The organism is Lutimonas sp. (genome assembly GCF_051011215.1).
In the GTDB taxonomy this organism is placed as follows: domain Bacteria; phylum Bacteroidota; class Bacteroidia; order Flavobacteriales; family Flavobacteriaceae; genus Lutimonas.
Genome location: NZ_JBPCUJ010000119.1, coordinates 1 through 44408 on the forward strand (window position 1 = coordinate 1; position 44408 = coordinate 44408).

At 38.0% G+C, this 44408-nt stretch carries 38 protein-coding genes and 1 tRNA gene; 28 read left to right on the forward strand and 11 right to left on the reverse strand.

What is annotated here, in order from left to right:
• The first annotated feature begins 126 nt into the window (after positions 1-126).
• The 3 genes from asnS (at position 127) to ACR2MV_RS11230 (ending at position 3701) form a co-directional block, all read left to right on the forward strand.
• Positions 127-1560 (forward strand): asparagine--tRNA ligase, encoded by a 1434-nt coding sequence (gene asnS, locus ACR2MV_RS11220; protein ID WP_434022007.1) that lies wholly within the window; start codon positions 127-129, stop codon positions 1558-1560.
• Between the two features lie 74 nt (positions 1561-1634).
• A complete protein-coding gene (gene rpoN / locus ACR2MV_RS11225; protein ID WP_434022008.1) occupies positions 1635-3089 on the forward strand; it encodes an RNA polymerase factor sigma-54 in 1455 nt (484 codons plus the stop codon).
• A gap of 3 nt (positions 3090-3092) precedes the next feature.
• Complete coding sequence (locus ACR2MV_RS11230) at positions 3093-3701, forward strand: hypothetical protein (RefSeq protein ID WP_434022009.1); 609 nt, start codon at positions 3093-3095, stop codon at positions 3699-3701.
• Here ACR2MV_RS11230 and ACR2MV_RS11235 read toward each other — a convergent pair.
• The 6 genes from ACR2MV_RS11235 to ACR2MV_RS11260 form a co-directional block, all read right to left on the reverse strand.
• Positions 3689-4345, reverse strand: coding sequence for a porin family protein (locus ACR2MV_RS11235; RefSeq protein ID WP_434022010.1), 657 nt, complete (start codon positions 4343-4345; stop codon positions 3689-3691). The genes ACR2MV_RS11230 and ACR2MV_RS11235 overlap by 13 nt on opposite strands.
• 96 nt (positions 4346-4441) lie before the next feature.
• Positions 4442-5482: a hypothetical protein gene (locus tag ACR2MV_RS11240; protein WP_434022011.1), complete on the reverse strand. Its 1041-nt coding sequence runs from the start codon at positions 5480-5482 to the stop codon at positions 4442-4444.
• A 28-nt stretch (positions 5483-5510) separates the two neighbouring features.
• The gene (locus ACR2MV_RS11245) at positions 5511-6674 is read right to left on the reverse strand and encodes a M20 family metallopeptidase (protein WP_434022012.1); all 1164 of its coding nucleotides are present in this window, start codon (positions 6672-6674) and stop codon (positions 5511-5513) included.
• 18 nt (positions 6675-6692) lie between these two features.
• Complete coding sequence (locus ACR2MV_RS11250) at positions 6693-7307, reverse strand: flavin reductase (RefSeq protein ID WP_434022013.1); 615 nt, start codon at positions 7305-7307, stop codon at positions 6693-6695.
• Between the two features lie 142 nt (positions 7308-7449).
• Positions 7450-9765: a sodium-translocating pyrophosphatase gene (locus ACR2MV_RS11255; protein ID WP_434022014.1), complete on the reverse strand. Its 2316-nt coding sequence runs from the start codon at positions 9763-9765 to the stop codon at positions 7450-7452.
• Positions 9766-9893: 128 nt separating this feature from the next.
• A complete protein-coding gene (locus tag ACR2MV_RS11260; protein ID WP_434022015.1) occupies positions 9894-10421 on the reverse strand; it encodes an inorganic diphosphatase in 528 nt (175 codons plus the stop codon).
• Between the two features lie 209 nt (positions 10422-10630).
• Between ACR2MV_RS11260 and ACR2MV_RS11265 the strand changes: the two genes are divergently transcribed.
• The 17 genes from ACR2MV_RS11265 (at position 10631) to ACR2MV_RS11345 (ending at position 29167) form a co-directional block, all read left to right on the forward strand.
• Complete coding sequence (locus ACR2MV_RS11265) at positions 10631-10885, forward strand: autorepressor SdpR family transcription factor (RefSeq protein WP_434022016.1); 255 nt, start codon at positions 10631-10633, stop codon at positions 10883-10885.
• Positions 10886-10887: 2 nt separating this feature from the next.
• Positions 10888-11538 (forward strand): SdpI family protein, encoded by a 651-nt coding sequence (locus ACR2MV_RS11270; RefSeq protein WP_434022017.1) that lies wholly within the window; start codon positions 10888-10890, stop codon positions 11536-11538.
• 8 nt (positions 11539-11546) lie between these two features.
• Entirely contained in the window at positions 11547-12002 is a 456-nt protein-coding gene (locus ACR2MV_RS11275) for a GNAT family N-acetyltransferase (protein WP_434022018.1), read from the forward strand.
• A gap of 54 nt (positions 12003-12056) precedes the next feature.
• Positions 12057-14309, forward strand: a complete 2253-nt coding sequence (locus ACR2MV_RS11280) for a serine hydrolase (protein WP_434022019.1) — start codon at positions 12057-12059, stop codon at positions 14307-14309.
• Positions 14310-14465: 156 nt separating this feature from the next.
• Positions 14466-15932, forward strand: a complete 1467-nt coding sequence (locus ACR2MV_RS11285) for a serine hydrolase (protein ID WP_434022020.1) — start codon at positions 14466-14468, stop codon at positions 15930-15932.
• A gap of 102 nt (positions 15933-16034) precedes the next feature.
• Entirely contained in the window at positions 16035-17525 is a 1491-nt protein-coding gene (locus tag ACR2MV_RS11290; protein WP_434022021.1) for a YfcC family protein, read from the forward strand.
• 191 nt (positions 17526-17716) lie between these two features.
• On the forward strand, positions 17717-18532 hold the full coding sequence (locus ACR2MV_RS11295) for a 3-keto-disaccharide hydrolase (protein WP_434022022.1): 816 nt from the start codon (positions 17717-17719) through the stop codon (positions 18530-18532).
• Between the two features lie 10 nt (positions 18533-18542).
• Positions 18543-19880 (forward strand): Gfo/Idh/MocA family protein, encoded by a 1338-nt coding sequence (locus ACR2MV_RS11300; protein ID WP_434022023.1) that lies wholly within the window; start codon positions 18543-18545, stop codon positions 19878-19880.
• 199 nt (positions 19881-20079) lie between these two features.
• The gene (locus ACR2MV_RS11305) at positions 20080-20706 is read left to right on the forward strand and encodes an SGNH/GDSL hydrolase family protein (RefSeq protein ID WP_434022024.1); all 627 of its coding nucleotides are present in this window, start codon (positions 20080-20082) and stop codon (positions 20704-20706) included.
• 81 nt (positions 20707-20787) lie between these two features.
• Positions 20788-21987 carry a DUF418 domain-containing protein gene (locus ACR2MV_RS11310; protein ID WP_434022025.1) on the forward strand — a complete coding sequence of 400 codons (1200 nt, stop codon included), beginning with the start codon at positions 20788-20790 and terminating at the stop codon, positions 21985-21987.
• 21 nt (positions 21988-22008) lie between these two features.
• The gene (locus ACR2MV_RS11315; RefSeq protein WP_434022026.1) at positions 22009-22995 is read left to right on the forward strand and encodes an aldo/keto reductase; all 987 of its coding nucleotides are present in this window, start codon (positions 22009-22011) and stop codon (positions 22993-22995) included.
• 12 nt (positions 22996-23007) lie between these two features.
• Positions 23008-23700, forward strand: coding sequence for an HAD family hydrolase (locus tag ACR2MV_RS11320; RefSeq protein WP_434022027.1), 693 nt, complete (start codon positions 23008-23010; stop codon positions 23698-23700).
• Positions 23701-23734: 34 nt separating this feature from the next.
• Positions 23735-25165 (forward strand): amidohydrolase family protein, encoded by a 1431-nt coding sequence (locus ACR2MV_RS11325; RefSeq protein WP_434022028.1) that lies wholly within the window; start codon positions 23735-23737, stop codon positions 25163-25165.
• Positions 25166-25176: 11 nt separating this feature from the next.
• Positions 25177-26199 (forward strand): SMP-30/gluconolactonase/LRE family protein, encoded by a 1023-nt coding sequence (locus tag ACR2MV_RS11330; protein WP_434022029.1) that lies wholly within the window; start codon positions 25177-25179, stop codon positions 26197-26199.
• Positions 26200-26201: 2 nt separating this feature from the next.
• Positions 26202-27626, forward strand: coding sequence for a sulfatase family protein (locus ACR2MV_RS11335; RefSeq protein WP_434022030.1), 1425 nt, complete (start codon positions 26202-26204; stop codon positions 27624-27626).
• A gap of 280 nt (positions 27627-27906) precedes the next feature.
• Complete coding sequence (locus tag ACR2MV_RS11340) at positions 27907-28431, forward strand: lipocalin family protein (protein ID WP_434022031.1); 525 nt, start codon at positions 27907-27909, stop codon at positions 28429-28431.
• A 13-nt stretch (positions 28432-28444) separates the two neighbouring features.
• The gene (locus ACR2MV_RS11345; RefSeq protein ID WP_434022032.1) at positions 28445-29167 is read left to right on the forward strand and encodes a metallophosphoesterase family protein; all 723 of its coding nucleotides are present in this window, start codon (positions 28445-28447) and stop codon (positions 29165-29167) included.
• Positions 29168-29181: 14 nt separating this feature from the next.
• Here ACR2MV_RS11345 and ACR2MV_RS11350 read toward each other — a convergent pair whose 3' ends face one another.
• Positions 29182-31017 carry a pyruvate kinase gene (locus ACR2MV_RS11350; RefSeq protein WP_434022033.1) on the reverse strand — a complete coding sequence of 612 codons (1836 nt, stop codon included), beginning with the start codon at positions 31015-31017 and terminating at the stop codon, positions 29182-29184.
• A 219-nt stretch (positions 31018-31236) separates the two neighbouring features.
• Here ACR2MV_RS11350 and ACR2MV_RS11355 point away from each other — a divergent pair, with 219 nt between their 5' ends.
• Positions 31237-32472 carry a serine hydrolase domain-containing protein gene (locus tag ACR2MV_RS11355; protein ID WP_434022034.1) on the forward strand — a complete coding sequence of 412 codons (1236 nt, stop codon included), beginning with the start codon at positions 31237-31239 and terminating at the stop codon, positions 32470-32472.
• Between the two features lie 109 nt (positions 32473-32581).
• On the opposite strand, the gene ACR2MV_RS11360 is transcribed toward ACR2MV_RS11355, so the two are convergent.
• Entirely contained in the window at positions 32582-33190 is a 609-nt protein-coding gene (locus ACR2MV_RS11360; protein WP_434022035.1) for a hypothetical protein, read from the reverse strand.
• Between the two features lie 194 nt (positions 33191-33384).
• On the opposite strand from ACR2MV_RS11360, the gene ACR2MV_RS11365 reads away from it, so the two are divergent.
• Positions 33385-34974 carry a SulP family inorganic anion transporter gene (locus ACR2MV_RS11365; protein WP_434022036.1) on the forward strand — a complete coding sequence of 530 codons (1590 nt, stop codon included), beginning with the start codon at positions 33385-33387 and terminating at the stop codon, positions 34972-34974.
• Between the two features lie 161 nt (positions 34975-35135).
• On the opposite strand, the gene ACR2MV_RS11370 is transcribed toward ACR2MV_RS11365, so the two are convergent.
• Positions 35136-37415, reverse strand: coding sequence for a TonB-dependent receptor (locus tag ACR2MV_RS11370; RefSeq protein WP_434022037.1), 2280 nt, complete (start codon positions 37413-37415; stop codon positions 35136-35138).
• Positions 37416-37701: 286 nt separating this feature from the next.
• Between ACR2MV_RS11370 and ACR2MV_RS11375 the strand changes: the two genes are divergently transcribed.
• From ACR2MV_RS11375 to ACR2MV_RS11385, 3 genes are read left to right on the forward strand one after another with little or no spacing between them, the layout of a single operon-like run.
• Complete coding sequence (locus ACR2MV_RS11375) at positions 37702-39243, forward strand: BCCT family transporter (protein WP_434022038.1); 1542 nt, start codon at positions 37702-37704, stop codon at positions 39241-39243.
• 6 nt (positions 39244-39249) lie between these two features.
• Entirely contained in the window at positions 39250-40035 is a 786-nt protein-coding gene (locus ACR2MV_RS11380; RefSeq protein ID WP_434022039.1) for an SDR family oxidoreductase, read from the forward strand.
• A gap of 11 nt (positions 40036-40046) precedes the next feature.
• On the forward strand, positions 40047-41030 hold the full coding sequence (locus ACR2MV_RS11385) for an NADPH:quinone reductase (RefSeq protein WP_434022040.1): 984 nt from the start codon (positions 40047-40049) through the stop codon (positions 41028-41030).
• Between the two features lie 405 nt (positions 41031-41435).
• Here the strand turns inward: ACR2MV_RS11385 and ACR2MV_RS11390 are convergent.
• A tRNA-Leu gene (locus ACR2MV_RS11390) sits at positions 41436-41519 on the reverse strand.
• Positions 41520-41728: 209 nt separating this feature from the next.
• Between ACR2MV_RS11390 and ACR2MV_RS11395 the strand changes: the two genes are divergently transcribed.
• The 3 genes from ACR2MV_RS11395 to pth all read left to right on the forward strand — a co-directional run bounded on the left by ACR2MV_RS11395 (position 41729) and on the right by pth (position 44026).
• On the forward strand, positions 41729-42670 hold the full coding sequence (locus tag ACR2MV_RS11395; RefSeq protein WP_434022041.1) for a ribose-phosphate pyrophosphokinase: 942 nt from the start codon (positions 41729-41731) through the stop codon (positions 42668-42670).
• Between the two features lie 18 nt (positions 42671-42688).
• Positions 42689-43333, forward strand: coding sequence for a 50S ribosomal protein L25/general stress protein Ctc (locus ACR2MV_RS11400; RefSeq protein WP_434022042.1), 645 nt, complete (start codon positions 42689-42691; stop codon positions 43331-43333).
• Between the two features lie 126 nt (positions 43334-43459).
• A complete protein-coding gene (pth, locus tag ACR2MV_RS11405; RefSeq protein ID WP_434022043.1) occupies positions 43460-44026 on the forward strand; it encodes an aminoacyl-tRNA hydrolase in 567 nt (188 codons plus the stop codon).
• Positions 44027-44163: 137 nt separating this feature from the next.
• Here pth and ACR2MV_RS11410 read toward each other — a convergent pair.
• The coding region (locus ACR2MV_RS11410) for an SIS domain-containing protein (protein WP_434022044.1) at positions 44164-44408 on the reverse strand (245 nt) is incomplete at its 5' end.

Consider the following 44408-nt stretch of genomic DNA (forward strand, 5'->3'; position numbering starts at 1 on the left):
CAGCTTAAAGCTGTGGCAACGCCCTTATTAAAAAGTGGCTATGGTCAATATCTCCTGGAAATATTAAAATAATTATACTTTCTAATTTTTATCGCTTTACGTATCTTTGCCACCAAAATTTTGAGGATGCAGAACTTAAGCGTAGCCGAATTATTACAGGCTGAACATATATTACAGGAAATTCAAATTAAAGGTTGGGTAAAAACTTTTAGAAGTAATCGATTTATTGCCTTAAATGATGGTTCCACCATCAAAAATATACAATGTGTCATTGATTTTGAAAACACGTCTGAGGAGGTCTTAAAACAAATCAATACCGGAGCTGCCATTGACGTAAAAGGTGTGTTGGTAGAAAGTCAGGGAAAAGGTCAAACTGTTGAGATCCAGGTTTCAGAAATTACCATTTTAGGAGCTTCGAATCCGGATGAATATCCGATTCAACCTAAAAAGCATACCATGGAATTTTTGCGTGAAAATGCGCATCTGAGAATTCGGACCAATACATTTAGTGCCGTCATGAGGATACGATCTATACTATCCTTTGCCATCCATCAGTATTTCATAAACAATGGTTTTCACTATTTTCATGCACCCATCATTACCGGTTCTGATGCCGAAGGAGCAGGAGAAATGTTTAGTGTATCCACGTTAGACAAGAAAAACCCACCGCTTACAGAGGAAGGGAATATTGATTTTAAAGAAGACTTTTTTGGTAAGGAAACCAACCTTACGGTTTCTGGTCAGTTAGAGGCTGAAACTTATGCGATGGCCTTAGGAAAAGTCTATACCTTTGGACCTACATTTAGAGCCGAAAACTCAAATACCTCAAGGCATTTAGCAGAATTTTGGATGGTAGAACCAGAAGTCGCTTTCAACGATCTGGATGCCAATATGGATCTCAGTGAAGATTTTATCAAATACATCCTGGGGTATATTTTAGAGCATTGTAAAGATGACCTGGAATTCCTTGAAAAAAGGCTGTTGGATGAAGAAAAATCCAAACCGGCAATTGAACGGAGCGACATGCCTTTACGAGAAAAATTAAAGTTTGTCATTGATAACAATTTTAAGAGAGTGAGCTATACGGAGGCCATTGATATTCTGAAAAACTCCAAGCCAAATAAAAAGAAAAAATTTAAATTCCCTATCAATGAATGGGGTGCCGATTTACAGAGTGAACATGAGCGCTTCTTAGTTGAAAAGCATTTTAAATCACCCGTGATCTTATTTGATTACCCTGCCAATATCAAAGCATTTTATATGCGCCTCAACGATGATGGCAAAACGGTTAGAGCCATGGATGTGCTGTTTCCTGGTATTGGAGAAATCGTAGGAGGAAGTCAAAGAGAAGAAAGGCTTGATGTTCTAAAAGAAAAAATTGAGGCCTTAGGCATTGATGAAAAGGAATTATGGTGGTATTTGGATCTCAGAAAATTTGGAACCGCTACCCATTCAGGTTTTGGTCTTGGATTTGAACGAATGGTTCAATTCGCCACAGGAATGAGCAATATCAGAGATGTAATTCCGTTCCCAAGAACACCTCAAAGCGCTGAATTCTAGAACTTGCCTGTAAATTGGTCCATAAACGGTTTGGAAGTTCTTTTTTTGTAACTTAGGCTTGATTAATATCTCATATGTTAAAACAAAGTTTACAACAAAAACTCCAGCAAAAATTATCTCCTCAACAGATTCAGTTGATGAAGTTAATTCAACTTCCTACACAGGCTTTTGAACAAAAGCTGAGCCAGGAAATTGAAGAAAATCCTGCCTTGGAAAGTGGCAAGGAAGCTGTGGATGAGTTTCAGGATAATTCAAATGATGACTATGATGATACCGGAACGGAAACCATTGAAACGGATATCAATATAGACGACTATCTGAGTGACGATGAGATTCCCAGTTATAAACTTCAGGCAAACAACTATAGCAGTGATGATGACGATAATAGAATTCCTTATTCCGGAGGAATTACTTTTAACCAGCACCTGAGCAACCAGCTTCATACTTTTAGTCTCGAACCGGAACAAGAACTCATTGCTGAGTTTATGATTGGTTGTATTGATGATAACGGGTATATCAGAAGAACAATAGAGGATATTATTGATGATCTGGCCTTCTCTGAAAACATTTATACGTCAAACGAAGAGGTGGAAAAAATATTGACCCTCGTACAACAACTGGACCCTGCAGGCGTGGGTGCCCGATCTTTAAAAGAATGTTTGATTCTGCAATTGGACCGTAAAGAGGAGAACAAAGAACGAATTTTAGCCAAGGAGATTTTAAATACATCCTTCGATCAATTTGTTAAAAAACACTATATCAAATTATCTCAGAAGTTCAACATCAGTATGGAAGAGCTGAAAGGGGCCATCAAGGAGATTGAAAAACTAAATCCAAAGCCCGGAGGAGCTTTCTCAGGCAATTTAACGGTCATTGAACATATTGTACCTGATTTCACCATACGAATCAATGAAGGTAATTTAGAACTTAGTTTAAACGCCAGAAACGCACCTGATCTTCATATCTCAAAAGAATACGATAATATGCTCAAAGGCTATGCTGAGTCTAAAGATAAATCAAAATCTCAAAAAGATGCCGTCCTGTTCATCAAGCAAAAACTGGATGCCGCCAAATGGTTTATAGATGCGATCAAACAGCGTCAGCAGACACTTATGATCACCATGAACGCCATCATGCATTATCAAAAAGAATTCCTGTTAACGGGAGATGAAAGAAAGTTAAAACCGATGGTTCTTAAAGATATTGCCGACCAGATACATATGGATGTATCAACCGTTTCAAGAGTGGCAAACAGTAAATATGCAGATACTCCCTATGGCACCAAACTTGTCAAAGATTTTTTCTCAGAATCGATGAAGAACGATCAGGGCGAAGACATTTCGACCAGAGAAATCAAAAAAATTCTTCAGAATGAAATCGACAAGGAGGATAAGAAAAAACCACTTACCGATGAGAAATTATCGAAAGTTTTAAAAGAAAGTGGTTATCTTATCGCCCGAAGAACAGTTGCAAAATACCGCGAACAGCTTGACATTCCGGTGGCGCGACTCAGAAAAAAGATTCTTTAGTTTATGTTTTTCTATAAATTCATTTCCTACGTATTACACCCCTTGCTATTCTCCTTTCTGGGTAGTTTCTTATACTTGTATTTGAGTCCAAAACATATTCTGAAACAACAGGAATATATAATTCTCCTTGTTGTTTTTATAAGCACCTATATCGTTCCGATTCTCTTACTGGCTTTATTAAAAAGAGTCAATATGATCAGTGATTATCACTTAAGAAATATTGAAGAGCGAAAATTTCCCATCTTGTTTTTTATCATGCTTTCCTTTCTCCTGGGAAGAGCCATGGTGAGCACGCGCATTGCTGATCTGCTTGCTTTTTCATTTTTTGGAGTGGCCTTTGCCTTAAGCTTTACGTATTTACTCTTTAATATAAAGATTAAAACCAGTTTACATACCTTGGGGATAGGTGGTCTGATTGGCTTTGTAATGGTTATGAGCTATGAATATCGATTAAATTTTAATTCGCTTTTAGCAGGTTTATTTATCATAGCAGGATTCATAGGGGTATCGAGGCTGGCACTCAACGCACATCGACCTAAAGAAGTGTATATAGGCTTTTTACTTGGAGTAATCTCACAGTTTATTAGCTTTCAAATCTATCAGAATATATAGAATATCAAGCCAATTCTAAAGTCTGAGATATTGATTTGATAATCATTTAGCTCTGTTTCATTGAACAGGTCATTTAAACCATAATACAGGTGGAGATTCCATTTGTTATATCCAGCTGAAAAAGTAAGTCCGTAAATAAATTGGTTGATATCGATAATATCGCTTACGTCAAAATCTGCTGATCTGCTAAAGCTGGTATTATTTGCAAATACATAGGCCAGTTTAACCCCGGGATAAAATCGCCAAAACTTATATTTCAAAGGAGTTGAATTTCGAAACCTCAACTCTATAGGCAACTCAACCGTATGTAGAATTATTTTGTTGTTTTTAATAATGGCATCTGTTTCCGAAGGATCAATGGCATCCAATTCAACATTGAAATAATAATTATTGAATCCATAACCTATTCCCGCACCAAGGCCGACATTCCGACCAGCATTTAAAGGAAAGTCCTTAATGAAACCCCCAGCCAGTCCGAACGAAAATCCTGATTGAGAAACTCTATCAGGTAAATTCAACATATGAATATAGGTCAGGTTAAAATATAGCTGGTCTTCAAGGTACTTATTATCAACAAAAGTACTGTCTTTCTGAGCGTGGATAAAACCTGTAAAAAGAAGGATAAATAGGGCGACCTTACGCATAGTACTTTATTGTGAAAATCAAAGGTAACTTATTCAGGCAGATTTCCCAAAAGTGATTTTTTGATAGGACAATAAAAATCAAATCAGGTATTAATCTTAAACCCCTGCCAGATCTGGGCTTAATTTTCTACCCAGTTTTTTTGATAATATCTCTCTCAATTCAACTGAAGTTTTAGGGTCAATTAAATTGAGTGCCTTTACCCCACATAGTTTTTCTATTAAATCTGAGCCGGCAAACGTATTGGTAGCAATACCGCTCACGATATCAGGCTTCAACTTAAAACTTTTCATGACACCATACACAGCATATGGATCAGAGGCACATAATACGGTACATTTTACACAGTCTTTTAATTCTTCAAAAGCAATGTCTCCATTATAAGGTTCTAAGGGTGATGCCCCGAGTTCAATCACTGCCACATCCGCCTGAATATCATACACATGGCTCAGTAGCAGTCTTAGCTTTTTTCTAAATTTTTCTCGCGGATAAATAGAAGAAGGCAAGCCAACATCTACAAAATCAAAAATATGACTCGCTCCGACATCTTTTAAAGATAAGGTATCACGGAATCTACTTGCGCCAGTTAATTTTCCGGCAACTATTTTTAAACCGGCTCGTTTCAATTGATTCACGATGATTCTCGCTACAGTGGTTTTGCCGGCTGACATAGATGTCCCTACCAATAAAATAACCGGTAACTCAAATTTCTTATAAGGTACCTCTTTTACATAATCATCCATTTTACAAACATGATCCTCTAAGAAAATATGACCCATGTATTCAATTTCGATCAAATTAGAGAGGTAAACTGATTTTGATGTGCATTTTCCCATCAAACCTCCACCAGTCAATAAATGCATCATTCCATCCTCTTCTACCTCTTTCCAGGAGCCTGTGGCTTCTAATGTAGCATATCTTTCCCCCAGGGCACCTGCTACCAAATCCTCTTTCATAAAGCTTCTCATCCTGCCATTGATCAATTCCAACTTCATCTGGTCATGTCCCGGATTTGTAATTCTTCCAATCACATAATCTCCTGTTTTCCACTTTACTTTTTCCAGTTTCTTTACTTCAAATTTCCTTTCATCCAAATCACTAATTCGTAACATTGAAGAAAATATATATGTTGAATTCATAGGGCTGTTTTATAGATTAGACGTTCATTTATTCTTTGATATCTTCAGACAAAAGAAGCATGGTTAGCAAGGCAGTTCTTTCAATCAGCTTGTCCTTAAAGATAAATTCATGTCTTGCATGTGCACCGTCTCCCACAGTTCCTAAACCATCAAGGGTTGCCGTATACAAGCTGGTGGTATTCCCATCAGATCCTCCACCCGCAACTGCCTGTTCAAGATGTAAATCCATGTTTTGCGCTATGTTTTGCGCCAGTAGCCAAAGCTTTTGATTCCTACTGGTTCTTTCCATTGGTGGTCTGCCAAATCCTCCACTGATATGAAGAGTTGCTCCTTTATGCTTTGGTTTTAAGTTAAATATTTCCTCTTGGATATAAGCAGCATCTACCATATTATGTACCCTAACATCCACCACAGCTTTGCTTTCTTCAGCAATAACATTGGCTGATGATCCTCCTTGAATCATTCCGACATTTACGGTGATTCCTTTCTCAAAGTCATTTAATTTAAATAAATCTTGAATTTGATGCGAAAGTTCAACAATGGCGCTTATGCCTTCATTAGGATTCAATCCTGCATGAGCGGGCTTTCCTGTAACGTTTAACGTGAATTTCCCAATGCCTTTACGAGCCGTTTTAAGTTTGCCTTCAAAACCGAGTGGTGGCTCCAAAATAAAAGCCCTGCTCGCTACTTTTGCTATTTTTTTTATAATTTCTGATGACTCGAAACTTCCAATCTCTTCATCTGAATTTATGATAATCACGGGGCTTAGATGACAGCTTAATCCAAGTTCTTTGATGGCTTTTAAGGCAAAGATGATTTGAGTAATTCCGGCTTTCATATCAAAAACACCCGGGCCAGATAGCTTCTCATTCAAATCCACAATAGGCATCTGTTGAAGGGTATCGCAACTCCAGACGGTATCACAGTGACCAATTAGGAGCTGAACCGGCAAAGACTTATTTCTGGCTTTCGGTCTGGCATATAAAAAGCCTCCTGTTTTTATTCCTGGGAAAACACTTGCATCGAAAGCCATATTTTCCAAACTGTCCTTTAAGAATTTTAGGATCTCTTGCTGACATTCCGGTTGCCTCGAAGGGCTTTCTTTGGCCACAAGTTTCTTTAAAAAATCTATCATTTCTTCTTGATGATCTCTTAAATATGTTTCAATATGTGGGGTCGCTGAAATTTTCATTTCACGCTGATTTATATCTTATCTCTGAAAATCCTTCGGATAGGGATATGCTAGTGTTTCATGGATATTGGCAAACCTGCCTGGTGCTATATAAGCCAACAAAGGGTGATCATATATTTGCTTTTGATGACCTTCATCCGACACTATTTTATAATTTTTATGTACTCGGGCACTTCGAATTCTACCGGTTATAATACTGTAATCATCAAATCCATCAATAATTTGATGCAAGGCACAATCCAACATGACATAGGAATCTTGTACAAATATCACCTCTCCGTCTTCACTTAACAAAGTTGGTATCTGATTTGTAATTTCTTGAGAAAAATCCTTGACTGCACATCTGGGTATGGCCGCCAGAGATGACAATAGAATTTGATCCGGCTTAACAAAGCTTACAGAAAACCTAGAATGCTTCTTAATATTTTGGTATGTATTATGACGGGCTGTACATACAAATCCAAAAAAATCTGAAAAGCCTAATGGAGTGGCCATGTGTTTAGGAGCAAGATCAAAGCCTTGCGACTCTTTTGAGCCAATAACCACCAAAGGAGCTACCGTATAAAAGTGTTCCCAGATAGAATCTTTTAATTCTAAAGAAATAAAATCTTTTAAAGGATCTGTTGCTTGCATACCATACTTCATTTTACTCAAAACCCTATCTCTAAAGTTAGTAAAAAAGCCGGCTTAAAACAACTTTTACAGCCTATTATTTGATGCAAAAAAAAAGATGCAAACCATTGGTTTGCATCTTTTCTATCATTTTAAAGAAAGTTTATAATTCTTCCTTTTTCTCCTCAGCAACCTTTGCCTCAGTTGCTTTCTCAGCTTCTTCAGCGCTGCTTTCTTCTAATGTTATGGTCGTCTCATCAGTAACTACAGTTCCTTCAGCAGTTTCAGAAACAACAACTTGTTCCGTAACTGTCAAAGTTTCCATATTATGAGCCGTAATTTCATCCGCATTCAAGGCGATACTTGGGGCTATTACTAAAGCAACAACCGACATCAACTTTAAAAGAATGTTCAAAGACGGTCCAGAAGTATCCTTAAATGGATCTCCTACCGTATCTCCAACCACCGCTGCTTTATGAGCTGCAGTACCTTTTTTACCTTGTTCTTCAATCATTTTCTTTGCATTATCCCACGCACCTCCGGCATTTGATTGAAAAATTGCCATTAAAACGCCACAAGTAGTTACTCCGGCAAGCAGTCCTCCTAACATTTCAGCACCTCCTACAAATCCGATCAATACCGGAACTGCAATGGCTAATAAACCAGGTAGAACCATTTCTCTAATAGAAGCCTGTGTAGAAATCTCAACACATTTATCATATTCAGCAACACCATCAGCAGCATCAAATATCACTCTATCTTCCTTCGAAGCTTTAGACATATCTGAATCGTATTTTCTCATCACTTCCAAAGCAGCGTGCAAAGCAGGTATATCTCTAAACTGACGTCTTACTTCTTCAATCATTGCCATAGCAGCTCTACCCACAGCGTTCATTGATAAGGCAGAGAATACAAAAGGAAGCATCCCTCCTACTAATAAACCGGCCATAATTTTTGGTTGAGAAACATCAATTGCGGTTACATTCGCTGTTTTCATAAAAGCAGCAAATAAGGCAAGAGCCGTAAGTGCAGCAGAAGCAATGGCAAATCCTTTACCAATCGCAGCTGTTGTATTCCCTACAGCATCCAATTTATCTGTTCTTTCACGAACTTCTTTTGGCAATTCTGCCATTTCAGCAATTCCACCCGCATTGTCAGAAATAGGACCGTATGCATCTACTGCTAATTGAATACCTGTGTTTGCAAGCATTCCTACTGCAGCAATGGCAATACCATATAATCCGGCAAAGTGATGCGAAATAATAATGGCAGCTGCTATCAACAAAATCGGAACAGCAGTCGACATCATACCCACACCTAAGCCGGCAATAATATTTGTCGCAGAACCTGTTTCAGATTGCTCAACAATTGAATTGACCGGTTTTGTTCCGGTTCCTGTATAATATTCAGTGATCTTACCAACTCCAAAGCCGGCAATCAATCCAGAAAGTATGGCAAAAAACACGCCATTACTTGTATAATCAACACCGTCATAAACCCATTCGGCAGGAATCATTTCCATAGTGATAAAATAGGCTGCTATAATCATCAATCCTCCTGAACCAAATTCTCCAAGATTTAATGCCTTATGCGGACTTCCGCCATCTTTTACTCGCACAAAGAACGTACCTACAATGGACATTAAGATACCAACTGCCGCAAGGACCAAAGGTAAATATACCGCTCCCAGTCCTGCAAAATCCGGCGTTATAATAAATGCTCCCAGTACCATTGTACCTATAATAGAGCCTACGTAAGATTCGAATAAATCTGCTCCCATTCCGGCAACATCTCCCACATTGTCACCAACGTTATCTGCAATTGTTGCAGGGTTTAACGGGTGATCCTCAGGAATACCTGCCTCAACCTTACCTACTAAATCTGCTCCTACATCGGCAGCCTTTGTATAGATTCCACCACCAACTCTTGCAAACAAGGCAATTGATGAAGCTCCCAAAGAGAAGCCTGAAAGTACATTCAGTACCATTGCTAGGTTTTCTTCACCTGGCCATATTCCTTGGTACACCATAAAAAGGCCACTCAAGCCTAATACACCAAGACCAACTACTCCCAGCCCCATAACTGCTCCACCGGCAAAGGCCACTTCCAGCGCACTTCCAAGAGAAGTTCTTGCAGCTTGTGTCGTTCTTACATTTGCTTTTGTTGCGGCTTTCATTCCAATAAACCCGGCAAGAGCCGAACAAATTGCACCAACGATAAAAGACAGCGCTACCATTCCATGTGACCCAGCTTCGTTTGATCCTTTGAAATAAAGTAAAACTGCAACTGCAACCACAAAAATCGCTAAAATCTTGTACTCAGCTTTTAGAAAAGACATGGCCCCATCAGCAATGTGTTTAGCAATTTTCGACATTTTTTCATTTCCTTCGTCTTGTTTAGCAACCCAGGCATTTTTGACAAATACAAATACCAGTGCCAGTATCCCAAACAACCACAAATAATTTACGATTAATTCCATTTTTAAGTGTTAGATTTTTAAGTGATTTTATTTTTAAAGGTGCTAAATGTAAGCAATATTGGGAGATAAAAAAAACCACCATATATAAATGGTGGTTCCTATATTAAATTCAAAAAAAAGTCTTTCCTCTAAATCGTAAAAGTTCTCTTTTTCTTGTGTTCACTTTCATCGTAACGAGTCACACATTCATGGTAAATTTTAATAGCTTCTTCGGCATTTCCCCATCCTCCGGTATCAACTTTTTTCTTTTCTAAGTCCTTATATACCTTAAAAAAATGCTCGATCTCTTTTAGTCTGTGTGGATTCAAATCTGCGATGTCCATCCTCTTATTGTAAATTGGGTCATCTACAGGAACACAAATTATTTTTTCATCTGGTCCTTTTTCATCCGTCATATGAAAAACTCCTATAGGTCTGACTTCCATCACAACCATAGGATAACTTGGTTCAGCACATAATACCAAAACGTCTAAAGGATCCTTATCAAGTGCTAAGGTTTCAGGAATAAAACCATAATCACCAGGATACATCATAGATGAAAACAACATTCTGTCAAAACGAATTTTATGTAAAGTAAAATCGTATTCATATTTATTTCTACTTCCTTTTGGGATTTCAATTAGAACGTCAAATGTGACTTTTTTCTTAGCACTCATATATTTAAATTTTTTGCAAAAATACAACTTTCAATGACTTGGGCGGTTCAATTAGCGATAAATTGACCGTTAATTCCTGTAAAAGACGTTGAAAGCAGCTGATTTTATGGATGTTTTTCTCCAAGGTTATAAAATCATTAAGAATTAAAGTGTTCAAAATTTGAATAATTCAAAAAGTATTTAGATATTTGTCTAAATACCTAATTAAAATGAATTCCCTGTTCAAAGCACTTAATGATGAGACGAGAAGACAAATTATTGATCTGCTCAAAGACGGTGATATGAATGCGGGTGAAATATCAGAACACTTTAACATTTCCAAACCCAGCATTTCGCACCATCTGGATATTCTCAAAAGGGCCGACCTGATCAGTAGTGTTAAAAAAGGTCAATTTGTTCATTATTCATTGAATACCAGTATTTTGGAAGATTTACTTTCATGGATCCTCACCCTAAAAAAATAAGTATGAAAACAAGTATACAAAAAGAGATACCTCTTATAGCAATTGTTGCAGCACCTTTTATTTATTTGGCTTCCGTTTGGCAAGATTTACCTCAAAATGTTCCTGTGCACTGGGATGTGAATGGAGAGATTGATCGTTACGGAGATAAATTGGAACTGGTATTAATCCCTTTTTTATTACCTCTTCTGGTATATGCAATTTTCTCATTGGTTCCTTTTATCGATCCAAAAGGAAAAATTCAGCAAATGGGAAATAAGTATTTTATGCTGAAAGCGGCGATGACCATTTTTATGTCTGTTTTAGCCATGATAATAATTTATGCAGTGAAAAACGAAAGCCTCTACAACCCGAACTATATTGTTTTACTAATCGGAATATTAATCCTTATTCTGGGCAATTACTTTAAAACCCTCCGTGCTAATTATTTTATTGGTATTCGAACTCCGTGGACTCTGGAAAATGAAACTGTCTGGAAAGCAACCCATAAACTGGCCGGAAAGATCTGGTTTGCGGGTGGCTTGGTGATCATACTATGTAGTATTTTGTTAGACAAGAAATTAAACTTCAATATTTTTATAGGGATTATCATACTTATTAGTTTAACTCCCGTAATCTATTCCTTTATTAAATACAAGCAATTGTCTCATTCTTGATTGTTGGCATGATTACTTCACTCGACCATCATCAGCCCGAACTCAGTTCAAAAATCTATCGCATCTTTCAAAGATCATATGCCGTTGAAGCCGCCATATTAAACTGTGAAGATTTCCCTCCGTTGAAACGAACTATGAATGCCATTCAGGAAAGCAGCACACAATTTTACGGCTATTATGATCAGTCAGAACTCAAAGCTGTTATGGAACTGGAAGAGGCAGAAAATCATGTACATATCAGAAGTTTAACCGTCGATCCTGCATTTTTCAGAAAGGGAATAGGCTTTAAATTATTAGGATTTGTGAAGCAAACGTTTACCGCGCAACGAATCACAGTAGAGACGGGAAATGAGAATCAGCCTGCTGTCGATTTTTATATTAAATTTGGATTTAAGAAGGATCGAGTCTGGATGACAGCGTTTGGTATTGAAAAAGCCTCATTTACCTTACAAAAAAGTCCTTAAACTGATTTTGAGATTAAATAAATTCTTTATTGCCACCCCTGACAAGAAAAACGTATGCTGCTAACAAAACACTGGATCGCAATTCTGTTTCTTGGTCTTGGCTTGGTGACAAACGGTCAAAAATTAGTACTTACGGGGTATGTATATGATGCCGAAACTAAGGCACCCCTGCCTTTTGCAAATATATCATCGAAGTCCCATACGATTGGTACCGCATCCAACTCAAATGGAGCTTTCAAACTAATCATTCCTGCTGAACTAAAATCAGACAGTCTGGTGGTCTCTTTTATTGGATATACGTCACATACAATCCCCATACCGGCAACTTCTCAAAGCGTCGAAATTGATTTACAAAAAGAACAGACAGAATTAACAGAGGTTGTTCTTAAGGGTTTTACCGCAGAAACTATTGTCAAAAAAGCCCTGGATCGGATTGCTGACAATTATTTTAAAGAAGCCTATATCAGTACAGGTTTTTACAGAGTGAGTTCTCAAAAAGATCAGGAATATATTCATCTTTCCGAAGCCGTCTTTGATGTCTATCATTCAAAAACAGCAAAGCCATATCGACAGTTGCGATTGGATAAGAAAAGATCTGTCAAAGATGAAGAAGCCTCCAAAGGTATCGATTTAGGACTGAGTCCTTCAGGAGTTTACGGTTTTGATATTGTCAATAATGTTGACGACATGGATTTTCTGAATAAAAAAGGGCTTAAAACACATACCTTCGTCATTGACGGCCATATGATGGTTGACGGCAAAGAAGCCTACAAGGTGTCCTTCGATCAAAAATCATCAAATATTGCCGGATATAAAGGCTATATGCTTATTGACAAATCAAATTATGCCTTTCTTTATTTCGATTTTGGTCTCAGTCCTAAGGGAGTTAAAAACTACAAATACGGGGATGCCGGGTTAAGAGCCCTGATGAAGATTATTGGTATTCAGATTTCGATGAGTAAGAACCAATATCAAATCGAATATAAAAAAATTGACGGCCGTTATTATTTGAATAAGGTAGGCAATGACGCCAGTTTACATTTTAAAAGCGACCGAAATCATTATAATTTTAAAGCCGATACCCGAGTAGACTATATTGTAAATTACCACCAGTTTGACAGCGTTTCTCAGTTCTCAAATGAAGAATCTTTAAAAAAAGGTACATTAATTGAAGAGCAGGCTTCGCATCTGAATCCTGATTTTTGGAAAGAGTACACCATCATAGTGCCCACCCAAAATTTTTCCGCCATCGCAAAAACCCTGGCTGCAAATAATCAGGCAAATGATCTTAGAATTCAAGCCGAAGAATATATCTCCAAGCTTCCTAAAGATTCTCACCTTAGAATTGATAGTTTGCTACAGTTTTTCAATAAGTTAGGTCAATTTAACGGCACTGCACTCATTTATCAGGAGGGTGCAACGCTGCTGAACAAAAGCTATAACAGCTCGATAACAAATAACGCTGTTAATTCCCAGTTCAGAATAGGCTCATTGAGTAAAACTTTTACCGCCATGCTGATCATGCAATTAGAAAATGAGGGTAAACTCCATTTTTCTGACCCTGTTTCCAAATTTTTACCTGACTACGCCCATGGTAAAATTACCATAGATCAATTATTGAGTCATCAATCAGGGATTCCTGATTATCTGGACAAGAAGGAATATGCAGCAAAGATACTATCAGGCTCCTATCAATTAGATGAACTTGTACTTCATTTTTGCAGTGATTCTCTAGAATTCAACCCTGGAAGTCGTTTTGATTATTCAAATTCAAATTTTACAGTTTTGGCTTTAATTGCAGAAAGAATCGATGGCAATGATTTTGGTAAAATGCTGAATACGCGAATTTTTGACCCTCTTGAAATGACAGCTACTTATTTCGGATCGGCAAAAGACAGTTCAAATGTAACAACTGCTTTTCTCTATGGAGATCCTGAACCCAATTACCATCCGGAAAATGTAGCCGGAGCCGGAGGAATTACCTCCACTGTCACCGATTTATTGAAGTGGAGTCTGGCTTTAGACACCGAAATACTATTGCCAAATAACAAAAAAGAAATCCTATTTAAACCAAGAATTAAATATACCGACTGGGATGCCTATTATGGCTATGGCTGGATGATCGATGATTTTAAATTCTCTTCCTCTAAAAAACATACAATTGTATACCATCCCGGGACTGACCTTGGTTTCTATTGCATGTTCTTAAAACAGGCTGATACTGATATCACCATCATTTTGTGGAATAATACCGGGGAATTTCCACGATTTGAAATAACTGACATTATACTTGATGAATTAAATTAGCATGCCTTCTTTTCAAATTCCTGGTCTGCCATTCAACATAAATGATTTTAATTTTTTTGTAACCAAAAGGCCTTTCCACAGTCATTTAATAGTCAAACAGATAAATTTTGGATTAATCTGTATCTTTAAACAGTATAACTAACTAATAATCTCCCCATGAATTCAATAAAAAGCCTACGTCTATTTCTCTTTACTTTTATAGGTGCGTCAATCGTATTTACTTTCGACGTTTCGGCCCAATCACATAAAGATAAAATTGATGCACTACTTCATAAGTATAAAGAATACGAACAATTTAACGGTTCGGTTTTGGTCGCTGATCAGGGAGAGTTGATATTAAGTGGAGGCTATGGAATGGCAAATATGGAATGGGATATGGAAAATGATGCTGAAACAAAGCACCGTCTTGGCTCAATCAGTAAACAGTTTACCTCCATGTTAATCATGCTGTTGGTAGCGGAAGGAAAATTAGATCTGCAGGTTCCTATAACTACGTATCTAACGGATTATCCGAAAAATACAGGTGATCTAATAAACACGCACCAGCTGCTTACTCATAGTTCCGGAATTCCAAACTATACTTCTTTCCCTAATTTCTTTGATGAAAAAAGTCGCAATCCGTATGAAGTTGATGTCTTTATTGGTGAATTCTCAGATCTTGAACTGGAATTCGAACCTGGTGGCAAATTCAGATATAGCAATTCCGGATATTTTTTACTTGGCGCCATTATCGAGAAAATTACGGGAAACAGCTATGAGCAGGAATTACATGATCGCATTTTTACACCTTTAAATATGAACAATACTGGTTTTGACCACCATGCTACCATCTTGAAAAAAAGAGCGGCTGGCTATGAGAAAAATGGCAATAACTATTCAAATGCCAACTACCTTGACATGTCGATTCCGTATGCAGCAGGATCACTTTATTCAACGGCAGATGATCTTTATATCTGGGATCAGGCATTACGTAATAATACCTTGCTGTCAAAAGAGAATGCAGATCTTATGTTTGGCGAACATATAAAGGCCTGGGGGGGATTTTACGGCTATGGTTGGGGAATTCAAAAGAGGTATTCTGACTCAAAAAAAGATACTGTCATGGAGTATTCACACGGAGGAGGGATCAACGGTTTTAATACCTTAATTACACGAGTTCCGGCTGAAAAAAACGTTGTAATTCTATTAAATAATACGGGCAGAGTAGCTTTGAATGATATTGCAAGAGCTATCAATGCAATTCTTGATGACAAACCATACAAAATGCCAAAATTATCTATTGCCAATGCGCTGTTAGAAACATATTCAAATGAAGGAGTTGCAAAGGGCAGGGAACAATATGAAGCCTTAAAAGACAATACAGAATACAAGCTCGATGAAGGTGATATGAATCGGGCTGGATACAGCCTGTTACAAAATGGCAAAAAAAAGGAAGCCATCGATATTTTTAGTATCAATGTAATGGAATTTCCAAAATCATCAAACACTTATGATAGTCTGGGTGAAGCGTACCTTGAAGATGGTCAAAAAGAACTTGCGTTGAAAAATTATAAAAAAGCTTTTGAGATGAATCCAAAAAATGTCAATGCCAAGAAGATTATAACTTCACTTGAAGAGGAATAGCACCTTTCATTTTTGAACTTTTATTGTAAAAAAGATATTCCTTAAAAATGTATCTTGCACGGAAGCGAATTGAGTCCAAACACTCAACGGAATTCCAACATCATGAAGAAATTAAAATTCCCATCAGCTCAAACCATTCTTATTGTAATAGCTGGTTTGGTAACCTTGCTTACCTGGGTAGTTCCTGCCGGTGAATACGACAATCTTAGTTATGATTCTGAGAAAAGTACCTTTATCCGAACTGGTCCGGATGGATCAACTGAGCTCCCGGCGACCCAGGAAACACTCGAAAACCTGGCAATCAAAATTCCTTTGGAAAAGTTTACAAGTGGTGATATCTATAAGCCAATCAGCATACCTGACACCTATCAAAAACTCGACGCCAAACCTCAGGGTGTTGCTGCTTTTGTAAAATCTCCTATACGAGGGATTATTGAAGCGGCTGATATCATATTCTTAGTGCTAATCATTGGAGGACTCATTGGTATTATGAATAAAACCGGTGCTTTTGACGCCGGTATTTCCTGGTTAGGCAGGGTTCTGAATGGAAGGGAGTACCTTCTAATTATTTTGGTAACAACATTAATAGCCGCCGGTGGAACCACTTTTGGTTTGGCAGAAGAAACCATTGCTTTCTTCCCTATTTTAATACCTGTTTTTCTGGCAGCAAAATACGATGAAATGGTTGGTTTGGCATGTATTTTTCTAGGCTCTGCCATTGGCTCTATGTGTTCGACCATCAATCCTTTTTCAGTGATTATTGCTTCCGATGCAGCTGGTATAAACTGGACCACAGGTCTCACCGGAAGAATCATAATGTTACTGACCTGTTTAACCATTACGATCATTTATATTCTGAGGTATGCGAAACGCGTAAGGCAGGACCCTGCAAATTCAATCATTTATGAAGAAAAAAAGAATGAAAAACAGCATTTTAAATCACATGATGAATCACTTACCTTAACCACTCGATTAAAGATAATTTTGTTCATTTTCTCTTTGAGTTTTATTGTGATGATCGTTGGAGTTTCTTTATTAGACTGGTGGTTTGTTGAAATGACGGCAACCTTTCTTGTTGGCTCAGTCCTTATTGGTTTTGTTGGAAAAATGAAAGAAAGTGATTTTATCGATTCTTTTTCCAAGGGTGCCGGAGAATTATTAAGTGTTGCTTTTATTATCGGAATTGCCAGAGGTGTTTCTGTGCTTATGGATGATGGCCTTATCAGTGACACCATGCTTTTCTATGCCAGTTCCTTTACAGAGGGAATGAACAAAGGTGTTTTTACAAATTCCCTTTTATTCGTTTATGGAGGTTTGTCATTTTTTATTCCTTCATCCTCTGGAATGGCCGTATTAACGATGCCTATCATGTCACCTTTGGCAGATACTGTAAACATCGGTAGAGAAGTTATTGTAAACTGCTATCAATACGGAATGGGATTGTTTTACCTGTTTAATCCTACCGGGCTCATCCTGGCTTCTTTAGCCATCATCAAAGTAGGCTATGACAAATGGCTGAAATTTGTGACTCCACTGGCTATTATTTTAGTTGGTGTAACTATGCTGTTTTTAACGATCTCGGTATATATTTAATCCAGGCATCCACTATTTTCTTCAGGTTTGGCTGAGAGCCTTTTATCCTGTGAATTTCACCATTCAACCTCTATTATCAGGAGTCTAGCCTATAAGAGCCTAATTATGACCAACTAAGGAGGTGAATTTTGAATTTGATTTGTACATTTACGGATAGAATTTACAAGATAACTTTAAGAATCTATACACTTATGAAACATTTGCTTGCCATTTTAGTGCTCTGTACTTTTTTAATTTCCTGTAAAAAGGAAGCAAAAAATCAAACTGAAGCCGAGCCTCAGGAAGTCAATCAAGAAGAAACAATGACAAATGCATCCGAGGAGTGGATTTACCTCTTTGACGGGGTATCAACAGATGGATGGAGAGCCTACAACGGAGAGACTTTACCTCCAGGTTGGGTGGCCAAAGACAGTGTGCTCACTTTTGACACAGAACTGGGAATGGAGCAGGATTATACGGGTGGTCAGGATATCATTTATGCCAAGGAGGAATTTGATAATTTTGAATTGTACGTAGAGTGGAAAATCCCTGAAGGTGGAAACAGTGGGATTTTTTATCACTTAAAAGAAGGAATTGAAGGTGCCGGTCCTCCGGATATCTCACCGGAATACCAGCTTATTGATGATGCAAATTATGCCAAGATTCACGACCTGACATCTTATAATAAAAGTATGGGAGTTACGGGGAATTTAGCCGATTTACAAGATTGGCAAAAAACCGCTTCAGATTATGCGATGCATCCGGCCAATGATGCTGAAAAAATACTTCACCCGGTTGGAGAGTGGAATTCTACCCGTATCATATTTACTCCTGAAAAGGTGGAACATTGGTTAAATGGAAAACTGCTCGTTTCATTTGTGCCGTGGGATGCCGCATGGGAAGCAAAGAAAAACGCAGGTAAATGGAAGGATGCCGATTTATATGGCTCTTTCAACACCGGCTATATCGGATTCCAGGATCATTCGAGCCCGATTTGGTTCAAAAACATAAAAATCAAAAAACTTTAATACAAGAAAGATGAAAAAAAGAGACTTCATAAAAAGTACGGCTGCTCTTACCATGGGAGCATTTCTTCCCTCTCCTATGTGGGCCATGTCAAACAACAAACGTTTACGAACTGCTCATATTGGACTTGGTATGATGGGCGTTGAAGATTTAAAAGCCATGACTGCTCACGAAGCCGTTGAGGTTGTAGCTTTATGCGATGTAGATTCCAAATTACTGGCTAAAGCCAGTAAAATGCATCCTAAAGCCAAGATTTATGCTGATTACCGCATCATGTTAAATGAAATGTCGAAAGATATTGATGCTGTAGTAGTGTCAACACCTGACCATTCCCATGCCCCGGCTTCAATGATGGCTATGGAAATGGATAAGCCTGTGTACTGTCAGAAACCGCTGACGCACCATGTAACAGAAGCCAGAGCCATGAACGAATTAGCCAGTAAAAAGAAACTGGTGACTCAAATGGGGATTCAGGTACATTCCTTTTATGATTATAAATTGGCCACAATTTTGATCCAGAGTGGCATTATTGGCAAAGTAAAAAGGGTAAGAGCCTGGTCAAATAAAAACTGGGGGTATGATGGTCCTGCACCAAAAGGTTCGGATCCGGTTCCAGAGAACCTTGATTGGAATTTATGGTTAGGAACAGCGCCACAAAGAGATTTTAAAGAAGGTGAGTATCACCCTAGTAACTGGAGAAAGGTTCTTGACTACGGATGTGGAACTTTGGGTGACATGGGAGTGCATATCTTTGATACACCTTATAATGCATTAAATTTGGATGTACCAAGAACGATCAAAAATAGTTGCAGACCTCCTAATGGTTTTGGATTTCCTGAAGACAATGTTGTGACCTACGAATTTCCTGGTACCGAATATACAGCAGATACCTTGACATGGATTTGGAATGACGGACTCAATGCGCCCCAATCCCATGAAGACCTTACATTGCCTGACAATGATAAATTACCTGATCAGGGAGCCATGTTCATTGGAGAAAAAGGAAAATTATTGTTACCTCACTTTATGCAGCTTCCCAGACATATTGTGGATGGTAAGTATGTTGACCTCGATTTATCTGTTGTGAAAAAAGAGGATGAATTAGGTCCTCCAACCAGTGATTATGGAAAGGAAAGTAACAAGCATTACCATCAATTTGTGGATGCCTGTTTAGGAGACGCAACATGTAGTGCACCTTTCTCCTACGCCTCCAGATTAACGGAGACTATTTTACTGGGAGTAATAGCCGGGCGTTTCCCTAATAAAACCTTGCATTGGGACAATAAAAAAGCACGTTTCGCAGAAGAAGAAGCCAATGCACTTTTAGACGCTCCGTATCGAAAGTTCTAGATGTTTACGCATCTTTTAGCATCTAATCTAATGCAACCAATTTTAGTTCTGAATGCGCAAGCAGCTGCCAAAGTTCTGCCTGGGCATTCAGAAACTAACTAGATGGCTTATGCGATTCTTATACCCATCCTTGGTAGATTCAGAAACAAGAGAAAGGTGAAAATTTTTAATCTAAAACTGTTTCCTTTAATTCCGGTGTATGCATGTATTGAGACCTCATCTTACCATCGTTTGCGTATTAATCCTTTTTAATACTTGCCTTAAAGCCCAGCAAACTGAATTCACAAATCAATACAAGCTGCTTTTTGTTGGCAATAGTCTTAGCTATAGCAATAACCTGCCACAATTAGTAGTTGCGGAAGGTGAAAAACGCCAATTAGAACTATCCGCTGAGATCCTGGCAAAACCAAATTATGCCCTTATCGATCATTTGAAAGAAGGCGAATTAGCAGCAAAAATCAAAAAAGGATCATTCGATTTCGTTATCGTGCAACAAGGTCCTTCTTCCCAGCAGGAAGGCAGGGATTTACTATTTAAAGCGGTTGAAAAACTGGATAAAATTTGCAAAAAAAATCAAAGTCAACTGTCTGTTTTCATGGTCTGGCCTTCTCAACAATATTATCACACCTTTGATAAGGTAATTAAAAACCATCGAGATGTCGCTGAAAAATACCAGGCCGTTTTATGCCCTGTGGGAGAAATCTGGAAAGCTCATTTTGATAAAACCCAGGATTATAGTTATTATGGATCAGATGGCTTTCATCCTTCAAAAAAAGGAAGTCAGGCAGCCGCAGCTATTATCGTTGACAGTCTTTTTGACATGTAGGATCCGGTACCTCTGAACTTCTGAATTCATATTTTTATTCTCATAAATAAAGTATTAAATTCACATCATCATATTTCCCACATGAACCAAAGCACAAACCCTCAAAACCTGGTAAAACGCTTACACGTTGTAGATGCCCTAAGGGGCTTTGCCGTGATTGCCATTTTACTGGTGCACAGTGTTGAACATTTTATTTATCCCGTGTACCCTGACCTCACGTCACAACCTGAATGGCTGAACGTTCTGGACAAAGGTGTTTTTACTGTTACCTTCGGTCTCTTTGCAGGCAAGGCATATGCCATATTTGCCCTCCTGTTCGGATTGACCTTTCACATTCAATTTACCAGTGCACAAAAGAGAGGTGAAGATTTTGGTTGGCGTTTTATTTGGAGGTTGCTTTTGCTCATCCTGTTTGCAAGCTTAAATGCTGCGTTTTTTCCGGGAGGAGACGTCTTGTTGTTATTTGTTTTTGTTGGACCTGTATTGGTATTTGTAAGGCATTTAAATAACAAAGCAATACTTTTAATCAGCCTGTTTTTTCTTTTCCAGCCCATTGAATGGGTACACTATTTAATGAGCCTGGCCAATGATGCCTATTCCCTGCCAAACCTGAGAATTGGCCCCTTGTATAAAGAAGTTATTGAAGCTGCTAAAACCGGTGAATGGCTTCCCTTTTTAAAGGCGAATTTGTGGACGGGACAAAAAGCCAGTTTATTTTGGGCCATAGGTGCAGGTCGTTACTTTCAAACCGCTGGTTTGTTTCTATTAGGATTGTGGTTAGGACGCAAAAAATATTTTGAGGACACGGCTGAAAACAGGCAGTTTTGGATTCGAACCCTCATGATGGCAGCTGTCGTATTCGGGCCCTTGTATATGTTAAAAGTAGATTTGTATGATACCATAGACGATACTATGATAAAAAGAACTGTTGGCGTTGTTTTTGACATGTGGCAAAAATTAGCTTTTACCTTTGTGTTGGTCAGCTCTTTTGTGATTGCATATCAGCATCAGGCCATTCAGAAAAGAAGCAGACATCTTAGAAATTATGGTAAAATGAGTTTGACTAATTATGTATCTCAGTCGATCATAGGAGCCCTTGTTTTCTTTCCAATAGGCTTGAACCTTGCCCCTTACACCGGCTATACTCTTAGTTTCCTGATTGGCATTCTCATTTGTTTGCTCCAAATACAATTTTGTAATTGGTGGTTAAAAAAACACTCCCATGGACCTCTCGAGGGACTATGGAAAAAAGCTACCTGGATAGGAAGCACAAAAAGATGATTCGATTTAAATACACAACATATGAAAAATAGAACCCTTGGGAAATCCGGACCGGTGATATCAGAAGTTGGCCTTGGATGCTGGCAATTAGGCGGTGATTGGGGAGATCCTCTTTCAGAAGAAAATGGTTTGCAAATCTTAAAAGAAGCTGTTGATCAGGGAGTTTCACTATTTGATACTGCCGACGTCTACGGTGGCGGTAAAAGTGAATCCCTCATTGGGACTTTTTTAAAAACTGAAAAAAGACCGCTTACGGTTATCACTAAATTCGGCAGAGGAAATGGAGTATATCCGGATAACTATTCTGAGAAAGCATTGTTTTCCGCTGTAGAAAACTCTTTGAAGAGACTCGGTGTTAACTCACTTGATCTCTTACAATTGCACTGTGTTCCGCAAAATATCTTAGAAGATGGTGCCATTTTCACCTGGCTTAGGAACCTTAAAAATCAAGGCATGATCAAGAATTTTGGAGCGAGTATTGAATCCATTGAACAGGGCCTGATTTGTATGCAGCAGGAAGATCTACTGAGTCTTCAGGTTATATTTAATATTTTTAGACAACGTATCATCAAGGAATTATTTCCAAAAGCCATCGAAACAGGTACCGGCATTATTGTAAGGCTTCCTTTAGCCAGTGGTTTACTCTCCGGGGCCTATAATTCAAACACGACCTTTGCTGAAAATGATCATCGTAACTATAATCGTGACGGAGAAGCATTTAATGTGGGAGAGACTTTCGCAGGATTAGAATTTGCCAAAGGCCTGAATTTTGTGAATACGATTAAAACAGAATTCCTGACTGATGAAATTCCGATGGCTCAATTTGCACTTCGCTGGATCCTTGATCACCCGGCGGTGAGTTGCGTCATCCCCGGTGCCAGTAAGGTAGCACAGGTAAGATCAAATGCCCAGGCTTCGGATCTCCCTTCTCTTAATAAAAAATTACATCAATCGTTAGTTGATTTCTATCAAAAAGATATTGATCAACATATCAGAGGACTGTATTAAATATTTATCTCTATGAAAGAAATAAAAATAATAACCTTTGATGCTGATGATACGCTTTGGGTAAACGAACCTTATTTCAGAGAGGCTGAAGAAAAATTTGCCAATTTACTGGAAGACTATTTGCCTCATCACAGCATTCAAAAAGAACTGTACAAAACAGAGATAAACAATTTAGAATTGTATGGATATGGGGTGAAAAGTTTTATGCTGAGTATGGTTGAAACTATTGCCAATATAACTGACAATAAAGCGGATATAGCACTTGTAAATAAAGCCGTAGCCTTGGGCAGAGAATTATTGAACAAACCGATCATCCTATTGGAAGGAGTCGAAAAAGTTTTAAATAGCCTCAATGGCAGCTACAAACTTGTCATGGCCACCAAAGGTGATTTGCTTGATCAAGAACGAAAATTGATAAAATCTGGTCTTGAAAAACATTTTCACCATATCGAAATCATGAGTGATAAAAAAATCAGTGATTATAAAAAACTATTAAAGCATCTTGATTGCAAACCAGAACATTTTTTGATGATAGGAAACTCCATTAAGTCTGATATTTTACCTGTCCTTGAATTAGGTGGTTTTGCCATCCATGTTCCATATCATACAACCTGGGAGTATGAGAAAGTTGATATAAAAATCAATGATCCTCATTTTTTTGAGGCAGAAACCATTGAGCAGGTGGAAAATTTTTTAACCAAATAAGGATTTCAAAAAATCATAAATCACTATTAATTCTATGAAAATTATTAAACGAATCCTACTAGGTTTCCTATTTATTCTAGCCATGACCATGCTCATAGTGCTGGTTTTATTCCTTCTTGACAGATCAAATACTTCCTATTTAAAATCAAAAAATATTGAAAGTACTTTCACTAAAGAATACCTTATAAAAAATGTCAAGTTAATTCCTATGAGTCTTGATACCATCCTGAACGATAAAACGGTTCATATTAAAGATGGAAAAATACTTCGTATTAAAGATGATTTTGAATCTCAGGATATCGAAATCATCGACGGACAGGGGAAGTATTTGATGCCCGGATTAATTGACATGCATGTTCATGTCTGGGATCGATTTGAATTAGGGCTGTATTTGGCCAATGGTGTTACTACGGTTCGAAATCTTTGGGGAATACCCTTACATCTGAGAATTAAAGATGAAATCACTTCCGGAGAACTATTAGGGCCCTTGTTTTATACTTCGAGTCCCAAATTAACCGGACCTGATGATTTTGGTGATGACAAGGTACAGCTCCAGTCTAAAGAAGAGGCTAAAAAACTCATCAACAACTATCATGAAAGAGGTTATGATTTTATTAAAACCTATGCAGGAATTACCGAACCCTTGTTCGATGCGATCGTTCAAGAAACAGCTGCTTTAAACATGGATATCGTATCACATCCTAGTTTTCAAATGACCTACAGCAAAAATTTTATTCAACAGGTTGCCACCATTGAGCATGCCGAGGACATCGTTCAGCAGCCTCTTGATTTCCAAATGGACACAGTAAAATTAGATTCTGTCGTCCGATTAATGGCGGTTTCGAAGGTTAATTTTAGCCCAACACTGTCAGGCTTCTTTAATATCTACAAAATGATTACCGATAAGGCAATCTTAGATAGTGATCATGCTGCCTATATAAATCCATTGTTCAAATTAGCGGATACCGAAGCACAGGTAGCCCGATGGCAGGGAGAAAAATCAAGAAACCCAGAGGTTGAAAATAGAATTTTAAACCAACACAAATTTCATTTACTAATCCTAAAAAAACTACATGAAGCGGGTGTTAATATTGTTTGCAGTACCGATGCCGGAATCGCCATGGGAGCACCCGGATTTTCAATTCATCAGGAATTGGCTCATTACAGCGAGGCCGGACTTAGCAACTACGAAGTACTCAAAACAGCTACAATTAATCCATCAACAGTTCACAAAGAATTGAAAGATTTGGGAAGCATTGAAAAAGGAAAATGGGCAAACCTCCTACTTTGTGAAGAAAACCCCTTAACTGATCTTTCAACACTGGAACGGCCTGATTGGGTCATCATAAAGGGACAATTACTGCATCGTGAAACGCTTGATGTTTTTAAGAACAAAGCTCGCAATAGAAATAACATCACCTCAACTGCCTATTATTGGGTCGAAAATTTATGGATAGAACGCTAAAATACAGCATCATGAAAAAAATTATTCCCAGCCTTTTTATTATCCTCTTACTCACATTTTCCTGCAACGAAAAAGTGAAAAATGAGCTGCCCTCAGTGAACTATTTGGAATCTGGTTCCATTGAGGTGTTGGATGATGAATTACGCAGTTTATTAAACCCGGAAAATGGTCTTGAAATTCTGGCTGAGGGTCATCACTGGACCGAAGGTCCGCTATGGATAGAAGAACAGAAAATGCTATTGTATAATGACATTCCCAGAAACTCAGTCTTCAGTTGGAATGATTCCTTAGGAGTTCAGCTTTATCTTTCACCCTCAGGTTTTAGCGGTGAGAATTTCGCAGGATCGGAACCAGGCGCCAATGGATTATTACTGGATCCGGAAGGAAATTTAATATTATGCCAGCACGGAAACAGGCAGCTGGCCAAAATGGACAGTCCGTTAACGGATCCAAAAGCAACATTCGTCCCCTTAGTGCAGCTTTTTGACGGTAAAAGACTCAATAGCCCAAATGATGCTGTCTATGATTCAAAAGGGAACCTGTATTTCACAGACCATCCTTATGGCTTACCGAAACAAATGCAAGATTCTTCGAAGGCTTTAGAATTCCAAGGTGTCTATATGTTAGAAAAAGAAGGAGAGTTACATATTCTGGATGCAGCTTTAAGTCGCCCAAATGGGATTGCCTTTTCTCCGGATGAAAAAGTCCTTTATGTGGCAAATTCAGATCCAGACCATGCCATTTGGATGGCCTATGACATGGATGATGATGGGGGCATCCTATCGAAACACTTGTTTTTTGATGTCACAGAGTTAACCTCCAAGGAAAAAGGACTCCCTGATGGATTAAAAATAAACAAGGATGGTTATATCTTTGCAACAGGTCCTGGCGGTGTCTTTGTTTTTAATCCGACAGGCAAACATATTGGACAGATCAGAACAGGACAGGCAACTTCAAATGTAGCCTTTGACGCTGAAGAACAGACCTTGTTTATAACAGCGGACAGCTATGTATTAAGACTTAAACTTCAATAATTATGCGTCTTTTCCACTTCCTTAATGGCCACGTATTGATCCGATTTAAATTCATTTTATTTTTATTTCTATACACGACTGCCAGTATTTGCGCTCAAACCAAAAATCAAAAAAAGTCAGACCCTCCCAACGTCATTATCATTTTTATGGACGACCTGGGGTATGGAGACATCAGTCTAAACGGTCATCCCACCATACAGACTCCAAACATTGATAAAATGGCACGCGAAGGTCAAATCTGGACTAGTTTTTATGCGGCGAGCAGTGTTTGCTCTCCTAGCAGAGGTGCACTTTTAACGGGCAGGTACCCGGTACGCATCGGTCTTGGCGGCGAAAAGCAACGTGTTTTCTTCCCAGAATCGAAAGGAGGCTTGCCAGAAGGTGAAACCACAATAGCGGAAATGCTTAAAGAAAATGGCTACAAAACCGGAATGGTTGGCAAATGGCATTTAGGACACCTCCCTGAATTTCTTCCGACAAATCAAGGATTTGACAGCTACTATGGCATTCCATACAGCAATGATATGAATGGTGTAAAATGGGGGCTGGAAACTTTTTTTAGCCCACCAGACATTCATATGTGGCAGGTTCCTCTAATGGAGAACGAAAAAATCATAGAATTGCCAGCGGATCAATTCACCATTACCAAACGATATACTGAAAAAGCAGTCGAGTTTATAGAAGATCATAAAACCACACCTTTCTTCCTTTATATGGCGCATTCCATGGTGCATACACCATTGTTCGCCTCAACGGAATTCCAGAATTCCAGCAAGCGCGGGCTATTTGGAGATGTAATGAATGAAGTGGACTGGAGTGTAGGTGAGGTATTAAAAACACTTCGTAAACTAGGGCTTGAAGAAAACACTCTGGTCATTTTCACTTCGGATAATGGCCCCTGGCTCATGATGCAGGAAATGGGAGGTTCTGCAGGTTTATTAAGAGATGGTAAAGGAACAACCTGGGAGGGAGGAATGCGAGTGCCCGGAATATTTTATATGCCTGGAACTATTAAAAAAGCAAGTGTCGAAGGAATTGGTTCAACCCTTGATTTACTTCCCACTATAGCCGCAATCACGAATTCCGAACTACCGGAAAATACGATTTTAGATGGCTATGACCTTAGTAAGGTCCTAAAAGAGAACTCACCTTCCCCAAGAGATCACTTTTTCTATTATCGAAAACAGGAAATTTATGCAGCGCGTTTAGGCTCTTTTAAATCTCATTTTATCACCGAGACCTGCTATCAAAAAGACAATAATAAAATTATCAGAACAGACCCCCTTCTTTTTCAATTAGACCACGATCCTGGAGAATATTATAACCGAGCAAAGGACCACCCGGAAGTTCTTCTAAAAATAGAAAAGCTTGTCTCGGATCATCTTGAAACTGTCTCAATCAAAACCTCAGAATTGGATAAATATTAATTTTTAGTCAAGTAATATTTTGAGCTTATATCGTTTCTGTTTCCTGAATTTTTAAAATGTTTGGATTTTTGTCTTTTTTCCAACTCTTTTAAAAAAATAGTCACCAACTCTTTGGAAGATTTATAGTTCTCAATCATATCGAACAAATTAGATTCATTTCAAAGATCATCATCAAGTATGAACAGCATATAAATGAAGCGTTATCTATCAGTTAAATCAGGTTGCTTAAAGCTGATAAATGTTGCTTAATTCTTATCTTTAAGTTTTGATCTGTATCGATATGAATAGAACCTATATACTTTTAGCTTTCTTCGCTTTTTATTCACTGGATTGTATTTCACAAACTGTAACCACGGTCCCAAAAGTTGATCTGGAAAAGTACAGTGGCAAATGGTATGAAATTGCAGCTTTCCCTCAACGATTTCAGAAAGGATGTTATGGAACTACCGCGACTTACAGCCAATCTGACAAAGGTTATATCATCGTGGAAAATCACTGTTTTAAAGACAGCTTGAATGGCAAAGAATCCTCAATAAAGGGTAAGGCTTTTGTCGACGCAAACAGTGGAAATTCCAAATTAAAAGTCCAGTTTTTCTGGCCTTTCAAAGGAAAATACTGGATTATAGATTTAGCCGACGATTATAGCTTTGCAGTAGTCGGTCATCCTGACAGAGATTATCTATGGATCCTTAGCAGAACTCCGGAAATGGATGCAAAAATTTATGCGGAAGTAGTAAACAGAATCCAAGAAAAGAAATTCGACGTTTCTAAACTTAAAAAAACCGTGCAGATTAAACCTGAATAACTAATAACGACCTATGAAAAAAGTCGCTTTTATATGTGATATTCATCTGGATGAAAAAAATCCGGTACGCTATGGTGTCGATTCAAGAAAAAACTGGGAACGCATCCTGAAAGATATTCGCATGCGCACTATTGATGAGGTTATCATTGGCGGAGACATTGGAGCTGCAAGTGCTTATGAGTGGTTTTTTAACACTTTGAAAGGATTTGATATAAAAGTACTTTTAGGAAATCACGATGCTTATTCTGAAGTTTCAAACTATTACAGTAGAGGCCAGAATACCGAATCACTTTTTTATTCCGAAAAAAATGCATCCCATAAACTTATTTATTTAGACTCCTCATCTAAAAAAATAGAAGAGGATCAATTACACTGGTTGGCGAATGAAATTAAAACAGCATCTAAAATTGTTATTTTTACGCATCATCCCATCCTGAAAGTAGCGACCCCTATTGATCGAAAACATCCGCTACTCAACCGAGACGTGCTGATAGAGTTATTGTTAGATTCGGAAAAGGATATTACGATATTCTGCGGGCATTATCATATGAATCATGAGGAGAAATTTAAAAACATTCGCCAGATAATAACACATAGTTCCTCATTTCAGGTGCTTAAGAAGGCTGATGCAATTGAAGTTGATGCTTCTGAATTTGGCTACCGAATGATCCGTTTCGAAAAAGGCAACATAGAAAGTGATACGATCACCTTATTAAAGGATTCAACCGCAGAATAGATAATCCTGTTATATTAGTGAACATCTTCAGAAAACTCCAACTTGGGTAATATCGTGATTTTTCCTTTCTGAATTCTCTGCATTTTTCGAATCACTTTATCTAACATCCTAACGGCCTTAGCGATATAAACTCCTTTATTCAGCATCACACAATCAGCACGTTGTGCCATCGCAATATCCGTTATTTCGGCTCTGGTTGGAATGCCTTTCTTTGCCAGATTCTCTAATACCTGTGTCGCCCAGATAACCGGAACATGTGCTGCTTCGCAGAGCTGTAACATCTCTTCCTGAATTATAGCAAAATTTTTCCAGCCTGTTTCTATGGCCAGATCTCCCCGTGCAATCATAACCCCTACCGGATAATTCTCCATTGCTTTTAACAAAATACCTGGTAAATTTTTATAGCCATCTTTCGTTTCAATCTTCAAAATAATTCCAAGATCTGCCTTTAAAATATCCAGCTCATGTAGTAATTCTGAAACATCTTCCTTGTTATTGACAAAGGAGAAATTTACCACATCGGCATGATGCGTGACAAATTTTAGATCTTTCTTATCTTTCATAGTCAAACCTCTTATACCTAAAACACTATTTGGCAAATTGATGCCCTTATCGGCTTTTAATTTACTTCCCTTCTTTTTGGCATAAGTAATTTCAATAATTATATCATCAGAATGAACTTCTTTTACAATTCCTTCAATTTTTCCATCATTAAAATAGATCTGTTCCTTTGGTTTTACATGATCAAAAATTTCTGGTAAAGTGCAGGATATATGAGCCATTTCATTTAGGTTGCCCTCTTCATCATAAATGGCCGGTTCTCCAGGGATTGCTTTTTTATCCAACCTTAATAGATCGCCTTCAAATAAAAATATAACCTCATCAAGAGGCAGCATTTCCTGCAGTGTATGAATCTCTCTTCTGGATTTCTTCTCCAAAAATACATTGAGTAAGGTATCGGGGGTTACAAAGGCAGAATTACTGCAAGAAGCCCATCGTCCATTTTCCTCTTTTTTATCGATATAAATGCTACACTTTTTATGACGTGAATCTCTAAAGATGATATAAGATCCTTTCTTGGTTTTTCTGAGCCATTTTTTATTCACAGGAATAACAACATCAAACTCTTTGCCTTTTGGAGGCATAATACCATAAGGAGCGAGCCAAATTTTGGCAGGCTCTATTACCTGACCGATGACGTTTTTCTTTGGCTTGATATGAATTACCTTGGGCCCGGGTTTCATTTTACCGGTTCTGAGTTTTGGACCACCTAGATCCATCATGACTTTACAATCGGTTTCATTCTCCCTCACACGATCTATTATCTGCTTCCAGATAAGTGCATCATCATGGGCACAATTGATTCTAACGCAATCCATTCCCTGTTTTAAGAGAGAGCTAATAAAACTTTCATTGGTTGCCGCCTCAGTTGGTTGGGTAACCATTATAGCTGTCTTTCTCTTATTTTTGATGTTTCCTATTAGCGCCTTGGAATTATCATCAAGAATTTTCTCAACCTCTTTATTAGTAAGTAGGTCTTTTTTTTCATCAAACAATTGATAATCTAGAAGACTGTAAACAATGGTTCTCAGATTCAGTAAACTAACTAATATATTATCCTGGGATTCTAGTGAAACAGGTAATCCAATATCCTCAAGCTTTTGCTGAAAAACATTGATATTAAAAGAGCGCATGGCCAGATAATGAACCAGGTTCTGTGCGCTATATGAATAATTTGGATGAACATTTTTAATTTGAGATTCGAATTTATCTTCAAATTCATACATGGTCTCAATGATGGAATTCAGTGCGGCAACAATTTCTTGTAATTTATCTTTAGAGAAAAGCATAAGCAACAATTTAATCGTCCTTTAAAGTTACTGTACTTTTTTCAGATTTCTTTGCTTTTCGAACAATATTTACTCCCAAAATCAAGTCAAAACACCGCTCCTCAATACATGTTTTGAATCTAGACACGCTCTTCTGAAACAAAATTATCGATGTATGCTCGCTGAACTTTAATTGTTCTAAATGAATTATATTAGACTTCCCAAAATATTCACTTGATTATGACCCATTTATCAATTCAAAATAAAGTTTGTGGACTAACGATGTTGTTTTTCTCTATATTATGCTTTGGGCAAGCTTCTTCTGAAAGAATCAATTCAGATTCGCTTAGCCTGGAATTAGAAACAATAACAAAACGAGACCACATCAATGGAATAGGTGTTGCAATCGTGGATGAAAAAGGTACTATTTATGAAAAGGGATTTGGCCTTGCTGATAAAGGGTTAAAAGTTCCGTATACCAGTGAATCTATTCAAAATATTGCGTCCATATCAAAAACCTTTCTCGGCCTTGCGCTGCTAAAAGCACAAGAGATGGGGAAACTCCATCTGGATGATCCCATCAATAAATACTTACCATTTACGGTTAAAAACCCATATCATTCGGAAGTGCCAATTACCATCAGACAGCTGAGCACTCATACATCGAGTATTCAGGACTCTAAATACTATGATCAAAAATCCTATGTTTTAAAGGAAAGTTTAAATGATGGTCAATTAGCTAAAACGAAAAGACCTGAAAACTTTAATCCGCCGGAAGCCTATACCTCAATGGGCGAATTTTTACAGAAATGTCTTGATCCTGAGGGAGAATGGTATACCAAAAAAGGATTTTTAAAGGCACCACCAGGAGCTAAGTTTGAGTATTCTAATGTTGGAGCCACTTTAGCGGCATATGTTCTTGAATTAGCGACAGGACAAGATTATGGTCAATTCTCTAAAAAACACATATTGGAACCCCTTCACATGTCTTCCTCGGGTTGGTCTTTTGACGAAATCAATATGGAAAAGCATACGGTAATGTATGAAAATATTGACCAGGCATTGCCCTACTATAAACTGATTACTTATCCGGATGGTGGATTAATTACTTCTGTCCACGATCTGGCCTTGTACCTTACGGAGCTGATCAAAGGATATTCCGGGAATGGCACTATTCTTTCTCCTCAAAGCTATCAGGAGTTGTTTAAGCAACAACTTTCTGATTCGCATTTTGACGAGCGAAATCCTGATAACGATTACAACGACGAATACAATATGGGTGTTTTTATGGGATTTTCAGCGATCGGAAATATTGGTCATTCAGGAGGAGATCCAGGAGTTACCACACTCATGTTCTTTAATGCTGAATCCAAAGCCGGGCAATTAATTTTTGTGAATACAGGATTGGATGAGGACGGCTTTCAGGAATTCGTTGATATTTGGCTGAAACTTGAAACGTACAGAAAGAAGCTGTAATAATTTTAGCAAATTTCTGTGATGTCATGTTCATAAAAATCACCCTAAAAATGAGATGCATTGCTGCGATATCAATTTTTAGGGTGTTTATTTTAAGTCAGGTTGCCTGCTACACTTCTTGCAGAACGACTCTGGCAGTATCGGTAACAATGATCATTTGATTGTCAACAACAGTGAACTTTGCATTGGTTACATAGTCGTTACCTGTAAAAATGATGACATCATCAACAATGGTATACGTTTCACTAAAGGTCTCGCTTTCACCATTTTTATTCATTACAATAGTCGTGGCTTTTTTATCTGATTGGAAGCTAATAATCCATGAGGCAAAATCATTTTCGCTCTTTGTTTCGTCAACCGCGCTGATGACCTTCCAGGTACTTCCACTTAACTTATTTGAATTCTTGGACGTAGCTATTGGTTGCAGCTTTGGTTGTGGTTGTGGTTCAGGTTTTCTATTGGCCTCTTCCATCATTCTCAACTCTCTTTCCTTTTGATTCTGTTTCACTTTTTGATTGTCAGCTGAATCGGCCATCAAGCCGACACCTCCACCTACTAGTGCTCCGGTTGCAGCCCCGTCCCAACCACCAACAAGTCCACCAACAATAGCACCACCTATGGCACCGTCAGCTGTTTTGGTAGTTCCGCAAGATGTGAACATAAATGATACTGATATGATCAAGCTTAGACTTAGGAATAATTTCTTAATTGTTTTCATTTTATAAATATTTAAAGGTTAATAATTGCTTCTATCTATACAAGGGAAGAAAGACCGGTAAAACCCTAATTGAAATGAAAAAAAAATAGAGAATAAGCCGAAACTGCATATATTTTGACGACAAAGTGAAGATTTGATTGGTAAAATGTCTCAAGCTTTTGTATTTTTAAAAAAACTAAACCTAATCTAAAAAGATGAAAACCAACATTATCTCTCAAATTAAGAGCGATTTCCCCGCAAGTATCGTCGTATTTTTTGTAGCCCTTCCTTTATGTCTTGGTGTAGCCCTGGCCAGTGGAGCTCCCTTATTTTCAGGTGTCATTGCGGGAATTATAGGCGGTATACTGGTAGGTGCTTTAAGTGGATCTAAAATTGGAGTCAGTGGGCCAGCGGCAGGCTTGGCCGCTATCGTGCTAACTGCTATAGGCACCTTAGGTGGATTTGAAAACTTTTTAGTCGCAGTTGTATTAGCAGGCATTTTTCAAATTATTCTGGGTTTTTTAAAAGCGGGTGTCATTGGTTATTATTTCCCATCTTCAGTCATCAAAGGAATGCTAACAGCCATTGGAATTATTATTGTTTTAAAGCAAATACCGCATTTCTTTGGTTATGACAGCGATTATCAAGGAGATTTAACTTTTATGGAAGCTGATGGTGAAAACACTTTCACAGCTATTTTTAACACCATAAATCATATCCGACCCGGAAGTGCCTTAATTGGAATTATTGGGCTCGCCATATTACTTTTTTGGGATAAAGTACTCTCTAAAAAAGGAAAAATATTCCAATTGATTCAAGGCCCCTTTGTTGCCGTAGTAGCAGGCATAATTTTCTTTGTACTTACAAAAGATCATCCTGTATTTGGAATTACGGAAGATCACCTGGTTCAGGTGCCTGTATCCGAAGATCTCACGGCCTTTTTGGGTGTATTTACCAAACCGAACTTTGGAGCCATTGGGAATACAGAAATTTGGGTGGTAGCTTTTACCATTGCCTTGGTGGCAAGTTTAGAGACCTTGTTAAGTGTCGAAGCTACTGACAAGCTGGATCCTGCAAAAAACGTGACACCCACCAATCGTGAATTATTCGCTCAGGGAGCGGGTAATATTGTGTCGGGCATGATCGGTGGCCTTCCAATTACACAGGTGATTGTTCGAAGTTCTGCCAATATTCAATCAGGTGGTAGCAGTAAATTCTCTACCATCATGCATGGGATCCTATTGTTACTTTCTGTATTAATTATACCCCAGGTTTTGAATTTAATTCCCTTGTCTGTTTTGGCAGCAGTTCTTTTAGTCGTAGGTTATAAATTGGCACAACCTGCGACCTTTTTGAAAATGTATAAATTGGGAAGAAAGCAATTTGTTCCTTTTATGATTACTGTTTTAGGTATTGTCTTTACAGATTTACTTGTGGGAATTGGAATGGGTTTACTTACCGGAATCATCGTTATCTTATTCAAAAGTTACAAAAACAGTCACTTTCTACATAAAAAAGGAGAGGACGTGGATGATGGCGTTATTAAAATGACTCTTGCCGAAGAAGTTACATTCTTTAATAAGGGTGCCATCCTTGTGGAATTAGAAAACCTTCCAAATGATTCCGAATTGGTTTTAGATGTAAGAAAAACAGTTTATCTGGACCATGATATTGTTGAAATTCTCGATGACTTCATTATCAAGGCTGAAGAAAGGAATATCGCTATCAAATTGATTTCCGAATCAGGAGAATATAAAAACCTCAATAGTTATCTGGAGTTTTTTGAAGGAAACAAGGCCTATTAAGCTTGGTCTAAATAGATCTATTGGCTTGTGACAGGCAATTCTTAATGTATTAAAAAGTAGATAGTTTCTGTTCCATTGGATGTTATGTTTGTGGACGGGAATGATATGCCTTGCTTTTCGCACCTGATCTTCCGGTTGCGTTTGAAAAGTATTCACACTATTTAAAACTGAAATCGAACACTTCCTTTTAGGTAAAAAGGAGTTCCCGGAGTAAATGTAAGTCCATATTCTGGTTCTGAGGTTTGACTCACCCTGTAATCGCCTGCAAACTGCGCTTCATTCCATTCTGTATTAAAAAGGTTTTCTACAGAAATACCAAAAGACCATTGCTTGTAAGAGTAATTAATATTTGTATCAAAAACAGTATAGCCTAAAGCTGTAACAGAATTAATTTCGTCTGCCGGTCGATCACTTATAAAACGATATCGAATTGAACCAGACCAATTTTGAATTGAATTGACAGTAAATCCTCCTGTGGAAGTCCACTCCGGTGCCAATGGGATATAATCAGAGCCCTGAGGTTCATCGATAAACCGACCTAAGGAATAATTGATATCTGTGTCAAAAAACAACCAGTCAATAAGCTGCCAGCGCAGACTGAAATCGACTCCTTCCCGTCTGGTTCTTCCACTGGGCTCCCAGGTTCCTGCATCACCAGACCAAACCATTTCGGATTCAAGGTTCATTTGCCATATTGCCGCATTGAGAATAACGCGCGGAGAAGGCTTCCAGATGACTCCTAGGTCAGCTCCCTGAGCTTTTGCCAAGGTAGGTAAACTATCATTTCTTGTAACCACACGAGCATCGTTGGAATGAAACCCCTGACCAAGTTTAAAGTACAATTGAAAACTTTTGGTGGCATTAAATGCCAAATTTAATTTAGGACTAACCGTAGCCTGTGTTTTGCTACTCTTATTAGTATCGACTTCCGTTTTGTCCAGATATGAAAAATGAAAGGCGTCAGCTCGCAGCCCCACGTTCACCAACCATTTTTTCTTCTGCCATGAAATTTTTCCAAATACATGAAGGTTCTGTTCGTCAATATCACCATAATTGGTTGTGTCCAGCACCTCAAATCTCTTTTTGGTCTGAAGCAACTGGCTGTCATTAATGTCATCCAATCTGAAACCTCCTCCTAATTCAGCATCTATCACATTTTCTTCAGCAAGAATGATTGATTTTTTATAAGCACCGTTATAACCTAACAGATTTCGACTTTCTTTCTGTCTGATTTGATCTCCGTTTATCGAATCGTTCAGGAAGAAGGTAAAATTCGAATACAAATCAAAATTGTAACGTGTGAAATAGAGTTGATTGCTGAGGGACGCATTATTATTCAATGTTGTCTTTAACTTCGCCGAGAGATTAAATCGAGAGGTTGAACCACCTTCGGTAGGATCGAGGGAACCCCACCTGGACAAACTTCCTTCTTCAACCAAAGATTGAGGGATTTGTCCGGATTGATCCCAACTACTAGTAAACATGGAGGCAGTAATACTCATCATATTATTTTCATTAATAGCCTCATTATAACGGGTAAAAAAATTAAAGCGGTTTAAGTTTTGAGGATTATCAAATGCCCCGTCGGTTGTAAAATATTCCATTGCTACAAAAGCATTTCTTTTCTCCCGAACGTTTTCATTCAACAGATTGAACATGCCTACCGTTCGAAAGGTGTTGTACTGTCCCACTTCTACTTTTACGCTGTTTTTATCAAGAAAACCCAAGGTTTTAAATTCAACATATCCCGCCGTTGCAAAATCGCCACGTTCCGCATAATAGGTTCCTTTTCCAAATTCAACATTATGTACCAATTCAGGAATTACCCAATGAAGATCCGCATAGCCTTGCCCATGTGCCTGAGACACCATATTCACGGCCATACCATCAACGGAAATATTTACATCCGTTCCATGATCAGCATCAAAGCCCCTAAGAAATATCTGTTCTGATTTCCCACCACCCGCATGTTGGGCAATAAACAAGCCGGGCACCACCCGAAGGACATCCTGTGAAGAGTTGACACTTCGAATGTTTACATCGATCTGGGCAATTGACAAAGGTGTGATATGAGATCCGTTTATAAAAACATCTTCAAGATCAATAGCGTCTGCTTCCATTAGCACATTGATCAATCCTGAATGGGAACTAAAGCTAATTTCCTGAGCATCGAATCCAAGGAATGAAATAATGAGTATTCCTTCTTCTTGTTCAGTACCCAAGGTGAAATTTCCCCATTCATCTGTGATGGTACCTTCCGTACTGTTTTTGATGGTAACACTTGCACCTGACAGCGGCGAACCACTAGCCTTATCGCTTACATTTCCTTTTATAATATGATGTGCATAGACAGAGGCTGGCATCCAACTCAACAGGAGTCCAAAAAAAGTTACAAAAACCACCTTTTTCCAAACCGGGAATTCTTGAAGAAAACTATTCATTAATTCTGAACCATCGTAATTTTACCAACGAAAATACAATTCTATTTTATTATTCCATAAAAAAAAGAACCGGATATTTGCTATCCATTCTTTACAGCAATGTTCCCTTCGTGCTACATTTGAAAATAACATCATAATCGCTTTGCTTTGGCCCAAAAAGAAAGCGAGCCCCAAAATCACTTGTCTTACCTACCTTCTTCCGATTTACGTGTTTTGAATAAACAACCCCTTAAAATTGAACGATATATCCCGCAATGGGAATCGACTTGTCATTAAATTTGGCTAAATGGAACCGAAGCGCGATAAACAAATAAAAATAGATTGGTTAATGTTTATTACTACATTCGGTACTATCTTGCTTTTATGCATTCCAATACTTTCATTTAAAGATTACTCCGCCCATTACATTACCTCACTCTATGATAAGATTACGCAGACCTTTGGTGTGGTTTATTTGTGGTACGGATTCGGGGCCCTACTATTTTTAATTTGGCTTGCCACAAGCAAGTTTGGAAAAATTAGATTAGGCGATACTTTTGACAAGCCCGAATTCAATACTCGAAGTTGGGTTGGTATGTTGTTTTGTGCGGGAGTTGGAGCAGGTTTGCTTTATTGGGCTGTTTTAGAATGGGGCTATTATCTTAATTCCCCTCCTTACGGACTTGAATCCAAAGGGGTAGAGGCCACAGAATGGGCCAGCAGTTATGGACTTTTCCATTGGGGGCCCAGTGCATGGGCCATCTATTGCCTTCCGACCATCGCAATCGCGTATCCTTATTATGTAAGAAAAATTCCCTATTTGAGATTAAGCACTTCCCTACTACCTTTTTTACCAAAGGGAGTCAATAGTTCCAGAGGAAGATTCATTGATTTTCTTTTTATGATTAACCTCATTGGAGGAACAGGTACCTCACTTGGTTTGTCTTCACCAATGATAGCCGGTGGAATAGCAAAATTGCTCAACATATCACATAATTACACTCTAGAAGTAAGTGTTGTGCTTATATCAATTGCTATTTTTGGTACTAGTTCTTTTCTAGGCTTAAAAAAGGGATTCAAAAAACTATCAGATTTCAATGTCTTTTTAGCATTTGTGCTACTATTTTTCGTTTTAGCCGTTGGGCCGACAATTTTTATTCTTAAGGTTGGCACCAATAGTATTGGATTGGTACTTCAGAATTTTATCCGAATGAATCTCTGGACAGATCCAATCAGAAATTCCGGTTTTGTAGAAAACTGGACCATCTTCTATTGGGCCTGGTGGGTAGCCTATGCTCCGTTTGTAGGAATATTTGTCACAAGGATTTCCAGAGGTCGCTCAATCAAACAGATCATAATGGGGATGCTCATTTTTGGGAGTCTGGGTGCCTGGGGGTTCTTTATCGTATTTGGAAATTACGGGCTATATCTTGAGCTCAATGAGATACTTAATATCACAGGATTAATGGAACAAGGCAGCAGGGAAGCCGCCGATGCAATAAGTGTGATAATGACCTCTCTTCCTTTTGGAAAACTGACTCTGACCATTTTTGTCTTAATAGCACTGATTTTTTTAGCCACTACTTATGATTCAGCCTCCTACAGTCTTGCCTCAGTAAGTACCAAAAAATTGAAAGCCGGTCAGAACCCGGCGAGATGGAATCGCCTGTTTTGGGCACTTTCACTTGGCGTTTTGCCAATAACCTTGCTCTTTGTAGATGGTGGGCTGAAAGTAATTTTGTCTACAACCATCATCGTTTCACTTCCTCTATTATTCGTTGGAGTAATGATGGGGGTCTCATTGGTGAAAATGCTGAAAGAAGACCATAAGTCAAATAATAAAACCTAAAAACCTATGAAATTTTTTAAGGAACATATAAATGTAGTTATTATTGCAGGGGCTTCGGGAATAGGTCGCGAAATTGCAAGAGCTTTTGTCAAAGAAAATGCCAACGTCTTTGTATGTGATATTTCATCCAAACTAATCGAAGAATTCAAATCAGAACTACCTACGGTTTTTATCGAAAAAGCGGATGTCTCAAAATACGAGCAGGTCAATGCATTTTTCAAAAAAGTTTCAAAAAGAATTAACAAACTAGATGTTTTGATCAATGGGGCAGGTATTGCAGGACCAACAGCCTTACTTGACAATATCAAACCTAAAGAATGGGCTCATACCATTGATGTAAATATTAATGGCATGTTCTATTGTTGTAAAGAGGCCATTCCCTTGCTCAGAAAATCTAAATCAGGATCAATAATAAATTTAGCATCAAATGCGGCTTTTTTTGGCTTTCCATATCGCTCAGCCTATACCACAGCCAAATGGGCCACCATAGGCATGACCAAAACTCTTGCTATGGAATTGGGCAAAGACAAAATCAGGGTAAATGCAATCTGCCCAGGAAGCGTTAAAGGAGATCGAATAGATCGGGTAATCCGAGCAGATGCAGATGAACAAAAAAAAACTATAGAAGAAATTAAAGAATCCTATGTAAGACAGGTTTCCTTAAAAACCTTTGTTGGCGCTGATGATATCGCAAACATGTGTCTTTACCTGTCCTCTGATATGGGTCGCTATATTTCGGGTCAGGCACTCGGCTTAGACGGACATACAGAGGGACTATCAACAGAAATTTAAACAAAATATATATGAAAGCAGCTTGGTATAAATCATTTGGAACTCCAGCAGGAGTATTAGAAGTGGGAAACTGGAAAAATCCAGAACCAAAATCAGGAGAAGTAAAAATCAGAATATTTGCATCTGGAGTAAATCCTTCTGACACAAAAAAAAGAAACGGCGCCAATCCTTCTCTTTTGGATTCCGGACCTGTTATCCCTCATAGCGATGGAGCCGGTGTTATTGAAGCTGTCGGACCAGGAGTTTCGATTGATAGAATTGGAGAAAGAGTATGGGTCTGGAACGGACAATATGGAAGACAAGAAGGGACTGCCGCTGAATATATCTGTTTACCAAATGATCAAGCCGTGACTTTAACTGAAAATGTCAGTTATGAAATTGGTGCCATGATGGGTATCCCTGCTATGACGGCTCATCGTGCTGTTCTCTCAGATGGGGATGTAAACGGTAAAAATATATTAATTACTGGAGGTTCCGGAAGGGTTGGTTATTATGCAATTCAATGGGCAAAGCTTTTTGGTGCCAATGTGATCGCAACCGCCTCAAGTGATTCGAGTAAAGCTGAGTGTATCAAGGCGGGTGCCGACCATGTGGTAGACCATCCCTCATCAGAAGTTAATAAAGAAATTTTGGAGTTCACCAAAGGCGCAAAAGTTGATCGTGTTGTAGAGGGAGATTTTGCCGCTAATCTTCTGCCTGTACTCGATATCATAAAAACCAGTGGGGTAATAGCCAGTTATTCTTCAATGACCAACATGAACCCATCCATTCCCTTCGTAAGGATGATGTTCATGGATCTGACCATTCGACTTATTTTAGTTTATGAAATGCCAATGGCCGCTAAAATAGCGGCTATGAAAGACATCACGAAATATTTATCCTCAAATCAATTGAATCATCGATTGGCCAAATCTTTTACTTTGGATGATATTGCCAAGGCCCATCAACTTATTGAAAAGGGTGGAAATAAGGGATGTGTGGTTCTAACTATTTGATCCATGACAATGAGGGTTCACTGCCGGAAAATCAAACATCTGAATTACCCATAAAATCTCTCGTAATTAAACTTTCTTATCTTTAATTATACGGAGATTATCTCTCTTATCTCACCTAGTTTGATGACAAAATTAATGGGATTTTGAAGAACAAATCATAGTATTTTATCTGATAATATATATAAACGTTTTTCACTTAATAAGTCAAACAATTAAAATTCAATTCCAACACCGGATTAAAGGAATGTAGATTGAGCTGGGCACTTCTATTCTTTGGTTTAAATGTATTTGGATATTTATCACAGATTTACTCGACAGATTAAAATTCTAGGCATAAAAAAAGTGCTTAAAAAATTTTCTCTAAGCACTGATTTTACTAACGATCAGCCAATTTATAGGCTTTTGTACCTTGGGCCGGGATCGAACCGGCACGATATTGCTATCACTGGATTTTGAATCCAGCGCGTCTACCAATTCCGCCACCAAGGCATTTCCGGTAGTCCAATTAAAAAGAGCTGTTTTTCTTTAAATTGGGATGCAAATATAATCTTTTTGTTGAAAATTGCATTCTTTTTTCTAAGGTATTTAAACTGAAATTTAACGCAATATTTCAGCTTCAATATCTATCGAATAATCAAAATAATTAATTAATTTTGCACACGCAATAATAAATACAAAATCCTTAAAAACAATTCTTTATGATATCAGAATCACTGAGTCCAAAAATTTTTGCTTCTTCTCAAAGCCAGGAATTAGCTAAAAATATTGCAAAGGCTTATGGTATGGAACTTGGCAATGTTAGAAAAACAATGTACAGTGATGGTGAATTCCAGGTATGTTTTGAGGAATCTATCAGGGGAAGAAGAATTTTCTTAATTGGTTCCACCAATCCTCCAAATGATAATTTAATGGAGATGCTGTTAATGATCGATGCTGCTAAAAGAGCATCAGCAAGACATATTACAGCTGTGATGCCTTATTTTGGGTGGGCTCGTCAGGATAGAAAAGACCAGCCAAGGGTGCCGATCGCAGCTAAAATGGTGGCAAAAATTCTTCAGGCAGCTGGTGCTACCAGAATTATGACCATGGATTTACATGCCGATCAGATTCAAGGTTTCTTTGAAGTCCCGGTAGATCATTTATTTGCATCCACCATTTTATTGCCTCATGTTGAAGCCATGAATTTAGATAATATTACCATTGCTTCTCCGGATATGGGTGGATCAAAACGAGCTTATGCTTATTCTAAATACCTAAAGTGTGAAGTAGTTATTTGCTACAAGCAGCGAAAAAAAGCAAACGTGATAGATACAATGGAAGTTATTGGTAATGTTGATGGAAGAAATATCATCCTTGTTGATGACATGGTCGACACTGCCGGAACGCTCACAAAAGCTGCTGATATTATGATGGAACGCGGCGCAATAAGCGTCAGAGCACTTACAACGCATGCAATTCTTTCCGGTCCTGCTTATGAAAGAATAGAAAGCTCTGGTTTAGAGGAACTTATCGTTACAGATACTATACCACTAAAAAAGCAAAGTTCTAAGATAAAAGTTGTATCTTGCGCCCCTTTATTTGCAGACGTGATGAAGATGGTTCAGTCCAACACATCCATCAGCGGTAAATTTATAATGTAAACTAAATAAATATATAAAATGAAATCGATTTCAATCAAAGGATCTAAAAGAGAAAGCGTGGGTAAGGTATCTACCAAAGCCCTACGTAATGCTGGAAAGGTTCCTTGCGTATTATACGGAGGAGACCAGGCATTGCATTTTTCGGCAGAAGAGCTGTCGTTTAGCAAATTGGTATATACTCCAAACGTATATACTGCATCGATTGAGCTTGAAAGTGGTGAAAAGTTCAAAGCTATCTTACAAGACATTCAATTCCACCCTGTATCAGATAAAATTCTTCATATAGATTTTTATGAATTATCAGAGGATAAAGAAGTAACTATGGACATTCCATTGAGACTTACTGGAAATGCACCAGGTGTATTGTTAGGTGGAAACTTACGTAATCCATTTAGAACGTTAAAAGTTAGAGCAATTCCTGCAAAACTTCCTGATTTTATCAATGCTGATATTTCTGAATTAAATATTGGAGATAAATTAAGTGTTGCAGATCTTTCAACTGGAGATTATACAATTCTTCACCCTGACCATACGGTAGTAGCTCAGGTAAGAGTTTCTCGTTTAGCCGTAGCTGCTGATGAAGAAGAAGGAGAAGAAGGAGAAGAAGGAGCTGAAGGAGCTGAAGGAGAAGCAAGTGCTGAAGCTGCACCTGCTGCTGAATAAATATAACTTTATCAATCTTTAAAAAAAGCTTTCCGAATATCGGAAAGCTTTTTTTTATATTTACATATGAATTTCTTACAAAAGCTAGCCTTTGCTTTTAAATCAAATAATAAGATTGTACCGGACATGAAAAAATTCTTAATTGTAGGTCTTGGTAATATTGGAGAAAAATATCATCATACAAGACACAATATTGGTTTTAGCATATTGGATGCTCTTGCTGAAAAGGAGCAAATCACCTTTGAAACAAAAAAATTAGGTGACATCTCTCGATTTAAATATAAGGGCAGAACCTTCATTCTTTTAAAACCCAATACTTTTATGAACCTGAGCGGAAAAGCGCTTAAGTACTGGCAAAAAATTGAGAATATTCCATTGGAAAATGTATTGGTAGTAACCGATGATCTGAACCTTCCTTTTGGTACTTTACGGTTAAAAGCCAAAGGAAGTGCCGGTGGTCATAATGGTTTGACAAATATCAATGAGTTGTTACAGACTCAAAACTATGCCCGTCTTAGGTTTGGTATTGGAAGTGAATACGGTAAAGGTCGACAGGTAGATTATGTACTGGGCAAATGGAATGAAGAAGAACAGGAAATTCTTATAGAACGAATAGAAAAATCCACAAAAGCGATTTCTTCTTTTGCCATGGCTGGGATTGCCAACACCATGAATACTTTTAATGGGAAATAACCACTCTTTCAATTACTAACCTAAGGGTAGAACTGCAGTTATTGGTAAAGGGTGTTGAAACAAAAAAAGAGATAATTTTTACTCCTACAGTAAAAACCACCTCTTTTATATCTCGAAATAAGCACCTTATAGAAGGCTTATTCTACCGTCACGGACTTTGCTAAATTTCTTGGCTGATCTACGTTACAATTCCTCATCACCGCAATATGATAGGATAATAATTGTAAGGGTATGGTGGTCAACAAAGGTGAAAAAGCTTCCTCAGTTTCAGGTATTTCAATCACATGATCTGCGATGTCACGCACAGTAACATCTCCTTCCGTTACAATGGCAATAATTTTTGCCTTTCTTGACTTTATCTCCTGAATATTACTGACTACCT

Excerpts from the sequence above, each read along its gene's own strand:
- ACR2MV_RS11255 (WP_434022014.1), bottom strand. The coding sequence starts at position 9,765 with ATGGAATTAATCGTAAATTATTTGTGGTTGTTTGGGATACTGGCACTG.
- ACR2MV_RS11245 (WP_434022012.1), bottom strand. The coding sequence starts at position 6,674 with ATGAAAATTTCAGCGACCCCACATATTGAAACATATTTAAGAGATCAT.
- ACR2MV_RS11345 (WP_434022032.1), top strand. The coding sequence starts at position 28,445 with ATGAAAAAAGTCGCTTTTATATGTGATATTCATCTGGATGAAAAAAAT.
- ACR2MV_RS11270 (WP_434022017.1), top strand. The coding sequence starts at position 10,888 with ATGAAAACAAGTATACAAAAAGAGATACCTCTTATAGCAATTGTTGCA.
- ACR2MV_RS11330 (WP_434022029.1), top strand. The coding sequence starts at position 25,177 with ATGAAAAAAATTATTCCCAGCCTTTTTATTATCCTCTTACTCACATTT.
- ACR2MV_RS11400 (WP_434022042.1), top strand. The coding sequence starts at position 42,689 with ATGAAATCGATTTCAATCAAAGGATCTAAAAGAGAAAGCGTGGGTAAG.
- ACR2MV_RS11275 (WP_434022018.1), top strand. The coding sequence starts at position 11,547 with ATGATTACTTCACTCGACCATCATCAGCCCGAACTCAGTTCAAAAATC.
- asnS (WP_434022007.1), top strand. The coding sequence starts at position 127 with ATGCAGAACTTAAGCGTAGCCGAATTATTACAGGCTGAACATATATTA.
- ACR2MV_RS11385 (WP_434022040.1), top strand. The coding sequence starts at position 40,047 with ATGAAAGCAGCTTGGTATAAATCATTTGGAACTCCAGCAGGAGTATTA.
- ACR2MV_RS11295 (WP_434022022.1), top strand. The coding sequence starts at position 17,717 with ATGAAACATTTGCTTGCCATTTTAGTGCTCTGTACTTTTTTAATTTCC.
- ACR2MV_RS11395 (WP_434022041.1), top strand. The coding sequence starts at position 41,729 with ATGATATCAGAATCACTGAGTCCAAAAATTTTTGCTTCTTCTCAAAGC.
- ACR2MV_RS11235 (WP_434022010.1), bottom strand. The coding sequence starts at position 4,345 with ATGCGTAAGGTCGCCCTATTTATCCTTCTTTTTACAGGTTTTATCCAC.
- ACR2MV_RS11305 (WP_434022024.1), top strand. The coding sequence starts at position 20,080 with ATGCATGTATTGAGACCTCATCTTACCATCGTTTGCGTATTAATCCTT.
- ACR2MV_RS11250 (WP_434022013.1), bottom strand. The coding sequence starts at position 7,307 with ATGCAAGCAACAGATCCTTTAAAAGATTTTATTTCTTTAGAATTAAAA.
- rpoN (WP_434022008.1), top strand. The coding sequence starts at position 1,635 with ATGTTAAAACAAAGTTTACAACAAAAACTCCAGCAAAAATTATCTCCT.
- ACR2MV_RS11240 (WP_434022011.1), bottom strand. The coding sequence starts at position 5,482 with ATGAATTCAACATATATATTTTCTTCAATGTTACGAATTAGTGATTTG.
- ACR2MV_RS11340 (WP_434022031.1), top strand. The coding sequence starts at position 27,907 with ATGAATAGAACCTATATACTTTTAGCTTTCTTCGCTTTTTATTCACTG.
- ACR2MV_RS11355 (WP_434022034.1), top strand. The coding sequence starts at position 31,237 with ATGACCCATTTATCAATTCAAAATAAAGTTTGTGGACTAACGATGTTG.
- ACR2MV_RS11310 (WP_434022025.1), top strand. The coding sequence starts at position 20,788 with ATGAACCAAAGCACAAACCCTCAAAACCTGGTAAAACGCTTACACGTT.
- ACR2MV_RS11285 (WP_434022020.1), top strand. The coding sequence starts at position 14,466 with ATGAATTCAATAAAAAGCCTACGTCTATTTCTCTTTACTTTTATAGGT.
- ACR2MV_RS11315 (WP_434022026.1), top strand. The coding sequence starts at position 22,009 with ATGAAAAATAGAACCCTTGGGAAATCCGGACCGGTGATATCAGAAGTT.
- ACR2MV_RS11300 (WP_434022023.1), top strand. The coding sequence starts at position 18,543 with ATGAAAAAAAGAGACTTCATAAAAAGTACGGCTGCTCTTACCATGGGA.
- ACR2MV_RS11325 (WP_434022028.1), top strand. The coding sequence starts at position 23,735 with ATGAAAATTATTAAACGAATCCTACTAGGTTTCCTATTTATTCTAGCC.
- ACR2MV_RS11320 (WP_434022027.1), top strand. The coding sequence starts at position 23,008 with ATGAAAGAAATAAAAATAATAACCTTTGATGCTGATGATACGCTTTGG.
- ACR2MV_RS11365 (WP_434022036.1), top strand. The coding sequence starts at position 33,385 with ATGAAAACCAACATTATCTCTCAAATTAAGAGCGATTTCCCCGCAAGT.
- ACR2MV_RS11370 (WP_434022037.1), bottom strand. The coding sequence starts at position 37,415 with ATGAATAGTTTTCTTCAAGAATTCCCGGTTTGGAAAAAGGTGGTTTTT.
- ACR2MV_RS11380 (WP_434022039.1), top strand. The coding sequence starts at position 39,250 with ATGAAATTTTTTAAGGAACATATAAATGTAGTTATTATTGCAGGGGCT.
- ACR2MV_RS11360 (WP_434022035.1), bottom strand. The coding sequence starts at position 33,190 with ATGAAAACAATTAAGAAATTATTCCTAAGTCTAAGCTTGATCATATCA.
- ACR2MV_RS11265 (WP_434022016.1), top strand. The coding sequence starts at position 10,631 with ATGAATTCCCTGTTCAAAGCACTTAATGATGAGACGAGAAGACAAATT.
- ACR2MV_RS11375 (WP_434022038.1), top strand. The coding sequence starts at position 37,702 with ATGGAACCGAAGCGCGATAAACAAATAAAAATAGATTGGTTAATGTTT.
- ACR2MV_RS11260 (WP_434022015.1), bottom strand. The coding sequence starts at position 10,421 with ATGAGTGCTAAGAAAAAAGTCACATTTGACGTTCTAATTGAAATCCCA.
- ACR2MV_RS11350 (WP_434022033.1), bottom strand. The coding sequence starts at position 31,017 with ATGCTTTTCTCTAAAGATAAATTACAAGAAATTGTTGCCGCACTGAAT.
- ACR2MV_RS11335 (WP_434022030.1), top strand. The coding sequence starts at position 26,202 with ATGCGTCTTTTCCACTTCCTTAATGGCCACGTATTGATCCGATTTAAA.
- ACR2MV_RS11230 (WP_434022009.1), top strand. The coding sequence starts at position 3,093 with ATGTTTTTCTATAAATTCATTTCCTACGTATTACACCCCTTGCTATTC.
- ACR2MV_RS11290 (WP_434022021.1), top strand. The coding sequence starts at position 16,035 with ATGAAGAAATTAAAATTCCCATCAGCTCAAACCATTCTTATTGTAATA.
- pth (WP_434022043.1), top strand. The coding sequence starts at position 43,460 with ATGAAAAAATTCTTAATTGTAGGTCTTGGTAATATTGGAGAAAAATAT.
- ACR2MV_RS11280 (WP_434022019.1), top strand. The coding sequence starts at position 12,057 with ATGCTGCTAACAAAACACTGGATCGCAATTCTGTTTCTTGGTCTTGGC.